54 protein-coding genes, 4 pseudogenes and 1 riboswitch are annotated in these 46,624 nt (G+C 40.9%); of the genes and pseudogenes, 16 read left to right on the top strand and 42 right to left on the bottom strand.

Annotation, left to right across the window (positions count from 1 at the left end):
* Positions 1–48 precede the first annotated feature (48 nt).
* Positions 49–771 (bottom strand): alpha/beta fold hydrolase, encoded by a 723-nt coding sequence (locus BFI01S_RS09600; RefSeq protein WP_061792418.1) that lies wholly within the window; start codon positions 769–771, stop codon positions 49–51.
* A gap of 265 nt (positions 772–1,036) precedes the next feature.
* Here BFI01S_RS09600 and BFI01S_RS09595 point away from each other — a divergent pair, with 265 nt between their 5' ends.
* Entirely contained in the window at positions 1,037–1,333 is a 297-nt protein-coding gene (locus BFI01S_RS09595; RefSeq protein ID WP_061792417.1) for a hypothetical protein, read from the top strand.
* On the opposite strand, the gene BFI01S_RS09590 is transcribed toward BFI01S_RS09595, so the two are convergent.
* The 9 genes and pseudogenes from BFI01S_RS09590 to BFI01S_RS24690 form a co-directional block, all read right to left on the bottom strand.
* Positions 1,317–1,703 carry a hypothetical protein gene (locus BFI01S_RS09590; protein ID WP_061792416.1) on the bottom strand — a complete coding sequence of 129 codons (387 nt, stop codon included), beginning with the start codon at positions 1,701–1,703 and terminating at the stop codon, positions 1,317–1,319. The two genes, BFI01S_RS09595 and BFI01S_RS09590, sit on opposite strands and share 17 nt — an antisense overlap.
* A gap of 52 nt (positions 1,704–1,755) precedes the next feature.
* Positions 1,756–2,805: a flavin-containing monooxygenase gene (locus BFI01S_RS09585; protein ID WP_061792415.1), complete on the bottom strand. Its 1,050-nt coding sequence runs from the start codon at positions 2,803–2,805 to the stop codon at positions 1,756–1,758.
* A gap of 140 nt (positions 2,806–2,945) precedes the next feature.
* Positions 2,946–3,473, bottom strand: a complete 528-nt coding sequence (locus tag BFI01S_RS23680) for a CueP family metal-binding protein (RefSeq protein WP_172581943.1) — start codon at positions 3,471–3,473, stop codon at positions 2,946–2,948.
* Between the two features lie 144 nt (positions 3,474–3,617).
* Positions 3,618–4,316, bottom strand: a complete 699-nt coding sequence (locus BFI01S_RS09570) for an ABC transporter ATP-binding protein (RefSeq protein WP_061792413.1) — start codon at positions 4,314–4,316, stop codon at positions 3,618–3,620.
* Complete coding sequence (locus tag BFI01S_RS09565; protein ID WP_061792412.1) at positions 4,313–5,959, bottom strand: ABC transporter permease; 1,647 nt, start codon at positions 5,957–5,959, stop codon at positions 4,313–4,315. Before BFI01S_RS09565 ends, BFI01S_RS09570 begins: the two co-directional genes overlap by 4 nt.
* Positions 5,960–5,961: 2 nt before the next feature.
* Entirely contained in the window at positions 5,962–7,041 is a 1,080-nt protein-coding gene (locus tag BFI01S_RS09560; protein ID WP_061792411.1) for a Fe(3+) ABC transporter substrate-binding protein, read from the bottom strand.
* A 227-nt stretch (positions 7,042–7,268) separates the two neighbouring features.
* Positions 7,269–8,402, bottom strand: coding sequence for an MBL fold metallo-hydrolase (locus tag BFI01S_RS09555; RefSeq protein ID WP_061792410.1), 1,134 nt, complete (start codon positions 8,400–8,402; stop codon positions 7,269–7,271).
* Positions 8,403–8,414: 12 nt separating this feature from the next.
* Complete coding sequence (locus tag BFI01S_RS09550) at positions 8,415–8,804, bottom strand: DsrE/DsrF/DrsH-like family protein (RefSeq protein WP_061792409.1); 390 nt, start codon at positions 8,802–8,804, stop codon at positions 8,415–8,417.
* A 12-nt stretch (positions 8,805–8,816) separates the two neighbouring features.
* Positions 8,817–9,379 (bottom strand): annotated as a pseudogene (locus BFI01S_RS24690) (sulfurtransferase TusA family protein).
* A gap of 213 nt (positions 9,380–9,592) precedes the next feature.
* On the opposite strand from BFI01S_RS24690, the gene BFI01S_RS09540 reads away from it, so the two are divergent.
* From BFI01S_RS09540 to BFI01S_RS09515, 6 genes are all read left to right on the top strand, one after another.
* Positions 9,593–10,306 carry a cytochrome c biogenesis CcdA family protein gene (locus BFI01S_RS09540; protein WP_082804495.1) on the top strand — a complete coding sequence of 238 codons (714 nt, stop codon included), beginning with the start codon at positions 9,593–9,595 and terminating at the stop codon, positions 10,304–10,306.
* A 30-nt stretch (positions 10,307–10,336) separates the two neighbouring features.
* On the top strand, positions 10,337–11,035 hold the full coding sequence (locus tag BFI01S_RS09535) for a response regulator transcription factor (RefSeq protein WP_115596664.1): 699 nt from the start codon (positions 10,337–10,339) through the stop codon (positions 11,033–11,035).
* Complete coding sequence (locus tag BFI01S_RS09530; protein ID WP_061792407.1) at positions 11,022–12,095, top strand: HAMP domain-containing sensor histidine kinase; 1,074 nt, start codon at positions 11,022–11,024, stop codon at positions 12,093–12,095. Before BFI01S_RS09535 ends, BFI01S_RS09530 begins: the two co-directional genes overlap by 14 nt.
* Before the next feature lie 64 nt (positions 12,096–12,159).
* Positions 12,160–12,555: an OsmC family protein gene (locus BFI01S_RS09525; RefSeq protein WP_061792406.1), complete on the top strand. Its 396-nt coding sequence runs from the start codon at positions 12,160–12,162 to the stop codon at positions 12,553–12,555.
* A complete protein-coding gene (locus tag BFI01S_RS09520; RefSeq protein ID WP_061792405.1) occupies positions 12,552–13,175 on the top strand; it encodes a hypothetical protein in 624 nt (207 codons plus the stop codon). The genes BFI01S_RS09525 and BFI01S_RS09520 overlap by 4 nt, the downstream gene beginning before the upstream one ends.
* A 14-nt stretch (positions 13,176–13,189) precedes the next feature.
* Complete coding sequence (locus BFI01S_RS09515) at positions 13,190–13,783, top strand: peroxiredoxin family protein (RefSeq protein ID WP_061792404.1); 594 nt, start codon at positions 13,190–13,192, stop codon at positions 13,781–13,783.
* Between the two features lie 241 nt (positions 13,784–14,024).
* On the opposite strand, the gene BFI01S_RS09510 is transcribed toward BFI01S_RS09515, so the two are convergent.
* The 6 genes from BFI01S_RS09510 to BFI01S_RS09490 all read right to left on the bottom strand — a co-directional run bounded on the left by BFI01S_RS09510 (position 14,025) and on the right by BFI01S_RS09490 (position 17,680).
* Complete coding sequence (locus tag BFI01S_RS09510; RefSeq protein WP_061792403.1) at positions 14,025–15,119, bottom strand: YncE family protein; 1,095 nt, start codon at positions 15,117–15,119, stop codon at positions 14,025–14,027.
* 227 nt (positions 15,120–15,346) lie between these two features.
* A complete protein-coding gene (locus BFI01S_RS24685) occupies positions 15,347–15,568 on the bottom strand; it encodes a 3D domain-containing protein (protein ID WP_411814605.1) in 222 nt (73 codons plus the stop codon).
* Between the two features lie 22 nt (positions 15,569–15,590).
* Positions 15,591–16,148 carry a peptidoglycan-binding domain-containing protein gene (locus BFI01S_RS24575; protein ID WP_411814604.1) on the bottom strand — a complete coding sequence of 186 codons (558 nt, stop codon included), beginning with the start codon at positions 16,146–16,148 and terminating at the stop codon, positions 15,591–15,593.
* Positions 16,149–16,344: 196 nt separating this feature from the next.
* Positions 16,345–16,890: a hypothetical protein gene (locus tag BFI01S_RS09500; protein WP_061792402.1), complete on the bottom strand. Its 546-nt coding sequence runs from the start codon at positions 16,888–16,890 to the stop codon at positions 16,345–16,347.
* A gap of 37 nt (positions 16,891–16,927) precedes the next feature.
* Entirely contained in the window at positions 16,928–17,311 is a 384-nt protein-coding gene (locus BFI01S_RS09495; RefSeq protein WP_061792424.1) for a VOC family protein, read from the bottom strand.
* Between the two features lie 90 nt (positions 17,312–17,401).
* The gene (locus tag BFI01S_RS09490; protein ID WP_061792423.1) at positions 17,402–17,680 is read right to left on the bottom strand and encodes an ArsR/SmtB family transcription factor; all 279 of its coding nucleotides are present in this window, start codon (positions 17,678–17,680) and stop codon (positions 17,402–17,404) included.
* 171 nt (positions 17,681–17,851) lie between these two features.
* Between BFI01S_RS09490 and BFI01S_RS09485 the strand changes: the two genes are divergently transcribed.
* From BFI01S_RS09485 to BFI01S_RS09475, 3 genes are all read left to right on the top strand, one after another.
* The gene (locus BFI01S_RS09485; protein WP_061792401.1) at positions 17,852–18,856 is read left to right on the top strand and encodes a DUF3231 family protein; all 1,005 of its coding nucleotides are present in this window, start codon (positions 17,852–17,854) and stop codon (positions 18,854–18,856) included.
* A 157-nt stretch (positions 18,857–19,013) separates the two neighbouring features.
* A complete protein-coding gene (locus BFI01S_RS09480; protein ID WP_009330603.1) occupies positions 19,014–19,310 on the top strand; it encodes a helix-turn-helix domain-containing protein in 297 nt (98 codons plus the stop codon).
* 8 nt (positions 19,311–19,318) lie between these two features.
* Positions 19,319–20,200, top strand: a complete 882-nt coding sequence (locus BFI01S_RS09475) for an IS3 family transposase (protein ID WP_009336806.1) — start codon at positions 19,319–19,321, stop codon at positions 20,198–20,200.
* Between the two features lie 133 nt (positions 20,201–20,333).
* Here BFI01S_RS09475 and BFI01S_RS24680 read toward each other — a convergent pair.
* The 10 genes and pseudogenes from BFI01S_RS24680 to BFI01S_RS09425 all read right to left on the bottom strand — a co-directional run.
* Positions 20,334–20,479, bottom strand: a pseudogene (locus BFI01S_RS24680) (IS3 family transposase); the annotation flags it as partial.
* A 227-nt stretch (positions 20,480–20,706) separates the two neighbouring features.
* Positions 20,707–20,898, bottom strand: a complete 192-nt coding sequence (locus BFI01S_RS24570) for a helix-turn-helix domain-containing protein (protein WP_061792399.1) — start codon at positions 20,896–20,898, stop codon at positions 20,707–20,709.
* A 161-nt stretch (positions 20,899–21,059) separates the two neighbouring features.
* Positions 21,060–21,230, bottom strand: a complete 171-nt coding sequence (locus BFI01S_RS22435) for a hypothetical protein (protein ID WP_156478340.1) — start codon at positions 21,228–21,230, stop codon at positions 21,060–21,062.
* A 390-nt stretch (positions 21,231–21,620) separates the two neighbouring features.
* Positions 21,621–21,914 carry an antibiotic biosynthesis monooxygenase family protein gene (locus BFI01S_RS09455; protein ID WP_061792398.1) on the bottom strand — a complete coding sequence of 98 codons (294 nt, stop codon included), beginning with the start codon at positions 21,912–21,914 and terminating at the stop codon, positions 21,621–21,623.
* Positions 21,915–21,958: 44 nt separating this feature from the next.
* Positions 21,959–23,056, bottom strand: a complete 1,098-nt coding sequence (locus BFI01S_RS09450) for a flavin monoamine oxidase family protein (RefSeq protein ID WP_061792397.1) — start codon at positions 23,054–23,056, stop codon at positions 21,959–21,961.
* Positions 23,057–23,293: 237 nt separating this feature from the next.
* Positions 23,294–24,502, bottom strand: coding sequence for an aminotransferase-like domain-containing protein (locus BFI01S_RS09445; RefSeq protein ID WP_061792396.1), 1,209 nt, complete (start codon positions 24,500–24,502; stop codon positions 23,294–23,296).
* Between the two features lie 48 nt (positions 24,503–24,550).
* Positions 24,551–25,849, bottom strand: coding sequence for an MFS transporter (locus BFI01S_RS09440; protein WP_115596663.1), 1,299 nt, complete (start codon positions 25,847–25,849; stop codon positions 24,551–24,553).
* A gap of 103 nt (positions 25,850–25,952) precedes the next feature.
* Positions 25,953–27,345, bottom strand: a pseudogene (locus BFI01S_RS09435) (aminotransferase-like domain-containing protein).
* A gap of 100 nt (positions 27,346–27,445) precedes the next feature.
* Positions 27,446–27,901, bottom strand: coding sequence for a VOC family protein (locus BFI01S_RS09430; protein ID WP_061792394.1), 456 nt, complete (start codon positions 27,899–27,901; stop codon positions 27,446–27,448).
* 897 nt (positions 27,902–28,798) lie between these two features.
* Positions 28,799–29,275: a GNAT family N-acetyltransferase gene (locus BFI01S_RS09425; protein WP_061792393.1), complete on the bottom strand. Its 477-nt coding sequence runs from the start codon at positions 29,273–29,275 to the stop codon at positions 28,799–28,801.
* Positions 29,276–29,443: 168 nt separating this feature from the next.
* On the opposite strand from BFI01S_RS09425, the gene BFI01S_RS09420 reads away from it, so the two are divergent.
* Both BFI01S_RS09420 and BFI01S_RS09415 read left to right on the top strand, forming a co-directional pair.
* Positions 29,444–30,226: an ABC transporter ATP-binding protein gene (locus BFI01S_RS09420; protein ID WP_172581911.1), complete on the top strand. Its 783-nt coding sequence runs from the start codon at positions 29,444–29,446 to the stop codon at positions 30,224–30,226.
* 2 nt (positions 30,227–30,228) lie between these two features.
* Positions 30,229–31,875 carry a hypothetical protein gene (locus BFI01S_RS09415; protein WP_061792392.1) on the top strand — a complete coding sequence of 549 codons (1,647 nt, stop codon included), beginning with the start codon at positions 30,229–30,231 and terminating at the stop codon, positions 31,873–31,875.
* Positions 31,876–32,009: 134 nt separating this feature from the next.
* On the opposite strand, the gene modB is transcribed toward BFI01S_RS09415, so the two are convergent.
* From modB to BFI01S_RS23945, 8 genes are all read right to left on the bottom strand, one after another.
* Positions 32,010–32,666: a molybdate ABC transporter permease subunit gene (gene modB / locus BFI01S_RS09410; RefSeq protein ID WP_061792391.1), complete on the bottom strand. Its 657-nt coding sequence runs from the start codon at positions 32,664–32,666 to the stop codon at positions 32,010–32,012.
* 4 nt (positions 32,667–32,670) lie between these two features.
* Complete coding sequence (gene modA, locus BFI01S_RS09405; RefSeq protein ID WP_061792390.1) at positions 32,671–33,462, bottom strand: molybdate ABC transporter substrate-binding protein; 792 nt, start codon at positions 33,460–33,462, stop codon at positions 32,671–32,673.
* Between the two features lie 446 nt (positions 33,463–33,908).
* Positions 33,909–34,913, bottom strand: a complete 1,005-nt coding sequence (locus BFI01S_RS09400; protein WP_061792389.1) for a DUF3231 family protein — start codon at positions 34,911–34,913, stop codon at positions 33,909–33,911.
* 240 nt (positions 34,914–35,153) lie between these two features.
* A complete protein-coding gene (locus BFI01S_RS09395; protein ID WP_061792388.1) occupies positions 35,154–35,720 on the bottom strand; it encodes a DUF4256 domain-containing protein in 567 nt (188 codons plus the stop codon).
* Positions 35,721–35,979: 259 nt separating this feature from the next.
* Positions 35,980–37,242: a cation:dicarboxylate symporter family transporter gene (locus tag BFI01S_RS09390; protein WP_061792421.1), complete on the bottom strand. Its 1,263-nt coding sequence runs from the start codon at positions 37,240–37,242 to the stop codon at positions 35,980–35,982.
* 126 nt (positions 37,243–37,368) lie between these two features.
* Positions 37,369–37,519, bottom strand: a riboswitch (cyclic di-AMP (ydaO/yuaA leader).
* A 300-nt stretch (positions 37,520–37,819) separates the two neighbouring features.
* On the bottom strand, positions 37,820–38,773 hold the full coding sequence (locus tag BFI01S_RS09385; RefSeq protein WP_061792387.1) for an NAD(P)H-dependent flavin oxidoreductase: 954 nt from the start codon (positions 38,771–38,773) through the stop codon (positions 37,820–37,822).
* A gap of 169 nt (positions 38,774–38,942) precedes the next feature.
* A complete protein-coding gene (locus BFI01S_RS09380) occupies positions 38,943–39,167 on the bottom strand; it encodes a hypothetical protein (protein WP_061792386.1) in 225 nt (74 codons plus the stop codon).
* A gap of 298 nt (positions 39,168–39,465) precedes the next feature.
* Positions 39,466–39,756, bottom strand: a complete 291-nt coding sequence (locus BFI01S_RS23945) for a hypothetical protein (RefSeq protein WP_235831144.1) — start codon at positions 39,754–39,756, stop codon at positions 39,466–39,468.
* Between the two features lie 430 nt (positions 39,757–40,186).
* Here BFI01S_RS23945 and BFI01S_RS22425 point away from each other — a divergent pair.
* A pseudogene (locus BFI01S_RS22425) lies at positions 40,187–40,330 on the top strand (GNAT family N-acetyltransferase); the annotation flags it as partial.
* 66 nt (positions 40,331–40,396) lie between these two features.
* Here the strand turns inward: BFI01S_RS22425 and BFI01S_RS09360 are convergent.
* From BFI01S_RS09360 to BFI01S_RS09335, 7 genes are all read right to left on the bottom strand, one after another.
* Positions 40,397–41,425, bottom strand: a complete 1,029-nt coding sequence (locus tag BFI01S_RS09360; protein ID WP_061792383.1) for a DUF4871 domain-containing protein — start codon at positions 41,423–41,425, stop codon at positions 40,397–40,399.
* Positions 41,409–41,963 carry a sigma-70 family RNA polymerase sigma factor gene (locus BFI01S_RS09355; protein ID WP_061792382.1) on the bottom strand — a complete coding sequence of 185 codons (555 nt, stop codon included), beginning with the start codon at positions 41,961–41,963 and terminating at the stop codon, positions 41,409–41,411. The genes BFI01S_RS09360 and BFI01S_RS09355 overlap by 17 nt, the downstream gene beginning before the upstream one ends.
* A gap of 387 nt (positions 41,964–42,350) precedes the next feature.
* On the bottom strand, positions 42,351–42,584 hold the full coding sequence (locus BFI01S_RS09350) for a hypothetical protein (RefSeq protein WP_061792381.1): 234 nt from the start codon (positions 42,582–42,584) through the stop codon (positions 42,351–42,353).
* 51 nt (positions 42,585–42,635) lie between these two features.
* Entirely contained in the window at positions 42,636–42,809 is a 174-nt protein-coding gene (locus BFI01S_RS23340; RefSeq protein WP_169799747.1) for a hypothetical protein, read from the bottom strand.
* Between the two features lie 47 nt (positions 42,810–42,856).
* Complete coding sequence (locus BFI01S_RS09345; protein ID WP_061792380.1) at positions 42,857–43,150, bottom strand: DUF5316 family protein; 294 nt, start codon at positions 43,148–43,150, stop codon at positions 42,857–42,859.
* Positions 43,151–43,269: 119 nt separating this feature from the next.
* Positions 43,270–43,905, bottom strand: a complete 636-nt coding sequence (locus tag BFI01S_RS09340; RefSeq protein WP_061792379.1) for a lysozyme inhibitor LprI family protein — start codon at positions 43,903–43,905, stop codon at positions 43,270–43,272.
* A gap of 133 nt (positions 43,906–44,038) precedes the next feature.
* A complete protein-coding gene (locus BFI01S_RS09335; protein WP_061792378.1) occupies positions 44,039–44,488 on the bottom strand; it encodes an NUDIX hydrolase in 450 nt (149 codons plus the stop codon).
* A 153-nt stretch (positions 44,489–44,641) separates the two neighbouring features.
* Here BFI01S_RS09335 and BFI01S_RS09330 point away from each other — a divergent pair, with 153 nt between their 5' ends.
* The 3 genes from BFI01S_RS09330 (at position 44,642) to BFI01S_RS09315 (ending at position 45,857) form a co-directional block, all read left to right on the top strand.
* A complete protein-coding gene (locus BFI01S_RS09330) occupies positions 44,642–44,932 on the top strand; it encodes a hypothetical protein (RefSeq protein WP_061792377.1) in 291 nt (96 codons plus the stop codon).
* A 272-nt stretch (positions 44,933–45,204) separates the two neighbouring features.
* Positions 45,205–45,405, top strand: a complete 201-nt coding sequence (locus BFI01S_RS09320; protein WP_061792375.1) for a hypothetical protein — start codon at positions 45,205–45,207, stop codon at positions 45,403–45,405.
* A 116-nt stretch (positions 45,406–45,521) separates the two neighbouring features.
* Complete coding sequence (locus tag BFI01S_RS09315) at positions 45,522–45,857, top strand: restriction endonuclease (protein ID WP_061792374.1); 336 nt, start codon at positions 45,522–45,524, stop codon at positions 45,855–45,857.
* 117 nt (positions 45,858–45,974) lie between these two features.
* Here BFI01S_RS09315 and BFI01S_RS09310 read toward each other — a convergent pair whose 3' ends face one another.
* On the bottom strand, positions 45,975–46,532 hold the full coding sequence (locus BFI01S_RS09310; RefSeq protein WP_061792419.1) for an isochorismatase family protein: 558 nt from the start codon (positions 46,530–46,532) through the stop codon (positions 45,975–45,977).
* Positions 46,533–46,624: the final 92 nt, after the last annotated feature.

The raw sequence follows: 46,624 nt of genomic DNA, 5'->3' as shown, positions 1-46,624 counted from the left end.
CGACTGCCCGTCGCACAAAAAGCTGCCTGATTAGCAGCTTAACTTGAACTACTTCTCAATTAACTTTTTTATCGCCCAGACCACCAATTCCGGTTCGTCATTTTGTATGTAGTGGGCACTGTTTTCAGCAATGACCAATTCGCCATCTGAGGATATTTTAAGAATCTCTCTCTGCATTTCATTCCATAACTTTTGGGATTCCATGGAATAATGAGCTTTCTTACCCGCTGAAAGAACAATTAATGGTACATTTAACTTTTGCCTAGTGTCTTTTAACTGCTTTAAACTTTCCATAAATTCATCATAATTTCCTTCGTAAACGAATTGCTTGTTATATGCTTGCTGAAAATCTTGTGACATAGCAGGGAGAAATCGTTCTCTGTAATCTTCGGGAGTAGAGTCAATCAAGACTAGTCCACAAACTTCATTTGGATATTCTGCAGCAAACATCCGCATATTAACTCCGCCAAAGGAATGACCTGCTAAAATATAGGGAGGCTTAATCTTGGCTTCATTAAGCATTTCCTTTAATTCTTTTACCATTTCACGGCTGGTTCTGGGGTTAGAGCTTGATTCACTTTTCCCAAGTCCAGCTCTATCATAAATTAGTACACTAGAGAGCATTGAAATCTCCCTTAATACTGAATTCCAGGTCTTAGAAAAGTCTCCGTATCCGGCATCCATTATGACTGTTGGTTTTCCGTTATTTTCTCCCATTAATCTAGCGTATAGTTTACATTTACTTATAGGTATAAACATTTCCTTATCCATCGGTTCATTCCTCTCATTTTGCCAACTAACATTAGTTAAAATTTAACAATACTGAAACTATTATTCAACGATCCTCCCCGTTAGTAACATAACAAAAAGCCACCTGGCTTGGCAGCTTAACATTTAATGAATGATGTCTGGTCCCCCACCGACTTTAAAGCTTAAGGCACTTATTTTAAGTAAAGGCTGCTTATTGTGCTGCTGTATACCTATTCATTTTCTTTCGTTCATGTGTATTATTTTATTTAAGGGGAGGTATGTCTAAATGAGAATTGAGCGCTTATCAAATGGAAGAGTAGAAGATTTTTTAAATTACTGCAGGATTCATAAAGGAGCCGTTGATTCTTCCTTTTTATATGAGGATGATTTAAAACAGTTTCAAGATACTGAAGAGAACCCAACCTATTTAGCAATTGATGAAAATGGGAAAGTAAAAGCTGCTGTCCCCTGCAATACCATTAAAACCTTATCCCCTCTAATGCAAACTCCCGCCGAGCCAAGCCACTTTTGCATTTTAACTCCCCCATATTTCTTACTTTCGATAACTATTCAACACTATTAGTGCTATTTCTTTTATGAAAATCCTCAAGTGCTTCTGCAGCCAGCTCTAACGCTTTTATTCTTCTTTCCAAAAGTATCCTCTGGGGACTTCCATCTTTTAACCTGGCATAAGCGCTCTCTATTGAAGGTATTAAACCACTAAGAACTTTGCTGGCTTCGGCTAAGTCCTCCCCGGTATAAGAATGGGGCCTCTGATTCCATACATTCTCCAGGACAACCAAGCCGATGCAGCATGCTTTGTACCGCTTTTCTACCAGAGTAGTATTGGCACCTTTCTCAGTCATCTGAGTCAGGGCCTTTTCAAGTTTACCGATTGTCGATTGGAAGGATTTGATGGATTCCAATTTAACTGCATTTGATACGTTTTCCATGATAGGCGCTGTCCTCTCTTGAATTTGTTATAGTTTATATGACTTAACCATTCTATGTTCTATTAGAAAGCACTGCACTAAGCAAATATTCTGCATCTTTCCCAACTCCACAAATCAAAGCGGACCCTCGCTGGTATTGCCAAGGCAAGCCTATAAAATAGAGCCCCTTAATTCCAGTAATCCCCCTTTTATGTATTGGTTTTCCTTCGTCAGAGACCACATCCTCTATACGAATCCATTCGTATGAAGGATCAAAACCAGTAGACCAGATGATACTTTCGAAATTCCTCTGAGTCCCATCTCCAAAGAGAACTTCTGTACCACTGACGTGTAAAACTTTAGGTTTTACATCAACCTTTTTATTTTGAATGAGTGTTTTCAGCTCTTTTCCAAAAATCGGATCCTTCTGTTTCTGAAACCAGCTGCCTTTAATCGTATCTGTCCCCGCGAACAGCAGCCCGAGTTTCTCCAGCCAATAGAAAATGCTTTTCCCGAGTATTGTTAAGGGCAAAATTTTCATGCGATGGCCAACAGCTATTGTGACTTTCCGGTCTTTGGCTAATTCCACAGCAAGCTGCGCACCTGAATTGCCGCCGCCCACAATCAATACTTCACCACCTGGCACTTCTTCCGGTGATCGATATTCTGAAGAGTGAAGCTGGAAAGCACCTGTTCCATCTTTACTAAGAGGAGGAATATACGGCTTTTGAAAGGCACCAGCTGCGATGATAACTTGTTGAGCTTTAATGATACCTCTGTTAGTCTCTATAATAAACGAGCCGTCTGGCAGCTTATTCAACTGAGTGACGTTCGTATTCAGCATGACTGGAAGATCAAAATGCTTCACATAGTCATTCAGATAATCTGCTATGTCATCCTTCGTCGGAAAATCCTCTGATGGACCTCTCATTTGCAGTCCGGGCAGGCTGCTATATTGGCGCGGAGTAAATAAAACAAGGGAATTGTATCTTTGTCTCCAGGAGTCCCCCACGTTGCCGTTTTTTTCTATTATCACAAAGGATAGCTTCTCTTTTTTCAAAAAATATCCCATCGCTAACCCGGCTTGACCACCGCCAATAATGGCAGCTTCATACTTTTTCATGGCCATCGCTCCCCGCGTTACATTCAAATATACATTTGAATATTATTATACATAATAACCAGAAAAAGGAATACGGTTTCTCAAAAAAAGAGCCGCCCAATGGCAGCTCAATAGCAGGTATTTACCTGCAGCAGATCCTTTTATGTTAATTGCATCGTGGTAATGCAAGTAGCGTCATCCTCAAACGTTGAAATTTCCGATTCTGATGCTTTTCCATCATGCTTAATCTTTATTTGATAGGTTTTGTCTCTTGGAAGCCATAAATCGAAAAATCCATTAGCCTGGGTTTTGATCGTATCATCCAAAATCACATTGCCTTCCGAATCCTCAATATATACATCAAACTCTTTTTCAGCCAGTTCACCTTGACAACCTGTCAAGCTATGATTCGTTCAAGGGTGGGTTTCATTAGCGTAAGGGGCAATCGATACGAAGAACTCTTCTTCCGGCAGATCATAGGATAATTCTTCTCCGTCCGATTCTTTAACGATCAGCTGCTCTGAGGTAATGGAGGCAGATCCGGTCTTTATGTTTCCAACGCTGTAATCCTTCACTAATGCTTTGATGTCTTCAGTCTCTGAAACAGCATCATCCTTGGAATCTGCTTGTCCACATCCAGCTAATGCCATAGAAATCAGTGAAGCAGCAAGAACCAATTTGATCTTCATCATTTTCACATCCTTATTCTGTCTTCTTCTCTTACTATACCAAAGTACTATAGCAAATAAATATGAACAATTTATGAAAGCTTCCAAAATAAAGTGTCTGGCAGAACAGCAAAAGGGCCCGCTTCTTTAGCGGGCCTTACAGAGCTACCTTACAAATGTAAGTTTACTTTCCTTCCCAGGAGCTTCACTTGGTCTGCCTTCCGCTTTTCCAAATACGATGCTTCTGCCGCAGATGGCTTCCACATCTTCTTTATCATGCGTCACCATGATACAGGTCATGTTTGCCTTTTTTAGTATCATCAGAAGCTCATCCCTGATGGAACCTTTTAAGTTCGCATCCAAATTGCTGAATGGCTCATCCATCAGCAGCAGCTTAGGCTTGGGAGCCAGAGCCCTTGCCAGAGCAATCCGCTGCTGCTGACCGCCGCTTAACTCATGCGGATATCTTTTCTCATAATCTGTCATCTGGACAAGCTCAAGCATCTCCCTGACACGCGGATATCTTTCTTTCCGCGGAAGGCGCGACAAACCGAATAAAAGATTATCTTTTACTGACATATGAGGGAAAAGGGCATAATCCTGGAATACCATGCCCACCCCGCGGTCTTCCGGCTGTACAAACGTCTTCTCTCCGGCTGATTCTGTGCCTGCGATTTCAATTCTTCCCGACCTCGGAATTTCAAGCCCTGAAATCAATCTGAGCAGCGTGCTTTTACCGCTTCCGCTCTGTCCGAGTATGCCAACGATTTCTCCCTCGTCCACTCTAAAGGAGAAATTCTCAATTACAGGAACACGGGCTTTTGGAAATGAAAATGTCAGATTTTGAATGGTAAGGATGTTCATTTCTTCACCTTCTTATCAATCATTTGGAACACCGCAACAGATAAAACACTTATGAGGATAATCATGAGAGAAGGAATGGCTGCTTCATGAATCATCTCATCTTTTGCGTATTGATAGGTCTTCGTGGCAAGGGTATCAAAGTTAAACGGCCTGAGCAGCAAAGCCAAAGGCAGTTCCTTAATAATCTCTACAAATGTTAAAATAAACCCGCTGAATAAAGCACCTTTGATCAGCGGCAAATCCACCTTGAAAAAGGTTTTGGTGACGCCGAATCCCAGCATCCTGGATGCTTCTGTATATTTAGGCCCGATTTTTTCAAAGCCGATTTCAACAGCATTATAGCCTGTTGCCATAAAACGGATGGTATAGCCAATCACCAGCATAGCCAGAGATAAACTTAAGATAAGGGGAGCTTTTCCCCATCCCATATAAGCATAAAATGGCGCAAGCAAAGAATCAAGTTCAATAAATAACGCAAGGATGCCAATCGCAATAATCGCCCCGGGAATCGAGTAGCCAGCTGTGGCAAGCTTGGATAAAACATAGGCCCCGTTTGAATGCGACCTCGTTACATTGGCAATAATCACAGCAAATAAGAGTATCAGCACCGTGGAGATCATCCCAACAAAAACAGTCTGGTTTAACAGGGTAAAGAACGTATCGTTCCATACCTCTGCGAAAGTCAGCCTGGTCCATGCCAGCAGCTGTACCACGGGTATAAAGAACCCGAGCAGGAAGATGGCCGAACAATAGCTGAACACCGCTGCTGCCTGAAGCCCCTTTAGCTTTTTACGGACCAGGGGTCTTGATTTGCTGCTGATATTATAGCGTCTCCCCTGCCTGAGCAATTTTTCTATAAAAAATAATCCAACGATAATGACCATTAGCCATGCCGCCAGCCTCATGGCTGAATCTGCATCATACATGCCAAACCATGTCTGGAAGATGGCTGTCGTAATCGTATGGATGCCAAAATAGCTTGTTACTCCGTAATCACTTAAGACTTCATAAATGACAAGCACAGCGCCGGCAACGATTGCCGGCCTGGAGAGCGGCAGGACAATTCTTACAAAAATCGAAAAAGGCTTTCTTCCCAGCAGCCTTGCATTTTCAAGGAAAGAAGAGCTCTGGTTTTCAAGGAACGCTCTGCAGATAATGTACACATACGGAAAAAGAAAGATCGTAAATATAAATACGGCCCCTCTCAGTGAGGAGATTGACAGCCATTCCGGATTGATCTGATAATCGAACTTGTTCCTTAATGTAACCTGTACGACCCCTGTGTAGCTTAACATCGTCCGATAGGTGTAAGCAGCGATATAGGGAGGAATCGCCAGCGGGAGAATAAGCCCCCAGCTAAAAAAGCGCCTCAGCGGGAAATCGTATGCGGCAACGAGCCAGGCCAGGCTCACCCCTAATATGGCTGTAAATAGCCCAGTCAGCACTACGAGAATAATTGAATTGGCAGCATAGGTTTTTAATAGATATTCCCTAATCTGAAACCAGTTTTCATTCGGTTCCTGGAAAATAGAAAAAAAGATAAACAAGATGGGCAGCAAAATTATTGCCGCCCCAATCAAGCTTACCAGCCACCATCCGTTAAAATCTTTTCGAAAAAAATGTTTAACAGATTCCGTATTCATGTTTATTTCCAGCCTGTTTTATTAAAAATTTCAATCGCTTTTTGGTTATGCTTCCCTAAAGTATCAAAGTCAAGCTCCTGCATTTTAAAGTCGCCCCATGACTTAAGGATTTCAGGCTTTTCTGCGTCAGGGTTAACCGGGAACTCATAGTTGTTTGCTGATAAATATTCCTGAGCTTCTTTTCCGGTCATGTATTCGATTAGTTTCGTTGCATTTTCAGGGTTTTTGCTGTGCTTCGTTAAACCAATTCCACTGATATTCACGTGTGTGCCGTTTGTTTCCTGGTTAGGGAAGAATACACCAAGACCTTCTGCCACTTTCACCTCTTCAGGGTCTGATGAATTGGCAAGCAATCCCACATAGTACGTATTCATAATCCCTACATCACCAATGCCGGCTGCAATAGCCTTCGCCTGGTCGCGGTCACCGCCATCCGGCTGACGAGCGAAGTTTTTCACAATGCCTTCTGACCATTCTTCAGCCGCTTTTTCACCATTCAACTCAATGAAAGAAGCAAGCAAAGACTGGTTGTAAAGGCTTGTTGAAGAACGGGCAAGCACTTTGCCCTTCCACTTATCACTTGTTAAATCTTCATAAGTTGATAATTGATCAGGTGAAACTCTATCCTTTGAATACACGATGACACGTGCTCTGGTCGCCATTCCAATCCAGTTATTTTCCTTATCACGCATGTTCTCAGGAACATTTTCGCTGATCACGTCGGATTCAACCGGCTGAAGAATATCATTATCTTTCGCGTGTGCAAGGACACCGCCATCCACTGTAATAAATAAGTCGGCTTCCGTGCTTTCGCCTTCACGCTTCAGTCGCTCAATCAGCTCTTCCGCTTCTCCTTTAACGACATTAACCTTTATGCCGGTTTCTTCTGTGAAATCTTTGTAGACTTGTTCATCTGCTTCATAATGTCTGGCAGTATAGACATTGACCACCTGCTCTTCCTTTTTGGAAGCGGTGTCTTTTTCATTTTCACCTTCAGATGCGCCTTCTCCCCCGCATCCGGCAAGAGCCAGAGTTAAAGCTGTTGTGGCAATAAAAGGCTTTAGTAATTTTGATAAGTTCATGTTTTCTTTCCACCTTTATATATGTATTTGAAAATGATAATTATTATCACTTAGTTAATTCTATATATTAATATTCATTTCGTCAACATTCTTTTGCTATGAAAATAAAAAATTTGTCAAATGAAATGTTTTATTCAGATTAATCATTATAAATCTATGTAAAAAACAACAAGATCCTGATGCGTATCAGGATCTTGTTGCTAAGGAACTCCCGGGACCTTTATTTTCTACCTGACCGCACACCGGTTTGGACCAATTTCCATTTCACGCTGTTCTTCTGCCTCTGGTGAGATTTTGCCCATATTCGTTTCCCGGATTTGCTGATAGGAATTCGGCTGCGGCGGCAAATTCTCCGTAACGGTTCTGCGGAACTCTTCCTCGCTTTCGATCTTTAAGCCGTGATTCTGCTGGTACAGCACCCCGAGCTTTTCCGAAATGCTTCCATCCTCATTCATTTCATCTGAAATCATAAAATGGGCTGGCAGCACAAGCAGTTCGTCGGTCAGCTCTTTATATCTTTTATACAGGGTAGTCCGCAGGTCCTTTACCCAATCTCCAGCTTTTCCGGCCAGATCAGGGCGGCCAATCGAATCAATGAACAGAATATCGCCAGTGAGCAAATATTGGCCATCGACTGCAAATGATGTACTGCCGATGGTATGGCCCGGCGAATATACTGCCTTTATGACAGTATCTCCTACCTGATAGTCATCGCCGTCATGAATGTGATTGTACTCAAACTGGACCTCTTCCGCATCCTTTGGAGGCAGATAATAACCCGCTCCAAACTTTTCAGCGAGCTTTCTTCCGCCTGAAATATGATCTGCATGCAAATGGGTATCAAGGACATGGGTGATGGTTATCTCTTTTTGCCTGATAAAATCCTCATAGGGACCTGTCATGCGGTTCGCATCAATCAATGCTCCCTTGCCATTGGACTCAATCAGATAGGATAAACAGCCTTTTCCGATCCGGACAAATTGATAAATGGATCCGCCTTGTTTTAAATCCCCAATTTTAATGGGCTCGAGATGTTCACTCCATGCCTTCATTCCGCCTTCAATGGAATATACGTTTGAATAGCCTGCTTCCGCTACCTGTCCGGCAACAAACTCTGATGAGCCTCCCTTGGCGCATACGACAAAAATTTCCTGGTCTTTAGGCAGCTTGTCCTGGATGGATTCCACTCCCTCAAGCAAATCAAAATACGGGGCGTTAATGATATGGACGTTTTTTCCTTCAATCTTCCAATCATCAAAATCATCCGTATTTCGCACATCCAGAATAAATGTTTCTTCATGATCCAGAATTTTTCTGGTTAATTCCTTTACAGTGATTGTCTTAACATGATTCTCAGCCATATTTTTCACCTCTTAAAAAGTAAGTGTTACATCGGCATCCTTGGCAAAGGTTAAAAACGTCACAGCTCCGCCAACGTCAATGCCCTCCACAAATTGCTCCTTTTCAAGGCTCATTACATCCATAGTCATCTGGCAGGCAATCATTTTTACGCCCATTTCGCTTGCCATGTTTACCAGTTCATCTACCGGCGGGACATTGGCTTTTTTAAATCCTTCCTGAAAATGCTCGCCTCCCGGAGGCAGCGGAAGATTCCTATGGCCCTCTTTATGAATTAAATTTAGCCCCTCAAATGTGAAAAAGATTCCTACTTCTGCATCCGTTGCTGCAGCTGCTGTCGCAATGTTAAACACCTTATAAGCATCAAACATGCTTCCGTTGGCTGCGATAATGGCTACCTTCATTCTTTTACCTCCCTAATGGGTCTGATTTAATTGTCCCTTCCATTCAGTCATGCCTGGCACTACATTCCTGACGTTTGGATATCCTTTTTCAGCCAGTTTCTGGGCAGCCAGATCACTGCGGTTGCCTGTCCGGCAGATAATGTGCACTTCTTTATTCTTATCCAATTCTTCAAATCGGTTTTCAAGCTCCCCTAAAGGAATGTTGACGGCTCCCGGAATATGGCCAAAGGCAAATTCTGCAGGCTCCCTCACATCGAGAATGGTGATCTCTTCATTACCTTTTATTTTTTCCTGGAGATCGCCAAGGTCTGTTACATGAGGATGTTTCGCCTCCACTTTTTCTTCCTCCACCGTCGCTTTGCGCAGGTAATGTTTTAAGGTATCTCCATCTTCCACTGTGCCCAAGTAATGATTGCCGGTGCTCTGGGCCCATGCTTTAATATCTGCGGTAGACCCCTTATCCGTCGCCTGAACCTCCATTACCTATCCTGGCTCAAGAGCATCTCTTTTTTTGTTTTAACAATTGGCATTGGACAGGAAAGTCCTTTAGCATCCAAGACTTTATTAACATTCATGCTTTTCCCTCCATTCCCTTTTAGTATCTTTTTGATCCTGTTTTCAATGCCCGGCTGGACCTTCCAAATTTTTGTTAACTTGATTTTCTATACCTCTATCCGTATAAATACAAACTAAACCTTTTTCCTCAAATAACTCTTGGGTTTCAAATCCATTTCTTAATAAAGTCTTAACAATCGCCCATCAAAATGGAGGACAAAGGAGTGACTTACATGAACGATATTGGAATGTTTTTTGCCCTCGCAGCCGGAATGCTGTCTTTTTTCTCCCCGTGTGTGTTTCCGCTGCTGCCGGCGTATGTGACCCACCTGACTGGAGGCCGAATCGAGAACGCTAAAATGCAGGTGGACCGGAAGAAGCTTTATTTGCGTTCGTTTGGATTTATAATTGGGTTTAGTATGATTTTTATAGCACTTGGGGCATCCGCCAGTTTTTTCGGAAAAATTTTAATGAATTATCGGATGATCATTATGCAGGCTGCGGGGCTGTTAATTATAATTTTTGGATTGCAGATGGCCGGCTTGCTTAAATTCAAATTTTTAATGAAAGAGAAGCGATTCAAAACAGAAAATAAATCAAAGGGCATGTTTGGGTCTGTTTTGCTGGGAATGGCCTTTGCAAGCGGCTGGTCGCCTTGTGTTGGACTTGCCCTTTCATCCATACTATTATTGGCGAGCTCTTCCGATACGCTAAGCCAGGGTATCTTCTTATTAATGTCTTATTCTCTTGGAATGGCCATTCCATTTTTCGTTATTTCAGTAATCATTTCTTATTCTTTAAAAGCCATGCGTAAAATCAATAAGTACTTATCCAGGCTCGCATTTGTTAATGGCATGATTATGGTTGCACTGGGAATGCTCGTCTTAAGCGGGCAAATGCAAAAAATTAGTGCATGGCTTTCAGCGTATAGCCTATTTCAATTCTAAAAAAGCGATAAATAATAAAGGATGATTATTTTGCCCGATCAGCATCTTATTGGAAAAACAGTATTGGTGGTAGAGGATGATGCCAAAATCCGCAACCTCGTTAAAATTTACCTGCAAAAAGAAGGTTATGAAGCGATGGAGGCAGCGGATGGCCGTGAAGCCATGAAGAAAATTGAACAATTTGATCCCTGCATTTTAATTCTGGATCTGATGCTTCCTAAAGTCAGCGGCGAGGAAATTTGCCGCTGGGTGCGGGAAGACCTGAAGAGTATGATGCCAATCATTATGCTTACTGCCAAGGCAGATGAAAAAAACCGCATTCAGGGCTTCAAACTGGGTGCAGACGATTATGTCGTCAAACCTTTCAGCCCCGCTGAACTGATGGTGCGCATCGAAGCAGTCCTAAGAAGAACCTCAAGCAGGTGCGGAAAATTAAGCTTTACCGGATTTACTCTCAAGCCGGCAAAAGGAGAAGCCCTCATTAATGGAGATCCTCTTGAGCTGACACAATTCGAATTTAAACTGCTGCACATGTTTATGCAGCACCCGGGTCAGGTTTTATCGAGAGAACAGATTCTAAACTGCATTTATGAACATAACCAGAAGGCAGTGTCTGAACGGACAATCGATGTGCATATCAAGCATCTCCGGGTAAAAATCAAGCAAAAAACACCGAAGGACTATATTCAGACGGTAAGGGGAATGGGGTATAAATTTGTGGGTGTATAAAAAATTTTCCAATCTGTTATCACGCCTCGTTGCCCTGAATAGCCTGGTCATTTTGCTTGTGATCCTCCTGGCCGGTTTTTCAGTTAAGGATTACGCATGCTTCCTCGTCAACTCCGAAGATGTCACCGGACAGGATCTGGTTGTTACCTTGAACGGATTTCTCTGGAGGGTTAGTATTGCTGCATTTGTCATCGTCGGTTTATTCCATTATTTTACTGTCCGTAAAATGGTCCATCCCATTAAGAATCTGTCCCGGGCTGCCAAGGATGTGATGAAAGGCAAGGCTCCTGAAGAATTGGCCGTGCCTTCTACGGGAGAATTAAAGGAACTGACCGAGAACTTTAATGCCATGACGTCCTCCCTTGTATCTTTTCAGGAAAAACGTGAAGAAATGCTCCGTGACATCGCCCACGAGCTTCGCACTCCCTTAACCAATATCAATGGCTATCTTGAAGCCCTTGAATCGGGAGTCATCGAGGGTGACCCTGAATTATTCGGCTCACTGCTTGAGGAGTCCCGGCGGATTACCGGCATCGTGGAACTGATAACAGAGCTCAACACGTGGAGCAATGGCACTTATTTTACAGAAAAGCCATTCGAGCCTTTATCCATTGACACGATTCTAAAAGAATCACTTAGTGCCTTCCGGTTAAAGCTGGACGAAACGTTTGATCTCCAAGAGGCCCGGATTGAGCCTGCAATGGTAATGGGGAATAAAGACGGCCTTAAACAGGTTTTTACTAATATTCTTCAAAATGCACTTGATTACAATACAGGGACCGAACTGGCTATAAATACCGCACTCTCCGATCATTTCTATTCCATTACTATTTCCCATACAGGTCAATTCATTGATCCTGTAAAAAAAGACCTGATTTTTGAACGGTTCTACCGCCTGGAGGAATCCAGGAGCACCAGAGTGAGCGGAGCAGGATTAGGACTGGCTATTGCGAAAAGTATTGCAGATGCGCATAAGGGACAGATTTCTATACAGACAGATGGATTTCACCACATCTTTGAAATTATCCTTCCGGCAGATAGGGCAGCTTCTAAAAATTAGCTGCTTTTCTTAATCAAATCTTAATAAAACCCTTTCATACTAATGGCTGGAAAGGGGTGAAGATATGAAATTTATAATAAATAATGATAACACTACAGCTGAATTGGGCTACGGAAAGCTGCCTGTTTCTCCTAATGACCAGGCAGGCTATCGCCCGCTGGAACTATTTGTGTCATCCTTGGCTGGATGCAGCGGCACAGTTCTTTGGAATATCCTTCAAAAGAAGAGGCTTGGAGTTGAGAGGATTGAAGCGGAAGTTTCTGTATCCAGAATTCCTGAAGAAGCCAATCAGATAAAAAAACTGGCTATTTCAGCTGAGGTTCATGCCGATCAAGCACTTTCCGCAGAACAAGCCGCAAAAGTGGCAGAGCTTACTGTAAAAAATTGCGGAATGATCCAATCTGTGATTGGCTCTATCGATATAAGCTATGAGGTTACGTTCACGGGTGATTCTGATTGAGTTATTTTAATATTGGGAGCCTGACGATTCCCGCTGTTTGGCTGGCTGTTCTGCTGTCCCTTTTTATGACATCACTTTTGTACAGATTCGCCTCGGGAAGAAAGCTTGAGGATTGGTACTGGAACAGTTTTTTTCTTTACTTTCTGGTGTGGAAGCTAAGCTATGCTCTGTTTCATTTTAAGATGGCCATAGAGATGCCGCTGTCTATTGTTTATTTTAACGGAAGTACAAAAGGGCATTTCCTTGCTCTTGTATCGCTTTCCGTTTATCTGATTTATATTGCAGGAAAGAAGCACCAGACAGTCTTTCGCGACGCTTTTAAAGTATACCCTCTTTTTTTCATTGGTTTTGAGGTCACCAAATATGCACTGGAAACAAATTTCCCTGCAGCAATGGCAAGTCTGGCTCTGCTGATTGGCTATGCTGTTTTTCTTAAAAAGAAAAATGAATGCTTCTCAATCAAGGCATTCACTTTCCTTTTCCTTTTCGAGCTTCTTATCATCAGTTTCTTTCAGCCGATCCTGTCCCTTGAAATTCTGACATTCGGCTGGCTGGCATTTATCGTATACATCCTGTCAAACGGGGATCGTAAAAATCTTAGCTTCAAACTAACTTCCTAAGGCGGTGCAAAAGGTTGAATAAAAATCTGTTATCGATAGCCATAATTCTATTGGCCCTGGCGATTGTATTCGTCAATCTATGGAAACCATCTGCAGATAAAGATAGCACAAGCAATGCTGCTGTGGAAAACGAAGAGGAGTCGGTCGAAACCGAGGATATACCTGGATCAGACCTTACTCAAGTTGAGGAAGGAAAGCCTGCTCCAGATTTTGAACTAACTACTCTCGATGGCAAAACAATGAAACTATCAGACCTTCAAGGGAAGAAGGTCATCCTCAACTTCTGGGCAACCTGGTGTCCGCCCTGCAAAGCTGAAATGCCTCATATGCAAAATTTCTATGAAAAGCATAAAGAAGATGGCATTGAGGTGGTAGCAGTCAATCTCACAAATATTGACAACGGCAGGAAAGATATCGAGAAATTCGTTAAGGATTACGGACTTACCTTTTCCATCCCCCTCGATGAAAATGGCATGATCGGCCCGCAGTATCAAGCATTTACCATTCCAACAAGCTATATCCTCGATACTAAGGGCGTGATCACAAAGAAAATTGTCGGCCCGATGGATGAAGGCATAATGGAAGACTTGACGGAGGATATTGAATAAGGATTGGCAGACAAAAAGGTGCCGCTTCTGACTTTAATATCATCTATCACCGATAAATGCAGGTACATACGATGAAATATCTCAATATTGACCGAAGGCACCTTCAGAATATAAAATCAGGTGCCTGCCCCCCTTAGTCTATAACATATTTTATTGGGGCAGGCACTGAAAACGAATGTGTGTGTACCTTCCTAACCGAGATTCCTGTAATTCTCAAGCGGTTTTCTGCATTGATATGGATCTAATCGGTAATGCTTATCCCATTCGGCACTCCTTTTACTTCAATTGTATCAATGACCTTACTCTGTTCTTTATCGATGATGCTGACCGTATCTTCAAACATATTCGTCACATACACCCTCTTGTTGTCCGGACTTGTTACCACTCCATGCGAGCCTCTTCCGGTTTCAATTTCAGCTGCTGCTTTCCTTAAAGCAAGATCTATAACGGTCACACTGCTCGAAGGAGCTTCTTCTGTTCCCTGGTTGGCCACATAGGCAAACTCACCTTTTTCATCGATATATACTTGTGCAGGACCAATTCCCACTGGAATTTTATCAACCTTATCAGTAGCCAGATCAACCACAGCGAGAGCATTTTCTCCATTTAATGCTGCGACAAGTGTTTTTCCATCAGAAGTAATACCCGTAGTGACAGGAGCTATTCCCACTTTTATCCGCTTTTCTTCCTTCAAGGTTTCAAGATTAATAACACTGACCGTATCTTCACCCATGTTTGCAATGTAAGCTCTTTTGCTATCTGATGAAATCCTGAATCCATGCGGCCCTTTGCCGGTCTCAACTGTATCTGTCACATTGAAGCCATCCATATTAATGACAGATGCAGTATTGTCCTCGCTGTTTGTTACAACAGCGTACTTCCCATCCTCCGTAAAAACAATGTGGGCAGGGTGATTTCCAACTTCGACCTCCTGAACCAGTTCATCGCTTTCAACACTGTAAAAAACAGCTTTTGCACTCACTTCTCCGTGGCCGTCATGACCTCCCCCATGGTCTCCCATACCTGGCACAACCGTAGCCCCGATTAATTTTCCATCTGGTGAAACCTGCACATTGTGAGCGGAACCTTCTACCTCTATTGTCGTTACAATTGAATTGTCAGCTGCGCCAATTTTGGAGATGCTGCCTTTTTCGTTAGCAGTGTAATAATATTGGACCTCCGTTTTTTCTTCAGCCTCTTCTTTATTGCCTTCAGTTTGCTGAGCATCCCCGGAAACAGGCTTTGGTTCCTCAACAGCATTACTTCCCGAGCTGCATCCGGCCAGTATCACGCCTAACAATAAAAATACAATAAATATCATTTTAAATTTAATCATGGAATTTTCCTCCCTTATCGTATATAAAGAGAGCATAATAACAGCAAGAATATACAAAAGTGATGTACTTCACTTAACCAAATAAATGTGCACAAAGTATAACAATCTATTGAAATCCATAAACTCTGCAAATTTAATAGGTATGATAAAGAATTCCCTCTTATCCAGGCCCTTTGCTAAAACAAAAAAAGCTGGCCAGCACTACTATTAGTGCAGCCAGCCCATACCTATTCGATTATTTCCACACGAACGCTTTTTCTCCCCCACTGAAGGGCATCGCCCTGGTTTGCAATGAACACATCGATTGAACTTCCGTTTATGCCGCCGCCTATGTCCGCTGCTATTGCAGTTCCATAGCCTTCTACTTTCAAGATGGAACCAAGCGGAATGACACTTGGATCGACGGCAATCACTTTCGCATCAGGGTACTTTTTTAAATCCAGACCCATCCTGGTCACACCTGAACAGCCCTCACAACTCGCTGTATATGCTGTGCTTTCCACAGTCAATGTTTTTACCTGCCGCTGTACCTCGCTTCGCCTTTCGGTCAAGTGCAGCTCTCGTCTGAGGGCCGGCAATTCCGTCCGCCGTCAAGCCTTGCTGTTTTTGAAAGCTCTTGATAGCGCTCACTGTGCCATTTCCATAAATACCATCTAAATTAGATTTATAGTGACCTGCTTGTTTTAATTGATATTGAATTTGGATGACCTGTTTTCCAATGTCCCCATATCTCAGTACTTTTAATGCGTGGTTTGTCTGCGGTCCTGCAATTCCATCAGCCTTCAGGTTACGCTTACGCTGAAAATTCTTGACGGCTTCCACCGTGATGCTTCCATAGTATCCTGTCGATGTATGGTATGGGAATACCCCTTTTGTCATCAGGTAATCCTGCAATTCGGCCACATCTGACCCTGATGATCCATTGGCAAGTGTACGATCCCCGAGCGCCGCTTCTGTAAACGAAGGAGCAGCCAGCATGAGAACCACAGCCACGAAGGCCATCAGCATGTTTTTAAATCTCATTAACATTAATAAATCCTCCCTAATTTCCTTTGATATAAAAGAATTCGGGAGGAATTGACATTATTCGAGTGTTGCAAACAGAATCACAACGTTCGTCCCTCTATCATCCATTATATTGCAATAATGCGTTCTATTTTGTCTGTGTATATATTACCCAACATTATAAGAAAAAGCTGAAGACCTTTATCTTCAGCAATTTGATCTATTTCCATATATCCAAGTACTTTTTCTTGTATTTTTTGTCATCAACAGCATCAATCAAATCTAAAGCTGTTTGTTTAATAGCCTCATCATTCAGATGGTCATATATATTTTTCATATTTTGAAGGATGTCATAACGGATTAACGTGTAATTTTTTTCATCTGTTCCATTAATAAAACGTTCAGTCATTATCTCCATGACCAGTTCTTTTTGGGATGTACCGGAAATCCCGACTTTCCATATAGACTGAAGGCTATGTCTGGCTGTAACAAACTTTTCATCTTTTGTTACCTCCCATAGCTTAGGGAAATCCCTCATAATTCTCATCTCTGGATCGCTTTTAGCCAGGTTAGCTAAGTATTGAGCTGCACGGGAGCGTTGATGGTTATCGTTATGAGTTAAGTCCTCTACTAGCTGATCCCATACTTCATACGCCCAATCAACTTCTTTGTCAGTAGCATTTAAAATGTGCTGATAAGCTTCATAACGCTCATCTTTATCGCCTGACTTTGATTTTTGAAATTCCACTTTCAGCTGACTGTCCATTGTTCACCGCCTTACTTACATGCAAGAATTTCTAAAGCTACTTCTGCGCTATTTGAATAAGATTCCCGCACGTATCATCAAATACAGCCAATGTGACATCCCCCATTACTGTTGGTTCCATAGTAAACTTCACTCCGAGTTTTATTAATCGGTTAAACTCTTCGTGCACATCAGCAACCCCAAACATTGTGGCCGGAATTCCTTCTGCAAAAATCTTCTTTTGATATTCTGTGGCAGCCGGATGTACATTAGGTTCCAGCAAGAGCTCCGTACCGTCTTGATCTTCGGGAGAAACCAGGGCGATCCACCTGTGTTCCCCGACTGGGATGTCATGCTTTTTTACAAACCCCAGCGTTTCTGTATAAAATTTCAATGCCTTCTCCTGATCCTGGACGAAGATACTGGTAACAATAACTTTCAACATGTATTTGCCTCCTTTGATAATTGTAACGGGCTTCCAGCAAAGCCCGCACGTACCTCTTTATGAATCCTTATTCCGCTTTTAGTAAGGTTACTCCAGCCATCTTTCCAGCAGATTCTTAAGTGGCTGGTTATTAAAAATAATTACCCGATATTTTCCCTTTCGTTCGGATCTAATGAGCTGTGCATCTTCCAATACTGAAAGATGTTTAGCTATTGCCTGCCGCGAAATGGAAAGGCCGTGCTTCATAATGAGACGAGCCGTCAGTTCATATAGTGTCATCTCTTTGCGTTCGGACAGTTCGTCCAATATAAGCCGCCGGGTCGAATCACCAAGTGCTTTGAATATAGCGTCTTTGTCCCAATTCATATTATGATTATAAGCAACCATTTGGTTACTTGTCAATACAAGCAACCTCAAAGTTGCCTAATAAAGTTGCCGTTTCAATCTTTGCAGTAATCACCAAGTCTTAGAGGTTTAAGCCAAAGAACTGCATACATCATTCTGTATTGGTAAAAAATACGGAAGAGGTGAGCACAATTGGAAAATGATAATTTAAAGCTTACATCTTCCGAAATAGGAACACTATGGGGGGAGTATGTAAACGGAACAATGACCGAGATTGTAAATAGGTATATGAATTCAATTATAGAAGACGAAGAAATAAAACAAGTTTTTGAAATAGCAATTAAAACAGGGGAAAAGCAAAAGAAGCAGCTTGTTTCCTTCATTGAGAAGGATGGATTTCCAATTCCAATTGGTTTTTCGGAGTCCGACCTCAATAAAGGTGCAGAGAGATTGTTTTCAGACATATTCTGCCTGAATTATTTACATATTATGACTATCCATGGTTTGTTAGGCCATACAACCGCTTTAGGTGTTTCGGTCAGAAAGGACATACGGGAGTTTTACAGCTCATGTGTAGATGATGCCAAAAATATGTACGATTTAACTATTGAGCTGCTTCTGAAAAAAGGAGTTTTTCAGAGAGATCCCTATTTTTATCCTGCCGAAAGCCCTGAAATTATTACTGCAACAGATTTTACTGATGGATTTTTCGGAAAAGGAAGACGTTTATCTTCTACAGAAATAATTAGTATCTCCCTTAACATTAAAAAGGGGATTATGGCAAAAGCACTTTCCATCGGATTCAGCCAAGTCACAGAATCGAAAGATATAAGGAAGTTTTTTGAGGAATTAGAAAAAACAGCCGATGAAAACCTCCAGGCTCTTTCAAAAATATTGCACAAGGATAACTTGCCAGTCCCAATGTCGTGGGAATCAGAAGTTACAACTTCAAAGGACTCTCCGTTTTCCGATAAATTAATGTTATATCATATGGGTTTCCTGGTGCAGACTGCACAAGTATATTACGGGACAGGCCTGGCCGGATCCATGCGGACAGACCTGGCCTTAACTTATGAAAAAGCAATTCTGAAATCCTTGAAAGTCACCCGAAAATGGTTCGGCATTATGGTGAAGAACAAGTGGTTAGAACAGCCGCCGCTTGCTCCCAATAGAAAAGAACTTGCACAGGATAAATAAGTTACACCCCTCATTTGTGAAATGTACCCCCATTTACGGACAGTTAAAAAAGCGCCTATGCGGCTAATAAGTGACCCCGGTATTGTGTTATGATCCCCTGATAGTAGACAGAAAAAAGAAAGCATACTAATCTGTCTACTATGGAGGGGATTTTTTTATGGGAAAAATACGTAAAACATATGATATGAACTTTAAGAAAAAAGTTGTTGATCTTCATCTCAAAGATGGGATGGGTTATAACATAATAGCTAAAGAATTGAGTATCGATAAAAATCAAGTAAGGAGATGGGTTAACTATTTTAATGCGGAGGGGATTAAAGGGCTAGAGGATAAAAGAGGTAAGAGGAAAGGACCTGGTAAAGGTAGACCAAGAACTCGACCTGAAGATCAGGAAGTCAAAATTAAACGTCTTGAAGCTGAGAACGAAATGCTAAAAAAGCTCTTAAAGATGTGAAAGGGGGAATGAAAGAAGTATCCACACAAAAGAAATACCAGGTAATCAAAGAAATGTCCCAGGGGGACTATTCTATTGTATTGTTATGTAAGATCGCAGAAGTATCTAAAAGTGGCTATTACAAGTGGTTAAAACGACAAGAGTCACCCACTGAAAAGCAGTTAGAGGATGAAGAAATCAAAGAAAAAATCATGGAGTGCCATGAAAAACTTAAAGGGATATATGGGTATCGGCGAGTACAGATATGGTTAGAAAAAAACTACGAAACACATATAAATCACAAGCGTGTCCAGCGTCTTATGGGGGAATTGGGGATCAGGGCAGTCATCCGAATGAAGAAACCATATTACGGGAAGAAAGAAGCATACGTTGTTTCAGACAACTATCTTAATCGAAACTTTGTCGCTTCTAAACCTAATAAAAAATGGGTAACGGATGTTACTTATTTAATTTTTAATGGCCAAAAGCTGTATTTGTCCGCCATTTTAGACTTATACAATAATGAAATTGTTGCTTATCATGTTAGTCGGAGAAATGACCTGAAACTGGTTATCGATACCCTCAAAAAGGCAAAGAAAAAACGGAATGTAAAAGGAATCCTCCTGCATAGCGACCAGGGTTTCCAATATACATCCCGCCAATATAACAACCTAATTAAAAAATATCAAATGAAAGCGAGCATGTCTAGAAAAGGTAACTGTTGGGACAATGCTTGCATGGAAAACTTCTTTAGTCATTTTAAGACTGAATGTTTTTATCTATATTCATTCAAAACAGCTCAAGAGGTTAAAGACGCATTAAATCAATACATGAGGTTCTATAATCATCAACGTTTTCAAAAGAAATTGAATTACCTGAGCCCATATCAATACAGGACTCAGGCTGCATAATTGTGCATTTTTATTACTGTCTACTTGACGGGGGTCACTACATTGTACCGGGGTCATTTTATTTAAACGATGATGATTATTACTCTTTCTACTTCCTTCGTTACATCCTTCAAATTATCAAGTGAGTTATATCTTTAAAATGTCCAAAGAAGCTCTCCATTGGTGCGTTATCCCAACAGTTCCCTTTCGGGACATTGATTGAGTTAATCCAAGCTCTTTCACTTTGCTTTGGAATAGAGGATGCCTATAATGCATTCCTTGGTCAGAATGTAATATGGCTTCAGGGTGAAAATGTTTGCCAACAGATGTCTCTAACTTTTTCAACGTCTTATAGACGATGCCCATATCTAATGACGTGGACAGGTGGTACGCCATAATTTCCCCTTGTAGCTCCGTCCTTTACACAGGATAAATATGCTTTTTGGCCCTTTCCATAATAGAGATAAGCAATGTCAGTAAGCAGGACTTTTCCTGGTTCCTCCTGATTGAATTCTCGATTAAGAAGGTTAGGACAGGTTCGATGTTCCTGGGTTGGCTTTCCTTATTTTTGTTTCAAGATTATATTTTGCCATTAATCGCCTAATCTTTTTGTGGTTCATTACAGCTGAATAATCATTCTCCAGGATCATTTTAATTTGGAGGGCACCTGCTGTTTCTTTTTTGCTTAGGAATATTTCTTGGACGAGCTTTATATCCAATTCATCCTGCTCGTCTCGTTGTGCCCTTATAGATGCAGCCTTCAACTAGTCATAGTATCCGCTTCTGCTAACACCCGCCAGTTCACACAGGTAGGAAACTGCTTTCTTTAACTGATAGATTCTTATCGTTTTCTCGATCAGGTAAAACTTCTCAGCTGACGTTAAAATCGTTTCTTCTTCAACGCCTGCCTTTCTAACTCTTCCAGCTTTTTTAGTAAGTCATTCTCCGCTTCAAGGAATTTAATTCGTGCCTCAGCTTTTCTTAATTTCTCTTCCACAGAAAGCTGCTTTGTAGAAGGTCGCCCTGTACTCCCTTTGCCTCTGCGTTCCATAAGGAGACCTTCCTCTTCAAACCGTTCATATGAATCCCTCCAACGTTTAAGACAATACTTTGGTTGTTTCTTACCGATCATACCTAGGTCAAAGCCCTGTTCAATAAAGATTTGCTATGGTATTTTTCCACTTTTGTATTCCTTCACAGCTTTTAGCTTAAATCCCGGACTATAAGAGATTGATTTTTCAGAAGCGCTCAAAGCATTGGGATACTTCTCAAGCTCTTTAAATTGAAATTCATTATAAATATTCTTACTCCTGATAACCCTCCGCCCATATTCATTAGATTTATTGAAACACAAAAAACCCCAGATAGGGGCACTTTTTTATCAGTGTCCGCTATCTGGAAAATATTTCGACCGCAAGGAGGCTTTTAACTAAAACACCAATTAAAGAGGAACGTTTTCAAAGTGTTCAACATCAGGAAATGGATCATAGAAATGGTGCAGCTGTCTTTTCCATTCTTGATACTCTTTCGATTGTCTAAACCCAACTGTATGGGCCTCTAATGATTCCCACTTCACCAGCAATAAATATTTACCCTCAACTTCCATACATCGCTGCAGCTCGTGAGATATGTAGCCTTTCATGGAAGAAATAACTTTTGATGCTTCACGAAATGCTTGTTCATATTCTTCCTCCATCCCTTTTTTTACTTGCAGCATTACTGCTTCTAAAATCATGTAAATTTCCCCTTTCCCTGCTTTCTCAAAAGAGCTCCTGATTTCTAGTTTAATTTAATGATTTCAAAAACTGCCTGTTCAGCTGACTGAAGGGCACCTTCAAGGTGGCCGCCAAAGGGTGAATTCGTCTCCGTACCAGCAAAAATAATTTTCTTTTCCCATACCCCAGCTTTTGGCGGCTGACCATAACTTGGAAAATCTCTAAGCGGGTCCAGGTCTTCCTCAACTGCAGTTTCGGAATCTTCGGCCCAATCCTTATAAAGGATAGCCTTAACGTTTTGGGCGGAGGTTCCAAATAGCCTAACCAATTGATCAATGACCAAATTTAAAACTTTATCCTCTCCAAGTTCTCGGCGTGTTCTCGCTGGCATACCGAAGAAACCAAATAAAGCGCCAGATCCTGTTTTAGGAGAAGCATCGTGGATTTCCTGCAGAGGTCCAACCCAGCTCGATGCGAAGCCAGAGAGCTCTGATTCTCTCCAAAAGGGACGATCATAGATGGCAACTGCCTTCGCCTGCCCTGCCATCCACGTCGGTTTGCCAGCAAGGTCAGTCATAAGATCTGCAGGGAGAGATGGAGAGAATTCAATATGACGCGCCACAATCCGAGGCGGCAGTGCTAGGATTACAGCACTTGCAGTTACATTTGTTGTCTCTCCATCAGCAAGGACTGCTTCAACCGTAATAACTCCCGCTTCCTCTTGTCGAATGGCTGTGACTCGGGTTCCTAGCTCGACTATCCCTGAGGGAATTGTATCTGCTACAGCATCAATAAGGGATTGCACACCTCCTATGAATCGAATCGACCTTGCACCAGCATTTTCCGGCAATACATGGCGCTCTGGAGGTTCGTTTTGGAATCGTTCTGAAAGCATTGCCCCTTTGGTGTACTGGACAAAAGTTTCTAAATTCAGTTCTTTCACAAGGCCGGTGATCGCGCTCTCATATTCAGGCCAAAACCACGTTGGCCCGAGATCAAATTTGCCCAGGTCAGGTCTGTTTGGACCAGAAGTGCTCAAGACCCTGCCGCCAATCCGCTCTCTAGCTTCGAGAACCCTGCAAGGAGTGCCATGTGCAGCAAGTAATGACGCAGCCCGCAGTCCACTTAACCCAGCACCGACAATGACTACAGGATTTTTCACACTCTTGCCTCTTTCGTACTGTGTCTATGCTGAATCAATGCAAATATAAAAGAGCTATTCCTTTTTATATATAACTCTTCTAAATGAGTTTTCCCACTCGTCCAAATTTCAGCTTCCATTACTATACCCCCGATTTTTAACTCGGCATTGTTGAGTTTAGATTATTGCTGTATAGAGCGTTATACCGGCTTGCAGCCATTAAATAATACCAGATAAGGGCACAAAGCCTTGTTTTAATCAGACTGTCAGCAATGAATCATTTTGTAATTCCCGGTGCAATACTTCACCCATACGCTTCATCCCTTCAATAATCCTCTCTTTAGACATATTGGAGTAATTTAAACGCAATGTATTTTTTTGTGTGCCATTTGGAAAAAAGGGCGCACCAGGTACACAAGCCACATTGTTTTTCAGGCACTCTGTAAATATATGCGCTGAATCAATACCCTCTGGAAGCTCAACCCAAATAAATAATCCGCCTTCCGGCTTACTGTAAGATAAATGATTTGGGAAGAATTCTTCAATGCAGGATAACATAGCTGTGCATCTTTCTTTATAAACAGCTTTGATTTTATTTATGTGTTCTTCGATATCATAAAGCTCCATATACTTTGCTGTAATTCTTTGAGCAAAGCTGTCAGTATGCAAGTCAGCTGTTTGCTTAAAAGCAACATACTTATCAATGAAGGTTTCGTCCGCACAAATCCATCCAAGCCGAAGACCGGGAGTGAAAATCTTAGAGAAAGTGCTTAAATAAATGACTCTGCCTTCTGTGTCAAAATGTTTCACAGGCGGGAGTTCCTCTCCAGCAAATCTTACAGCTCCATAGGGGTTATCCTCTAAAATCAGCACATCATACTGATTAGCAAGCTCAATCATTCTTTTTCGTCTTTCGAGTTTTAAGGTGCGGCCAGTAGGGTTTTGGAAATCAGGAATCGTATAAATAAATTTTGCATCAGGATGATCTCGCAGCATTTGCTCCAGCTCTTCCATTACCATTCCATCATCATCATCCATGGCTACTTCAACAAACTTTGCATTATATGACTTGAATACATTAATGGCTGCAAGATAGGTTGGGCTTTCACAAATAATAGTATCTCCCTCATTGATAAATAATCTTCCAGTCAGGTCGATTGCCTGCTGGGATCCTGATGTAATAAGAACATTTTCAATGCTGGAGTCAATCCCAGCACTTTTCATTCTCTGACAAATAGCTTCTCTCAAAGGAATATATCCTTCAGTTGTACTATATTGAAGAGCAGCCGCACCTTCTTCATTCAATACAGCATTGCAAACTTCCTTTAGAGCTTCTACAGGAAACAGTTCTGGAGCCGGCAGTCCTCCCGCAAAAGAGATTACTTCCGGTCTTTCTGTTACTTTTAATATTTCACGTGTCTCAGAAGATGTTACAAAGCGAGCTCTCTCAGCAAATTTATGTTCCATTTATACACATTCCTTTTCTAATTTTGGAGTTGCCTTAATACTGAAAATTCAGTCACTGTTGCTTATACTTTTCTCTTTTTGATAGATACCTGCCCATATTACAATGGGAATGAGCAGTAATGAAAGGACAGCACCTGCAATGGAAAGGGCTGCATAACTGGAATGTGCTACAACTATTCCGGATAATCCTCCTCCTAATGCTCCTGACAAAGCAATCCCTACATCGATCGAACCCTGAGTTTTAGCCCGGGAAGAAGCCTGAGTTGAATCTACCAGAATAGCCGTGCCGCTGATTAAGCCAAAATTCCATCCAAGCCCAAGTAAAACAAGGGCTATATTGAGTATGAGCATCGACTCACCAGGTCCTGCTGCAGCCAAAATGCCAGAAGCAAGCAGCGTAATAGCGGAAGCAGCAGCCATAGCCGCACGGCCAATTTTATCAACAAGAATACCAGTTACTAATGAAGGCAAAAACATCGCACCTATATGAAATCCAATGACAAGCCCCACCTCATTCAAATCATGTCCATGATGTCCCATATGTATAGGGGTCATTGTCATAATGGCCATCATCACAAATTGAGTTAAAACCATTACAGCCGCTCCTGCAAAAATGCCTCGCCTGTTTATCGATGCCAAATTAGAGCTTTTCTCTAAATGATTGGCTTTAGCGTGTGCATCTGATATGGCTTTTGCCACAATAAAAGGATCGGGACGAAGGAACAAAAATAGAACAAATCCAGCCAGTATATACGCCGCAGCCGCTAATATAAAAGGACCGGCTAAAGCAGGAATTCCTATGGATATAGCAAACTCCCCCATTACATCCACCAGGTTAGGTCCTGCGACAGCACCGAATGTGGTGGAAACCATGGCCATACTAATAGCCTTTGCCCTCTGTGCGGGGCTTGCCAGGTCAGTTCCAGCGTAGCGCGCCTGCAAGTTTGTAGCCGTCCCCGCCCCGTAGATGAGCAGTGAAATAAATAATAGCAGAATGCTGTTTGTTATTGCTGAAACCACTACTCCAATGGCACCTATGCCTCCAGCCAAAAATCCTGCCGCAAGTCCAGGACGGCGTCCAAGCCGCTGAGAAAGCCGTCCCACCAGCAGCGCAGCACCTGCTGACCCTAAAGTAAATAACGCGGTTGGAATTCCTGTTACACTATCTGTCCCCATCATGTTTTGCGCGAGAAGTGCTCCTACTGTAATTCCTGCTGCAAGTCCTGCTCCTCCAAAAATTTGGGATATGACAATGACAATTAATGTTCTTTTGTATAGTTGCTTCTGTTTTTCTGAAGAATTTATGTAGCTTTGCAGCCAGGCAGATTGGGCGTCTAACGGTAACAAAAACTCACCTCCCTTTTTATTTTCATAATATTCCAACTAGATTTCAATCATCTTAACACGCACAAAAAAACCATACAATATTATAATTGTATGGCGAACAATATTAGATATGATTGTTTAACAGGCGTTTAAGGATGATCAAACCTCTCTCAAGCTCTTCAAGCGTTTCCGGGGCACAAACAGAAACTCTTACAGCCCTCTCCGGACAACTATTTCCAACTACAAAACGTTCAGCTGCAAACACCTGTACTCCATGCTGCTTAGCCAGCGTTTCAAATTCAGCACCTGTAATCTTTCCTGGCAATAGCAGCCAGCGAAAAATGCCTGTTTCAGCGCCTAGACACGTAAAGTCTGCCAAATATCGGTTAACGAGTTGATTTCTGAGGATCGTCTGCTCCTGATGTCCCTCAATTAAGGCTTCAAATTGATTCGATACAATTGTACGTGCTGCAAGTTCTGCCAGTAATGGAGAAACGGAAACATTTAAATTATAAAGCGCCCTTGAAATTGATTCCTTGAATTGACTCGGCACTGCTGTATAGGCCAGCCGCAAGCCCGGTGCAAATGATTTAGATAAGCTTGCAATATAGATGACCTGTTCTGGTGCAAAGGATGCGACTGCCGGCAGCGGCTCTTTGCTTAGAAGATGGTATGATGCATCTTCGATAATGAACTGATTATACTTTTTGGCAATGGCTGCGATCATTTTTCGATTCTCGATCGACATAAAGGAAGCTGTCGGATTATGATAATCCGGAATCAAGTAAATACCTTTAATATTTTCATTTTTACACGCATATTCAAAAGACGCCGGACTCATTTCATAGTTGTCTGTTTTTATTGGCACCAGCTGCACACTAAGCATCGCTGCAGCCGTTTTTAAGCCAGGGTATGTATGCTGGTCAACTCCAATGCGCTCTCCGGGCTTACATAGACTTGCCAGTGCAGCAGCAATAGCATTTTGACCGCCATTCGCAAATAAAATGTGATCAGCGGTTGTTTCTAACCCGCCTCTGCGGATAAGCTTTACCGCTGCATTCTTTTGCCAATGGCTTTCGCCTCCCCGGCCATAGCCAAACCATTTTTCATACATAATCGGTCTCTTGCAGCATACTTTTCAACTGTAGCATCAGCGGCTCGAAAGAAGCATTATCCGGAAGGGTTGCTCCCATTTCAATTAAGTGCTTCGGCTTTGTATCTTCAAGTAAATACGCATTCGATAGAGCATCATAGGACACAAATGTGCCGCTTCCAACCGTTGCACTTAATAACCCCTTTAACTCACACACTTTAAATGCTTTTGAAATGGTGCTCACATTTAAATCTAAATAATCGGCCAGTTCCCGCTGTGGAGGAAGCTTGGTTCCGGGCAATAACACTCCGTTTAAAATATCCTGTTCCAATTGCCCTGCCAGTGCTTGATAAATGGGCTTTTCCTTTTTATCAAGGGATGGCTTCCAGGTCATAGGATAGTTTTCAAAAGAATTAATCGGCATGATACGCACCCTTTTTTGTACAAGTTTTCAATGAAGCTGTTTCTTTAATTATAACCCTTGTTCCTTAACCCTGCCCATTTCGTCGAACAAAGAAAAAAATTTAGTTTTTATTCTCCAAATACTTTTCCCATTCGCTTAGATACATCTTAGGTTTATCTTGAGGCTCAGATGATAATTTACAGATAAATTCTAATGAATTTCCATCTGGGTCATGAAAATAGACCATAGCATGTGTCTGGTCTGGCATTACAATGGGTTCAAGAGGTTTAAAGCCGAATTCTTCACGCATTTCAATGCCTCGCTTTTCAAGCCACTCTTTTGCATTCTTTAGATTTTCTAAATCTACTCTAAATGCAATATGTCTGATGGAAGGATGATAGTTCATTTTTGCTTGGTCACATTCCCATAATCCCAGCCAGCTTTCATTCTTAACGATCCAAAAAAATGCTGTTTTTTCGTATTTTATTGCTAAATCCAGCCCCAAGCCCCTGTAAAATTCAATCGACTTACTGATATTACTTACTGGTAAATGTGCTTCATACAGGCCTTTAATCATTTCTTAACCCCTGTCCTTCATTTTCTTAGCATTAATATACCAGTAACTGATCCATTTTCCGTCCACAATATGGTTGAAATTTTCTACTGCTTTATATGTATTGACCTCTTAAGAACTTATGTAATTCCAAAACAAAATAGCTGTTCCGCATGATTGTGCGGGACAGCCCTATTAATCTCCTCCCCCGCCGCAGCTTGAGCAGGAACTGCAGGATGACGATGAGCATGAGCTGCAGGAGCTGCCCGACCCGCAGCTTGTATAGCTTGATGAAATCTTGCTGCTGATTTTCATGTAACTGGCAAAATCATCATAATGAAAATAGGACACAGATAAAAAAGGTTAACCCTTTAATGGGTCTTGTGTCTAATGATTTTGGCGATAAACCAAATTTAAATGAGAGCTTTTTACGCAAAAATAGTATAAACCAGATAACCACTGGCAGCAGCAGTATCCATGCCATCTAATCCCCCCTTATACCTTTCTGATTACTATTACGGACTTCATTGCCGGACGTAATGATACCTCCAACTTTAAGTGGCATAAAAATCTCTCTCCCAAAGAGTAATTTTGTATTTTAATACTTTAATGTTTTACTGAAATTGATAAGCCCCAAAATAAAATAACAAACTGATAATGTAAATCCAACAATGACCAATGTTGATGCAAACAGCTGCAAATCTTTATCGACTAATAAATATGTGATCAAAGATATAATGCCTAAACACAAATAATATAGAGCATTTGTAAACGCCTTATTCGGGATGCCCGCTACTTTTTCAATTCCCTTAGGAAACAGCGCAGCTAATATGAGTATTACAATAAATATTAATGTTGAATATCATATAATAAAATTCTGCTGACACCAGTTTGTCCAAACCTATTTTATAAAAGCACCGGTTACCTCAGTACCTTGACCATTTCAATTTCATCTTTAATCGGAATGCCATCATTTCCAATTAAGGGGATCTCAGGCTTTACCTTTCTTGCTTCCTCAACCGCATTATGAATAATCTTGGACAGGATAAACCCTCGTTTCTGATAAAACTTCAATGCTAATAAATTATCATTGGTTGTTATAAGTTTTACGATTCTGCAATTTTTCTTTTTAGCAAGATTTTCAACTTCCTGCACTAACGATGTACCTATCCCCCTACCTTCTTCCGTACTATCCAAAGATATAATTTCACATTCCGTATTTTTAATTAAGTAAGTTATTAAGCCAATGATTTTGTCTTCATTTAGAACAGCAAAACCATCTAATGCACTGCAATCATAAATCCCACTGGAAATTACCATTTCCGGGCTCCCCCAATGCAGCTTAAAAAATTCTATTATTTTATATTTCGGTAAATCCTCAACCTGGTAAATATTCATTCCCAGCCACCTTAAATGTTTTAAAGTCTAAATTAATTATCTTAAATAGTTATCCAGTTAACAACCTTATTATTCCATTTCAATTAGAAAAACCAAAATCCCCTTTAGCAAACAGCAGCTCTAATGTTAGAATGGAATTAATGGGATATTTTAGGAATGGGGAGTTAGATGTTGGAGGACGTTATATTAGAGATTAGTGATTTGAGAAAGAACTATGGTCCGAAGTCCGTGCTGAATGGTGTATCTTTTCAGGTGAAACGCGGGGAAATCATTGGATATATCGGCCCAAACGGCGCTGGGAAAAGCACCACTGTCAAAATCATGCTTGGCATTGAAGATGACTATTCAGGACAGGTTAACATCTTTGGCCGGGATATTTCGGATGGAGATATCGAGTATAAGAGAAAAATTGGATATGTGCCTGAAATTGCTGAAGTCTATGATAACTTAACCGGCCAGGAATACTTAACCTTTGTTGGCGAATTGTATGGTCTTGATTCCGGCTTTGCCAGTGATAAGGCAAAAAGCCTGATGGAGCTATTCGGTGTGGGGGAAGTCTATCACTCCCGGATCGCTTCTTATTCAAAGGGAATGCGCCAAAAGCTCCTCATTATCTCGAGCCTGCTGCATAATCCGGAACTGCTCTTTTTCGATGAACCCATCAATGGCCTGGATGCAAATAGTGTCATGATATTCAAAGAAATCATGGCACAGCTTGCCGTACAGGGAAAAACGATTTTTTATTCATCACATATCATGGATGTGGTTGAAAAAATAAGCAGCCGCATTATTCTCCTGCATGATGGGAGAATCGCAGCAGACGGTACCTTTGACGAACTAAAGCAGCAAAATACGGAAGGTTCACTGGAACAGATCTTTAACCAGCTTACGGGATTCAGTGAACATAAAGAACTTGGTGCCCGTTTTGTTTCGGTTGTAAGGGAGATGTAGGGATGCAGGACTATCGCACTCTTAAACTATTGGATCATTTTGAGCGTGTTTTTAATAGCTTTGGCGTAGATTACAAGGTTATGAGGAAACTTCTGCAGGTAAAGCTGACGATGGATGGACGGCGCGTGCCCACCATTTTCTCGCAGAATGCAAAAAAAGAAAACAAAGAAAAAAATAATCAGTACATAAAATCTTTATGGGTTTACGTATTGTTCGGTCTGTTCTTAATTCCATTTGTGCTTATGGGGGACAATTACCTTTTCCAGATGAGCCTTTTTTATGGAATTTTCACCTTTTTTGTGATGACCTCCATGATTTCCGACTTCTCTTCGGTTTTATTGGATATCCGGGATCGAAATATCCTGTTTCCAAAGCCAGTCAGCCGAAAAACAATCAGCACGGCAAAAATGGTGCATGTCACGATTTATCTTTCTTTCCTTACCATTGCGCTTGCCGGTATCCCTTTGATAGTGGGACTATTCAAAAATGGGCCCTTATTTTTCCTCCTTGCTGCCGTAAATATCATTCTGATTGATTTATTGGTTGTTGGTTTAACCGCATTGATCTATTTATCAATATTGCGATTCTTTGATGGGGAAAAATTGAAAGATATCATCAACTATGTTCAAATCGGGCTGTCCCTGATGATCATGGTTGGGTATCAATTGCTTATACGTTCTTTTGAGTTCATTGACTTAACGGTCTCTTTTCAGCCTAAATGGTGGCAGGTATTCATTTTCCCAATGTGGTATGGCGCAAATATGGAAATGCTGTTGAAGGGGGCTTTCGAGCCGGTTTATCTTCTTTTTTCAGCATTATCACTCCTAATTCCGATCCTGTCCATCTGGATTTATATGAAATTTACCGGCACCTTCGAGCAAAGCCTGCAAAAGCTTGCTTATCAAGGAAAAGCCAAAGTAACGAAGCAGAATAAAGCGGGGCAAATCCTTCTTAACATCATTTGCCGCTCACCGGAGGAGAGAGCCTTTTTCCGCTTTGCCGGCAGGATGATGAAAAATGAACGGGACTTTAAACTTAAAGCCTATCCATCACTTGGTTTTTCCATCGTGATTCCGTTTATTTTTATCATAAATACTCTGCGTGAAGATTTTGCACAGCTATCTGACAGCAAGTCCTATATAACGATTTACTTTAGCTTGATCATTATTCCGACCATCATGATTCTTCTAAAGCATTCAGGAAAATATAAGGGGGCCTTTATTTACCGGGTTGCCCCTCTCAAATCATTAAAGCCGGTGTTCAGCGGCACCATCAAGGCATTCATTATTAAATTATATCTGCCAGTCTACTTTATGCTAAGTGCACTCTTCCTTTTCCTGTTCGGGGCAGGAATTCTTCCGAACCTCATAGCCGTATTTATCAGTGCCTGTCTATACGCGGTCATTTGTTTTATGGTTTTAAAGAAAGCTCTGCCCTTTTCGGAATCGTTCGATGAATACAGCCAAAACGGAAACAGTGCCATTATCTTTGGATTGATGCTGTTTGTAGCATTACTTGCAGGCCTGCATTTCGCGAGCACTTTCTTGCCATATGGAATTTATCTGTATTTAGGGATATGCAGCATTGGTCTCGTAATTAGTTGGAGGCTGGCTTTCAATGTTACATGGGAGAAGATTATCAAAGGGTGATTCCCTGGAGAGTTTAGAAGTACTGGATCAACCATTAAGCTGCCACTTTTGGCAGCTCTTTTTTAATCTGTCATCTGAAGTATCATCCGCCCTCCAGCCTTCCTGAAATAGACATCCCGCGAAAGGATGTCTTCTTATGTTTTAATCAGCTGAACAAAAACTAACATGATAAATGATATTCCGATCATACACGCTACCCATAACCAGGCCATTTCCATATTGCCTGAATCAATGGCTACATAAATAGCTGTTGAAATCGTTTGTGTTTTCCCCGGAATATTACCGGCAAACATTAAAGTAGCTCCGAACTCTCCCAATGCCCTGGCAAAACTTAGAATGCCGCCTGAAATAATGGCCTTGTATGAAAGAGGGATCGTGATATTCATAAATAATTGAATATCATTCGCCCCATCTACCCGAGCCGCATTTTCAATGTCACGATCAATCGCTTCAAAGCCTGTCTTGGCAGACTGATACATCAGAGGAAATGCGACAACCGTTGAAGCGATAACAGCGGCCCACCATGTAAACATAACTGGCTGTTTAAAAATAAACTCAATGAATTGGCCTGCAAAACTGTTTCTTCCAAAAATGACAATCAGCAAAAACCCTACAACAGATGGCGGTAATACTAATGGCAAAAGAAAAGCGGTCTCTGCAATGGCTTTTCCTTTAAATCTTTTATTTGCCATACCCTTCCCTATGCTAACGCCAAGAATAATTGCCAATACTCCTGAGACAGCCGCAACTTCAGCAGATAATAGGACTGGTGACCAAAAATCAGTAGCCATATAGTTATTTCAATCCTTTAAATCCATACTCTTTAAAAATATCCTTAGATTTTTCATTTTGAAGATAATCATAGAACAGCTTAGCTTCCTCTGGATGACTTGTATCCTTAATCACACCCAAAGGATAAATGATAGGATCATGAGTATTCTCCTCTGCCGTGTCCACTATGTTGACCTTTTCAGATAATAACGCATCCGTTTTATAAACAATTCCGGCATCCACATTATTTGTCTCTACATATGTAAGGACCTGGCGGACATCTTTGGCATACACCACTTTTTCTTCTATATTGTTCCAGATATCCATTTTTTCTAATGATTCCTTCGCATATTTCCCGGCAGGAACCGACTCCGGTGTGCCGATGGACAATTTATCTGCTTCAGTGAGATCATGAAACGATTTGATCTTCGACCCCTTTGGCACCACTAGTACAAGCTCATTCTCGACCAAGTCAATTCCATTCTTTTCTTCAATCAGTCCGTCATTCACCAGTTTATCAAATTTATCCTCTGCAGCTGAAAAGAAAAGATCAGCGGGTGCTCCCTGGGAGATTTGCTGCTGAAGAGAACCTGAAGCTCCAAAGTTAAAGTAGATCTGCACATTTGGATGTTCTTTTTCGAACCTTGCTTCGATCTCCGTTAAGGCATCCTGCAGGCTTGCCGCTGCTGAAATAGTCAGTTCCACACTCTCTCCAGCTGCATCCCGCTGCTCTTCTCCTGTATTTTCAGACTGACATCCAGCCAATAATAAAAAAAGGACCATTGATGAAAAAAATAACAGGGATTTCCTTTTCATTATGTATCTCCTTCTCTGAATAGTTACATCTAGTAATAATTAATTATAACTACTTATAGGGACACTGGCGAATATAATCTTCCCCATCTAAAAAAAAATCCCTGTTCCTGCCTTTTTATAATTCATGAGGTCATTAAGCGATTATGATAAATCCCGGACAGGAAAAATCATCTATGAAACAAACTAAAAGGCAAGCACAGATTGGAGTGCTTGCCTTAGTTAACAATGTGGAAATGTAATCTGCCCGCCAACAACTTATACAAGTGAAAAAGATGGTTTCCTAATCAGCCTGTCAAATCTGGCACCCATCTTTTCGAAAAAGAATGACACTTTAATAACCAAAGTAATTAAAGCAGAGAAAAAGTTGAAAAGCGTGTACAAATACCCCCCACACTGAAATTTAGTGTTCTGGACACTAATGTTAGTGTTAGACTGAGCAGGAGCTTTTATTCTCTTATGAGTCCCGGACGGTCCTCCATTTGCGGGGGCTCCTCAAACCATCCGTTTTTAATCTTGATTTTAATTCCCTCTTGGGCATAGAAGTAAATATCCTTCGCCAGTATCATGGATTTCATCGCTATATCATTTCTCAAGCTAAAGAATGCACCTGTGCCGGATCCTACAAGGCTAAACCCATTGAGTATGTAAATGCAATGCATCATAAGTTTGTCGGAAAACGGAGGTACTGTCGATGTGGTTACCGTAACCCCTGAGGTTGCGGAAAATTGAACATCACCCTCCAAAAGGATTTCTTCCATCATTTTTATTTGTTTCTTGGCAAGTTCTTTTCCCTTTAAAAAATATTTTTTGGCCTCTTTGTTTTGTGCACATTGCGCAAAACCTGTAATAAGCTGCATCCCGATATTGTTTGCTTCCATGTTATGATGAAGAATCCCTATTTCAAGATCATTTAATGCCCTTTTATCGCCTGTCAGCTTAAAACCTTCCTTATACTTTTTTGACTTAATATATTCTATATTTTTTGGCATTGTCACTTTTGGAGGCAGCGAAAGAATTCCTTTTTCAAGCAGATAAAAAGTCGAAAGCTTATAGATTTTCTGTGTCACAGTTGTGAGCCCCTCATAAATCGATAAAACTTTCTTATTGTAGGTCATATTCATATTCAGGGTATAAAGCCCCATGCTAACTTCCTTTAATATACGAAGAAACATGATATCAAAACCATTATCGTACAATTTAGGGGCTTCTAAATTAACATCAGCTGAAGTAAATCCAACAGGCTTAACCATCCCTTGATCGGAGAAAAGTTCTTCCATATCTTTCACATAAAAGTTCAATTCCTGCCATAATCCCCCTAATATATTCCTTGCCTCCTGTTCATCTGACTTTTCGATAAAGTATTCCAAAAATCTCATAATTAAAGTTTTTTCCTGGTAGGTCTGCCATAGAGTCCCAATTTCAGAAACACTTAGCGGATTGGTTAATATCAAGTAAACAACCTCCTTCCATAATCCCCATTTTGACTATGTACAGAATTGATTAATAATTCTCATTCATAAATTAACCTGGATTGGAGATATTATTCCTGATAAGCCAGACAATCTTTTTGTAAATAAAAAGAGACGCGTTCCTTTACAAACGCGCCTGCTGGTATACCTATTAAAATATGTTTTAGCAAAAAAAACCGCAGAATCCTTCTTACGCGCCATACAATCCGAGTCTCCCTGAACCTAAACTCTCAGCGAGCCGCGGAACCCCCTTGCAGCATAGTAGGAATCAGCTCCATTGTGATACACAAAGACTGTGTCGTAGCTGCGGTCACAGAAGAGAGCCCCTCCAAGTTTTCTGATATGAGCAGGTGTCTGTACCCAGCTCGATGTTTTCTTATCAAAAGCTTCAAGCTCCTGGAGCTCCCGGTATTGCTCTTCCGTTAAAAGCTCAACGCCCATGGCAGCTGCCATATCCATCACACTGTTTTCCGGCTTATGTTTTTTCCTTGCCTCCAGTGCTTCACGATCGTAGCAAACACTTCTGCGGCCTTTAGGACTTTCTGCTGCACAATCATAAAATATGTATTCGCCCGTCTTTTCATCATACCCGGCAACATCCGGTTCGCCGCCCGTTTCTTCCATTTCATTCAGCGACCATAATTTCTCAGGGTGAGCCTCCAGCTTAGCTTGTACATCCGCCCATTCCAGCCCTTCATGCCTGTGCATATTCTTCTCAAAACGGGCCTTCAATGTTTTCAGCAATTCATCCCGCTGTTCTGGTGACAGCGCCTTACTTCCCTGTGTCATATGAGTACCTCCCTTTTTTTCTTCATTATAATATAATTATGACCCTAAAGGGCAGATGATAAAAGCAGGCGCCGGGTTAACCTTCCTGAAACTGTCCTCGGACTCAAGCCCGATGATTTCCCCTTCCTGTGTCTAAACCCCAGCCAACTTCGGACTCAGACCCGACGTTTTCCCCTTCCTGTGTCCGAACCGGAACTATCCCGCTACACACAAAAAAACACTAACAAACGAATACCATTTGTTAGTGTTTCCCAATCTATTATGATGCTTGTTGTTCAAATCTTTCTTCAGCTGGAGGGTTGAATTGCCCTTCCCACTTCGCAATAACAATTGCCGCCAGTGAGTTCCCCACCACGTTAACCGCTGTGCGTCCCATGTCAAGGATACGGTCAATTCCCGCAATAAAGGCAAGGCCTTCTGCAGGCAATCCAATGGTGCTGAATGTCGCCAGCAGCACAACAAAGGATACGCCAGGTACACCCGCCATTCCTTTCGATGTAACCATCAGCACTAACATTAAAGTAATTTGCTGTCCGATGCTCAATTCGATTCCAAACATCTGGGCAATAAATAAAGAGGCAATCGCCTGATATAAAACAGATCCGTCCAGGTTAAAAGAGTACCCTGTTGGAATAACGAATGAAGAAATATGTTTCGGGCTTCCCGCTTTCTCCATTTTGTCCATGATTCTTGGAAGAACTGTTTCCGAGCTCGCTGTTGAAAATGCCAAAATTAATTCCTCTTTTATCATCTTCAATAATTTAAAGATGCTGAACCCGACAACTTTGGCCATAACTCCTAACACAACCAGAACAAAGAAAATCATGGATCCATATACAGTAAGCGCCAGCTTGCCCAATGGAATCAGTGAGGCAAAGCCGTACTTGGAGATTGTTACACCAATTAAGGCAAATACCCCGATTGGTGCATACTTCATAAACAGGTTTGTCACATAGAACATCGCCTTCGCCGTACCTTCGAAAAATCTAAGGACTGGCTTTCCCTTATCCCCAATTGCTGCAATTCCAAGGCCAAATACTACGGCAAAGAAAATAATTGCCAGCATATCTCCTTCAACCATGGCTCGTACTGGATTAGTAGGCACAATATGCAAAAATGTATCCGCTATCGACTTGCCTTCCTGCTCTTCATTGGTTTCAACATAACTTGAAATGTCACTTTGCTGCAGGCTGTCCATATTCAGGCCTGCACCAGGCTGAATCACATTACCTGCAATGAGGCCAACCACAATGGCAACCATGGTCATGCCGATAAAATAAGCCAATGATTTCCCGCCAAGCTTACCAACGGACTTTATGTCTCCAACACCAGCGATGGCAACAATAATGGTTGATAGTACAATGGGAACAACAATCATTTTAATTAAGCGGATAAAAAGATCGCCAAACGGCTGCAGGACACTTTGCGCCGTTTCACTTCCATAGAAAATACCGCCAACAGCGATCCCTAAAATAAGACCGATGAAAATTTGAGTGGCTAAACTTAATTTAATTTTTTTCATCAATTACCCTACCTTCTTGTTTAGTTTTATACGTGCTGCGCAGGCAAGGGAAACAAAGATGATCCTGATAAAAAAGAAAATCGACAAAAATGCGGATTTTGTCAATTCACACAATTTCATATTCTCTTATGTTTCCTTAAACGCTGACGAGGTTAGCTTTCGGGTTAGGACTGCGGAAACAGTAAGCCCTTCCATACATAGGATTCACCCCTAGCGGAAACTCCGCTGTAAATATTGGGTCCCCCGTTCTTAAAATAAGATTAAGCATAGAATACTAAATCATTATATTATCCCAAGATAATTTTTGTAAATAGTTATGTATTTCCGGTTGGGCTGGAGTTAATTTAATTTCTAAACAAAAAAGCACTTGGCTCCACCTGCGCCAAATGCCATGATAGCCACACATGCTATCCCCTCTAAATCTACATTAGCATCTTTGTATTAAGAATATTGAAGGGGCTTGTAAACTTTTTTTAAAAGTTAACACTGCCTCGTTGACCAACTGCACTCATGCGAAAATTTAAAAACAGTTTGGTTGCATCTCCTGAATCATGAATCCCGTGTAATCCTTTTAAAATTAAACACAAGCTTCATATTCCCTTTTGATGTTATGAATGATCGTCTGAACAGACAGAATCTCGTTAATTTCATGGACTCTTGCCCCCGCAAATACGAGACCATTCTCACAGTCCCCCTCCATGGATGTGACCAGGGAATCCAATGTGCAAAAGCGGTAGGAGCAGTTTTTTAGGCAATCGATGCATTTCTTGATTTTCACCTTTTTATTGTCAGATATTTGTTCAGTAAAGTTATTCTTTATGGCACGGCCTTCCAAACCTACGGTGGTTTTCACCATAACGATATCTTCCTGTTTGGCATGTACATACTTTTCCTTGAAGGATAGGGGTGCATCACATTCATGACTTGCGACAAATCTGGTTCCCATCTGAACACCGGAAGCACCGATGCGAATGGCATGCGCGATATCTTCTCCTGTCAAGATTCCCCCGGCAGCTATGACAGGAATCTTAACAGCTTTCACAACTTCCGGTAAAATATCGAATAATGGTCTTTCGGTCCCTAAATGTCCTCCTGCCTCATTGCCCTCTACGACAACGGCAGAAGCACCCAGCCGTTCGAACATTTTAGCCAGCCTTGCAGATGACACAATCGAAATGACCGGTGTGCCGGATTCTTTGCCCCAATTGTACATATCCCTTGATATTCCTGCACCTGAAATAATGAAATCCACTTTTTCCTCGATGGCGGCCTTCATTTTTTCAGCAAAATCATTCATGGCAAATAAAACATTCACCCCAATATAGCCCTCACCCTTGATAGATGCCCTGGCCTTTCGTATATGCTGCCTTAACTCTTCTATGCTAATTCCTGTTCCTGAAATAATTCCAATCCCCCCGGCATTCGCAACAGCTGATGCCAGGCCGCTTAACGAAATCCCTACGCCCATTCCCCCTTGCATAATGGGAAACTTAGGCGTCATATGACCGATTTTTAATTGTGGAAACTTCAAAAAAACTACCCCATTTCATCGCCAATTTATTTCTTCTTCATTATTGTGCGAATGGGGTTAATTGAATAGTGACATATATAATACCTTGTACTAAAATCAGGTGGTATTTACGCGATATTCACAGAATGTTCAAGAATTTCCAAAGTAGAGAATTTTTATATCCGATACATCAGTCATCATCATCGTTGATCCTTTTTCTATGAGCAGCAACTATACTATAAGAAATATTTAGTTTATCCCAAACCCAAGCTTGAAAGATTCCCTCTAATTCCTTTTCTAAGGAATTATCATCAATATTTTCGTCAATGCCCAATTTTGAAAAAGTGAAGGTCTCTGTCGCCTCTGTCCCTTCATATTGGTTACTCCTAAAAGAGAAAGTAACTGTTCTGTCCATAGTATTTCCCCCTATTATTTGTCTGATCTTACTCATAAAAAACTTTTACCTGCCTCTTTGAAACATAAGATGTAAAAGGTATGCTAAACCAAAACAAATGATCGTGATATAAAAGACTTTATTTATGGAAAGCTGTTCCATTAGAGGGGTGTGCGTTGAACGCTCCAATGAAAAGATAGACCACCAACTTGGTTCAGGGTTTAAGACAGATACTATAACCCAAATGCATAAGAAACATAGCACCAAAAACCAATATAATTTCATAAGCTCCCCTCATTTAGATAGTAGTACAATAACTTCAATTCATAATCCTTACACCATTAGGGTCCACTAATATCTTTGAGGAGAGACCCTTTATAACAGCTTCATTAATTGTAACTGTTTCACCAAACACGGACTTAATTGAGCTAACAGGCTTACCGAACAAAATGGATAGGTCATCTTCTAGCCCTTTTTTCTTTGTTTCTAATCTTAATTCTTCTATTCTTATGTTATCAGTCACCGAATCTGCTATTTCTTTGTTTGTTTGAAGTTCTATCCTAAAAGAATAAGGGGTTGCAATAAACGTTCTTCGTTCCCCCATATCCACAGTTCAATTCATATTATCTGCATTTTGACATATAAGCTCTTGTTCTTTTTCAGATACCAAAAAGCCTATATGGTCAAATTTAATCTTTTTTCCATAACCAAATGTGATATTTATGCTCCCTTTTCTTGCTTCGATAATACGAAAAAGAATATTCTTCTCCCGGAAGTTATCCCATACTAAGGGAGGATCAAAGTTCTGGAAATCCCCCTGGTATTTACCGCATACGCTGATATATCTGAAAGCCGGCATTCACGTAAAACCCTTCTGTTTCTTCCACGTGTGGAGTCCAAAAATGATAATGAAAAAGCACAGATATCACCTCTTTATTAAGTTCATGATTAACATATTCAATAAAAAAGCAATTTCTCCTTTTCAGGCAACTCCCTACTATTCACAAGGTCCTGATACAGTTGACCGCTGCAGCATAACTTTCGGCTTTAAACCAGCCAGTCTTTGGAATATTCATGCCCCGTTTGAAGTGCCTGACGAAGTATTCATGGCTCTCGAATTAACGAAGAATGCTCTTGAAAATACAGCTGGTGCAGTCCAATATTCAAAAGCTTTTTCAGAGTAAGAGGCCGGAATTCAAACAAAAAGCTATCTCTATCAATAGCCAGAGATAGCTTTCATATTTGCTTCATCATTCCCTTATATCAAATACCAATTCATCAAATAATTTCCCATCCACATAAAGTAAAATAGCCCATTCTCCCTTTTTAGGAATCTTAACAGATGAAGGTGTATGAGCATCCGCCCCGTTATTTGGTCCATAAGCTTCTATGGTCCAGCCCCCAATACCATTTGTTAAAATGGAATGAACTGTTTGCGATTCTTTATGAAAACCAACGATTGTCAAATCTGTATTCTCAACGCCCCATAAATGCCACATCCACTTTTGGCCGTTTAAACTGGGCATGTCAGCACCAATCACACCGGACTTGTTTTCATTTCCAATTATGCCCCTGCTGCCGAACTCCACAGCTTTTCTCTTCCAATCAATCGTGTCAAAATCACTCTCTTGAACAAAATCCGGTATATCCTGAGGCAGTGTAATAGGGTCATCCTTAGCTTTTTCTGCTGCACTGACCACTACATCCCCATAGGATTTGCCATCCAGGTACACTTCAAACTTCCACAGGCCTTCGTAAGGAAGGGTGAATGTCGCCGTAAACCGCTGCAAACTTGAGTACCCCGGAGAAGGTTCTATTATTTTTTGCTGAGGTAGGACTTGTATTCTTTCGCCAGTTTCTTTATGAAAGGCAGAAATGGAAAGCTCTTTTCCTTTATACGTGTTAAAAGGCTCCTGGAAACTAAAGATATAGCCAAAAGGCGTTCCAGCTTTCAGATAAGGATCGGGTAATATGCTGAATATCATCTTTTGATTCACCTTATATTCATGCCGGATGTTCCATTCACCAGCCGTACCGCCATGTATCTGGTTTTGATCCTGCCTGACCCATGTCTCAGTTGAAACTAAGAAAGCTAAAAGGCAGATGGCAAAAGTGGATATGGCAAATATAACGAATTTATGAGGCTTTTTTGCTGGCTTCTCTTTTCTATCGGAATGGAGCGCTTTTCTAATATTCATTTTTTGAAATTCCGTAAAGTGCTCGCCCTTGTGAGTTGTCGAGTCCATTGCCCGCCGCAGCTGCCTAAGCTTGCTCTCCATTATATCCCCGCCTCTCCATCATTTTTTTCAACTTCATCCTGCCTCTGCTCAATCTGGTTTTGATCGTATTTTGGTTTACTCTTATTAGTCCCTGGATCTCTTCAATCGAACATTCTTCATAATAATAGAGAGTTACAACTTCCCGGTACTTCACAGGCAAAGACAATACACAAAAGGCAAGAAATTCTTCCTCGCTGCGCTTCAGCAGCTCCTTTTCCGGAGGCAATTCCTTCGATGAAAATAAAGAAAACAGGCTCGAATTAAGCACCACTTTCCGAAACCCATGACTCTTCAAGACATCCTTTGATCTATTAATAGCCAATCGATAAATCCATGATTTAAAGGAGGTCAATTCATCGATTTTGTCAAAATTTTGGTAAGATGTGATGAATATATCCTGAACAATATCTTCAGCCAGCTTCCAGTCTTTCACATAGTTATAAGCAAGCTTCGTGAGCCGTTCACCGTACTCATCCATAATCATCTCAAGCCAAGTATCACGATCTTCTATTGAATTATCATCCCTGATCTTTCTCACACACTCCCCACCCTATTTTCACTTTAATGCTAAGACGACTGAGTTGTGTAAAGGTTTCATTTTTTTTAAAACCTTCGTCCTTAAATCCCATCCCTAATTGCCTCTTATAAGACCTGTTTATTCAAAAGGCCTTTTTCGTATAAATTGTTGTTTTTCGTCTATCAATGCTGCCCGTTGATTTCCGCTTCAGGATGCTCAGCAAACCGCGGGGCAGGACGTTGAATCAGCTTACTTGAGTAAACACCGCACGAAGAAAATGCGAAAGCATTTTCGAGGATCTCGCACCTTCCGCTCCAATCAACTCAGTAAATAATTTACCAATAGCAACAAACCTTGCGAAACAACCATTCAAAAAGAAAAAGCCACCTGGACTGGCAGCTGCGTTTGTTAATCATTTTCCCTCATTGAAAATAAATAAATGATTGCAATGGTAACGGCAATTATTGAAGTGATTACAGAATATCGAAAAATAGTAAAAAAGAACTCAGGATATGGTGTTATTACACTTGAAGTCATACCATCAACATCTGTTGTGCTTTCAATTCGCTTCATAAAGGCGACCAATAAGAAAAAGGAAACAATAAATGAATAGATTCCTGTTTTAACTATGATTTTCTCCATGAAATCCCCCTAAATTGACTCATTATTTTTTAAAACTCCAGTTATATAAAATTACTGAAATCCGCCTGTGTCCTTATTATCTCCCATTAAATAATTTGAACTTTCCCCTGGCTTTGCGTTCGGATTTGTTGGGGTAAGAGGGTTATTATTGTTTCTCCTGCGTCTCCAATCAATAAACAAAGCAAATAATATAATTCCTGCAATAAAAATTACTAACCACCACATAGGTTCACCCCCCTATTTTGAAAGGCGCCTTTATAGATAAACAACTCTCAGTTTAAGAAAAGATAAAGAAGCAGCGCAATCATAATATTTGGCAGGCCAATTAAAACGGAGCCGATGCTTGTTCTTTTCCGCTTTCGTTTTTCTTCAAGAAAATCATGTGCTTCCAAGCCTGCCCTCATCCGATGGGGACCAGCTATAGAACCTGACATAAGAATGGACACAGCAATAAACAAAAATCCAATGGCTCCTGTCACTAAATAAGCTTTACTGAATTCCCAAAAACCAATTGAAAATAAAACACCAGCTATCGCCAAAACGATTCCTAAAGTTAGATGCTTCAACCCAAAACCTCCTTTTATAACTATACGGCTGAAGCCACTAATTGTTTCAATTTTCTTTCTATTTACGTTCTTTGCGAAGAATGACCGCACAAACTTCCACTTCTAAAAAAAGCTGTACCCTACTTCATATACTTCGCAACTAACGAATAACACCTTTCTCTTGTCAGACTTGCCAGGGCAGCCACATATTCCAATTGCTCCATTGAACCCCCTTTGTATTTTAGGGAAGAGTTTTTGGCCGTTTCATCTCTTTGCTGGATCCATTTCCGCTGTTCTTCTCTTAGTTGGTCCATCTGATCATTTTTAAGCTGTTCTTCCAACACACCATTGATTTTGTTTAATTCATCATCCCACGTTCTATATCTTTCTTCCTCCTGTTCCACCATTTCTGCGGTCGTTGTCTTGGCTTCTGAGTTTCTGTCCGCTTCTTCCATTTTGTTTAGCTTCTTAAGATATTCATCTTTACTGCTCTCGTGACTTTCATTTTTATCAATTGCATCAACATCATTTGAAGCTTCAACTGAATTGTCTTTGTCATGGGACTGTGTAGTATTACTGCTGCCGTCAGGTTTTTCTTCCTCAATTTCCTGTGATCCATCAGGCTCCTTTTCCGTTGTTTCGATATCTTCTTCTTGAGCAGAGCTGTTACTGGTTGGCTCACTGTTCGATTCTTCAGATGAGTTCCCACAAGCAGACAATACTCCTGACAAGGCTATTGTTAATAGTACTGCCAAAAACCTTTTATTGTTTTCCAATGTTCTAACTCCCTTTCTCTTTTGACAAAATGTCTGTATTCACTCGTCCAGACCAATCTTATCATTATTTATAGAAAATTATCCCAAATAGAAATCAAAGATGAAAAAAGAAGCTCCGCTTCGGAACTCCTTTCTAGATAGATTGAACATAATCCTTAATCACTCTTTGGTCTGGAGGACTAATATTCGAGGGAATCTCCTGAACATGAAAAAATCGCAATTCGCTTACCTCATCTTCATCCATATCCAGTTCTCCATCAAAGTTATTGCAGATATAAGCGGCAACTACATTATATACTTCATCACCGTGAGGGTACTTATAGTAAAACTCTTCACCTGAATAGATATTAAACAACTGCAGTTCATTTGCTGTTAACCCAGTTTCTTCAAGCATCTCTCTCTTTGCCACATCTTCCAGTGTTTCACCGGGCTCCAGAGAACCTCCCGCCAGCCCCCAGCAGTTATTATCCTTCCTTAACTGTAATAACAGCCGATTATTCTCATCCAAAATGATGACACTCGCTCCAGTAATTACAAGAGGACGGCTACCAACTATCTTTCTTAAATCCATAACATACCCCATAGTAATCTCCTATACTTAAGACTTCCCTAAGACTATTCGCCAATTTGGAAATAAATCCTTTATTTAATTTGGAATTTTATGCTAATATGAATGAGTTGAGGGAATGCTTTCATTTCATAAAATGGTTTTTAAAACATTCAAAGGACGGAATATATGTGGATTATATTTGGATTCATTGCCATAGCTGCAACGATCATGAACCTTTATAAGTATAAAACAGGAAAAGATTATAAACTGGCACTGGCTATGGGATTATCCTTCACTGCCTTGACACTTTGTGCAGAGCACAGCAAAGTGGCCAATTGGGTGGATGGAGAGGATTGGGGAGCATTAATGGATGTGATGCCTGCTATGGAAAAAGCATTGTGGGTATTGACAGCGGTTTCAATCCTGTTGAATATAACACCTATATTTTTAGAGCGAAAAAATAAAATAATAAGATAAACGAAAGGAGAATTTCATGAGCACTCAAAATAAACACACAGCAAAAGCTATAGGAGTTTCCTTGTTAATAACGATAGCTGCCTTATTCAATATCGATAGTCTTAACCTCTATACAGTAATCTATATTCCCTTCGTATTCTGTGTATCGTTCATAAGCGTTTACTGGATTTCAGTGATTACTGCAAAATCCTTTCAAAAGTTCCTAAAACATACTGGTTACAATTAAGTCTTAGCGATCGGAAAGTTTAATAGAATATCGGGAGAAAGGAGAAATGAAAACTGTAAAGGGAAAGGAAGATAAATTAGATTTTTACGTTCTTCCCCTAAGGGGTAAGTACAATAATTATGTTGGAGTAAAGTTTGAAAAAAACCCTCAAAAGGCAGGATATTTTGAATTACATACACAAGATGGCCGTGCAGAAAATTTGCAGTTAATACTGCAAATGAAAAATCTTATACAGATACTAATATAACTAAAACTGAGCTGCCTTTTAATGAGCTTTCAGTGTTAAAAATCTTTACTAGAAACGGAGAACATTTATTTCAGAGTCAGCTGTTGTAAGAGCCTTAAAGTAGAAAGATAGCCCATATGGAAAAGCTTCAGTGTAAAGCACTAGAGGATTTCACCATCCCTCTGTTAACCCAATTAGGATATACCATTACAAGGCCGAATGATGAAAATTCGGATATCAGTTTTTTACTGATTTCTCCAACAGGCAGCCAAGCGATTGTAAAAGTCAAAAGCCATAAAAGAGAAATCGGTATTCGCCTTGTCCAAATAACTTTAAAACAAATGGATACTTATGATGCTTCTAAATGCTGGGTTATCACAAACGAGCGTTTCAAACAGATCCGCTTATACGACCGGGAACAATTCATAGACTGGATACTAAAAGCGCAAAAAGAGGAAAAAATTCGGGGGTAGGCTCCTTGATATTCAGGAGATTCCTTCACACTTCTACTTTGAAGATATGGATTTTCACCTTAACATCCAATTTTTTATTGATGTTAAGGTGAAATATCTCTTGGCTATAATTTCATTTTACCTATAAGAATCATGTATCGGATGGAACAGATCTTCCTCTGCATTTCTGACAACTGAAAAGTGTTCCACATTGTAATGGCCGTGAAGTGTTACATTATGATGCTTAATAATTTGCTCAGCAGTTAAAGCATCGCTGTCCGTTGTTGAATGCCCATCACCTACTAATGTAACATCCAATCCGCTGATTGTTGCGGTTCTAACAGCACTGTCTATACAATGCTGGGTTTTGCAGCCCATTATAACAACATGCCGGACCTCTTGTGATTTCAGGTGATCCAGCAGTCCTGTTCCATGAAACGAATTGGTTGCCGTTTTATCAAAGCACTTTGTTTCTGCAGGCAATTTAATATCTTCGTGAACCTGAAATCCTTTTCCTTTCCCTTCCGCAACATCCAGATCCCTTACGGCGACAACTGGAACACCTGATTGTTTTGCTTTTTCGATCACTGTATTGATATTCCCAATAAGGTGCTCTTTATTAAAAACAGCACTCTCTTCCTGGTTCCCATCAATTAACTCCTGCTGAGCATCAATAATTAATAAGGTTTGATTCAATTCATTTTCCCCTTTCAACGCCTTTAAATTTTTCTTAAAAATATTCTCCTAGTGTTTTCTCGCCAATATATTTATTAGTCATATTACCTTCC

The sequence above is a fragment of the Cytobacillus firmus NBRC 15306 genome (assembly GCF_001591465.1).
GTDB lineage: Bacteria > Bacillota > Bacilli > Bacillales > Cytobacillaceae > Cytobacillus > Cytobacillus firmus.
This window is presented reverse-complemented; position numbering and strand designations above follow the sequence as displayed.

Bases quoted from the DNA above. Each gene is read 5' to 3' on its own strand.
- BFI01S_RS09590 (WP_061792416.1), bottom strand. From the start codon at position 1,703: ATGGAAAACGTATCAAATGCAGTTAAATTGGAATCCATCAAATCCTTC.
- BFI01S_RS22435 (WP_156478340.1), bottom strand. From the start codon at position 21,230: ATGGAACGCAGAGGCAAAGGGAGTACAGGGCGACCTTCTACAAAGCAG.
- BFI01S_RS09360 (WP_061792383.1), bottom strand. From the start codon at position 41,425: ATGGAGAGCAAGCTTAGGCAGCTGCGGCGGGCAATGGACTCGACAACT.
- BFI01S_RS09445 (WP_061792396.1), bottom strand. From the start codon at position 24,502: ATGGAACATAAATTTGCTGAGAGAGCTCGCTTTGTAACATCTTCTGAG.
- BFI01S_RS09330 (WP_061792377.1), top strand. From the start codon at position 44,642: ATGTGGATTATATTTGGATTCATTGCCATAGCTGCAACGATCATGAAC.
- BFI01S_RS09510 (WP_061792403.1), bottom strand. From the start codon at position 15,119: ATGATTAAATTTAAAATGATATTTATTGTATTTTTATTGTTAGGCGTG.
- BFI01S_RS09455 (WP_061792398.1), bottom strand. From the start codon at position 21,914: ATGATTTTAGAAGCAGTAATGCTGCAAGTAAAAAAAGGGATGGAGGAA.
- BFI01S_RS09420 (WP_172581911.1), top strand. From the start codon at position 29,444: ATGTTGGAGGACGTTATATTAGAGATTAGTGATTTGAGAAAGAACTAT.
- modA (WP_061792390.1), bottom strand. From the start codon at position 33,462: ATGAAAAGGAAATCCCTGTTATTTTTTTCATCAATGGTCCTTTTTTTA.
- BFI01S_RS09595 (WP_061792417.1), top strand. From the start codon at position 1,037: ATGAGAATTGAGCGCTTATCAAATGGAAGAGTAGAAGATTTTTTAAAT.
- BFI01S_RS09525 (WP_061792406.1), top strand. From the start codon at position 12,160: ATGAAATTTATAATAAATAATGATAACACTACAGCTGAATTGGGCTAC.
- BFI01S_RS09540 (WP_082804495.1), top strand. From the start codon at position 9,593: ATGAACGATATTGGAATGTTTTTTGCCCTCGCAGCCGGAATGCTGTCT.
- BFI01S_RS09425 (WP_061792393.1), bottom strand. From the start codon at position 29,275: ATGAATATTTACCAGGTTGAGGATTTACCGAAATATAAAATAATAGAA.
- BFI01S_RS09395 (WP_061792388.1), bottom strand. From the start codon at position 35,720: ATGACACAGGGAAGTAAGGCGCTGTCACCAGAACAGCGGGATGAATTG.
- BFI01S_RS09430 (WP_061792394.1), bottom strand. From the start codon at position 27,901: ATGATTAAAGGCCTGTATGAAGCACATTTACCAGTAAGTAATATCAGT.
- BFI01S_RS09320 (WP_061792375.1), top strand. From the start codon at position 45,205: ATGAAAACTGTAAAGGGAAAGGAAGATAAATTAGATTTTTACGTTCTT.
- BFI01S_RS24685 (WP_411814605.1), bottom strand. From the start codon at position 15,568: ATGGGTCTGGATTTAAAAAAGTACCCTGATGCGAAAGTGATTGCCGTC.
- BFI01S_RS09565 (WP_061792412.1), bottom strand. From the start codon at position 5,959: ATGAATACGGAATCTGTTAAACATTTTTTTCGAAAAGATTTTAACGGA.
- BFI01S_RS09315 (WP_061792374.1), top strand. From the start codon at position 45,522: ATGGAAAAGCTTCAGTGTAAAGCACTAGAGGATTTCACCATCCCTCTG.
- BFI01S_RS09500 (WP_061792402.1), bottom strand. From the start codon at position 16,890: ATGGACAGTCAGCTGAAAGTGGAATTTCAAAAATCAAAGTCAGGCGAT.
- BFI01S_RS09475 (WP_009336806.1), top strand. From the start codon at position 19,319: ATGAAAGAAGTATCCACACAAAAGAAATACCAGGTAATCAAAGAAATG.
- BFI01S_RS09600 (WP_061792418.1), bottom strand. From the start codon at position 771: ATGGATAAGGAAATGTTTATACCTATAAGTAAATGTAAACTATACGCT.
- BFI01S_RS09550 (WP_061792409.1), bottom strand. From the start codon at position 8,804: ATGAAGGTAGCCATTATCGCAGCCAACGGAAGCATGTTTGATGCTTAT.
- BFI01S_RS09560 (WP_061792411.1), bottom strand. From the start codon at position 7,041: ATGAACTTATCAAAATTACTAAAGCCTTTTATTGCCACAACAGCTTTA.
- modB (WP_061792391.1), bottom strand. From the start codon at position 32,666: ATGGCTACTGATTTTTGGTCACCAGTCCTATTATCTGCTGAAGTTGCG.
- BFI01S_RS09380 (WP_061792386.1), bottom strand. From the start codon at position 39,167: ATGGACAGAACAGTTACTTTCTCTTTTAGGAGTAACCAATATGAAGGG.
- BFI01S_RS09490 (WP_061792423.1), bottom strand. From the start codon at position 17,680: ATGAATTGGGACAAAGACGCTATATTCAAAGCACTTGGTGATTCGACC.
- BFI01S_RS09390 (WP_061792421.1), bottom strand. From the start codon at position 37,242: ATGAAAAAAATTAAATTAAGTTTAGCCACTCAAATTTTCATCGGTCTT.
- BFI01S_RS09335 (WP_061792378.1), bottom strand. From the start codon at position 44,488: ATGGGGTATGTTATGGATTTAAGAAAGATAGTTGGTAGCCGTCCTCTT.
- BFI01S_RS09415 (WP_061792392.1), top strand. From the start codon at position 30,229: ATGCAGGACTATCGCACTCTTAAACTATTGGATCATTTTGAGCGTGTT.
- BFI01S_RS09350 (WP_061792381.1), bottom strand. From the start codon at position 42,584: ATGGAGAAAATCATAGTTAAAACAGGAATCTATTCATTTATTGTTTCC.
- BFI01S_RS09585 (WP_061792415.1), bottom strand. From the start codon at position 2,805: ATGAAAAAGTATGAAGCTGCCATTATTGGCGGTGGTCAAGCCGGGTTA.
- BFI01S_RS09555 (WP_061792410.1), bottom strand. From the start codon at position 8,402: ATGGCTGAGAATCATGTTAAGACAATCACTGTAAAGGAATTAACCAGA.
- BFI01S_RS09480 (WP_009330603.1), top strand. From the start codon at position 19,014: ATGGGAAAAATACGTAAAACATATGATATGAACTTTAAGAAAAAAGTT.
- BFI01S_RS24575 (WP_411814604.1), bottom strand. From the start codon at position 16,148: ATGTTAATGAGATTTAAAAACATGCTGATGGCCTTCGTGGCTGTGGTT.
- BFI01S_RS09570 (WP_061792413.1), bottom strand. From the start codon at position 4,316: ATGAACATCCTTACCATTCAAAATCTGACATTTTCATTTCCAAAAGCC.
- BFI01S_RS23340 (WP_169799747.1), bottom strand. From the start codon at position 42,809: ATGTGGTGGTTAGTAATTTTTATTGCAGGAATTATATTATTTGCTTTG.